At 65.4% G+C, this 56,395-nt stretch carries 52 protein-coding genes and 2 pseudogenes (1 of these 54 cut by a window edge); 31 read left to right on the top strand and 23 right to left on the bottom strand.

From position 1 onward, the window contains the following. Together Q0Q36_RS12770 and Q0Q36_RS12765 are read right to left on the bottom strand one after the other, a co-directional pair. Nucleotides 1-460 carry the 5' end (the start) of an aldo/keto reductase gene (locus Q0Q36_RS12770; protein WP_293798546.1) on the bottom strand. Its footprint begins 596 nt before the window's first position, so 460 of the gene's 1,056 nt are visible here — the first part of the coding sequence; the start codon lies at nt 458-460; the stop codon falls past the left edge of the window. A 96-nt stretch (nt 461-556) separates the two neighbouring features. Then, the gene (locus Q0Q36_RS12765; RefSeq protein ID WP_293798545.1) at nt 557-1,165 is read right to left on the bottom strand and encodes an arylesterase; all 609 of its coding nucleotides are present in this window, start codon (nt 1,163-1,165) and stop codon (nt 557-559) included. 180 nt (nt 1,166-1,345) lie between these two features. Between Q0Q36_RS12765 and Q0Q36_RS12760 the strand changes: the two genes are divergently transcribed. The 4 genes from Q0Q36_RS12760 (at nt 1,346) to Q0Q36_RS12745 (ending at nt 6,257) form a co-directional block, all read left to right on the top strand. Continuing rightward, nucleotides 1,346-2,047 carry an ABC transporter ATP-binding protein gene (locus Q0Q36_RS12760; RefSeq protein WP_293798544.1) on the top strand — a complete coding sequence of 234 codons (702 nt, stop codon included), beginning with the start codon at nt 1,346-1,348 and terminating at the stop codon, nt 2,045-2,047. Nucleotides 2,048-2,049: 2 nt separating this feature from the next. Next, a complete protein-coding gene (locus Q0Q36_RS12755; RefSeq protein WP_293798543.1) occupies nt 2,050-4,635 on the top strand; it encodes an FtsX-like permease family protein in 2,586 nt (861 codons plus the stop codon). 220 nt (nt 4,636-4,855) lie between these two features. Then, nucleotides 4,856-5,629 carry a Bax inhibitor-1/YccA family protein gene (locus Q0Q36_RS12750; RefSeq protein WP_293798542.1) on the top strand — a complete coding sequence of 258 codons (774 nt, stop codon included), beginning with the start codon at nt 4,856-4,858 and terminating at the stop codon, nt 5,627-5,629. Between the two features lie 91 nt (nt 5,630-5,720). Continuing rightward, a complete protein-coding gene (locus Q0Q36_RS12745) occupies nt 5,721-6,257 on the top strand; it encodes a GNAT family N-acetyltransferase (RefSeq protein ID WP_293798541.1) in 537 nt (178 codons plus the stop codon). Between the two features lie 21 nt (nt 6,258-6,278). Here Q0Q36_RS12745 and Q0Q36_RS12740 read toward each other — a convergent pair whose 3' ends face one another. Together Q0Q36_RS12740 and Q0Q36_RS12735 are read right to left on the bottom strand one after the other, a co-directional pair. After that, nucleotides 6,279-6,647, bottom strand: a complete 369-nt coding sequence (locus Q0Q36_RS12740) for a DUF2794 domain-containing protein (protein WP_293798540.1) — start codon at nt 6,645-6,647, stop codon at nt 6,279-6,281. 440 nt (nt 6,648-7,087) lie between these two features. Continuing rightward, on the bottom strand, nt 7,088-7,636 hold the full coding sequence (locus Q0Q36_RS12735; protein ID WP_293798572.1) for a peroxidase-related enzyme: 549 nt from the start codon (nt 7,634-7,636) through the stop codon (nt 7,088-7,090). Nucleotides 7,637-7,895: 259 nt separating this feature from the next. Between Q0Q36_RS12735 and Q0Q36_RS12730 the strand changes: the two genes are divergently transcribed. Together Q0Q36_RS12730 and Q0Q36_RS12725 are read left to right on the top strand one after the other, a co-directional pair. Beyond that, a complete protein-coding gene (locus Q0Q36_RS12730) occupies nt 7,896-12,650 on the top strand; it encodes an NAD-glutamate dehydrogenase (protein ID WP_367187174.1) in 4,755 nt (1,584 codons plus the stop codon). A gap of 107 nt (nt 12,651-12,757) precedes the next feature. After that, nucleotides 12,758-12,955 carry a Trm112 family protein gene (locus Q0Q36_RS12725; protein WP_265057014.1) on the top strand — a complete coding sequence of 66 codons (198 nt, stop codon included), beginning with the start codon at nt 12,758-12,760 and terminating at the stop codon, nt 12,953-12,955. 64 nt (nt 12,956-13,019) lie between these two features. Here the strand turns inward: Q0Q36_RS12725 and Q0Q36_RS12720 are convergent, their stop codons facing one another. Further along, nucleotides 13,020-14,270, bottom strand: a complete 1,251-nt coding sequence (locus Q0Q36_RS12720) for a ubiquinone biosynthesis hydroxylase (protein WP_293798538.1) — start codon at nt 14,268-14,270, stop codon at nt 13,020-13,022. Between the two features lie 123 nt (nt 14,271-14,393). On the opposite strand from Q0Q36_RS12720, the gene tesB reads away from it, so the two are divergent. The 7 genes from tesB to Q0Q36_RS12685 all read left to right on the top strand — a co-directional run bounded on the left by tesB (nt 14,394) and on the right by Q0Q36_RS12685 (nt 23,085). Then, entirely contained in the window at nt 14,394-15,260 is an 867-nt protein-coding gene (gene tesB / locus Q0Q36_RS12715; RefSeq protein ID WP_293798537.1) for an acyl-CoA thioesterase II, read from the top strand. A gap of 239 nt (nt 15,261-15,499) precedes the next feature. Next, nucleotides 15,500-15,838, top strand: a complete 339-nt coding sequence (locus Q0Q36_RS12710) for a P-II family nitrogen regulator (protein ID WP_293798536.1) — start codon at nt 15,500-15,502, stop codon at nt 15,836-15,838. A gap of 26 nt (nt 15,839-15,864) precedes the next feature. Further along, the gene (locus Q0Q36_RS12705; RefSeq protein ID WP_293798535.1) at nt 15,865-17,340 is read left to right on the top strand and encodes an ammonium transporter; all 1,476 of its coding nucleotides are present in this window, start codon (nt 15,865-15,867) and stop codon (nt 17,338-17,340) included. Nucleotides 17,341-17,547: 207 nt separating this feature from the next. Further along, nucleotides 17,548-20,121, top strand: a complete 2,574-nt coding sequence (locus Q0Q36_RS12700) for a DNA translocase FtsK (RefSeq protein ID WP_293798571.1) — start codon at nt 17,548-17,550, stop codon at nt 20,119-20,121. A gap of 186 nt (nt 20,122-20,307) precedes the next feature. After that, nucleotides 20,308-21,153 carry an outer membrane lipoprotein carrier protein LolA gene (locus Q0Q36_RS12695; RefSeq protein ID WP_293798534.1) on the top strand — a complete coding sequence of 282 codons (846 nt, stop codon included), beginning with the start codon at nt 20,308-20,310 and terminating at the stop codon, nt 21,151-21,153. 82 nt (nt 21,154-21,235) lie between these two features. Further along, a complete protein-coding gene (gene xth / locus Q0Q36_RS12690) occupies nt 21,236-22,051 on the top strand; it encodes an exodeoxyribonuclease III (RefSeq protein ID WP_293798533.1) in 816 nt (271 codons plus the stop codon). Between the two features lie 116 nt (nt 22,052-22,167). After that, nucleotides 22,168-23,085, top strand: coding sequence for an EamA family transporter (locus Q0Q36_RS12685; protein ID WP_293798532.1), 918 nt, complete (start codon nt 22,168-22,170; stop codon nt 23,083-23,085). Nucleotides 23,086-23,093: 8 nt separating this feature from the next. Here the strand turns inward: Q0Q36_RS12685 and Q0Q36_RS12680 are convergent, their stop codons facing one another. Both Q0Q36_RS12680 and Q0Q36_RS12675 read right to left on the bottom strand, forming a co-directional pair. Then, nucleotides 23,094-23,558: a cyclic nucleotide-binding domain-containing protein gene (locus tag Q0Q36_RS12680; RefSeq protein ID WP_265057022.1), complete on the bottom strand. Its 465-nt coding sequence runs from the start codon at nt 23,556-23,558 to the stop codon at nt 23,094-23,096. 3 nt (nt 23,559-23,561) lie between these two features. Then, nucleotides 23,562-24,248: a response regulator transcription factor gene (locus Q0Q36_RS12675; protein WP_257735408.1), complete on the bottom strand. Its 687-nt coding sequence runs from the start codon at nt 24,246-24,248 to the stop codon at nt 23,562-23,564. 83 nt (nt 24,249-24,331) lie between these two features. Between Q0Q36_RS12675 and Q0Q36_RS12670 the strand changes: the two genes are divergently transcribed. Further along, nucleotides 24,332-24,898 carry a L,D-transpeptidase family protein gene (locus Q0Q36_RS12670; protein ID WP_293798531.1) on the top strand — a complete coding sequence of 189 codons (567 nt, stop codon included), beginning with the start codon at nt 24,332-24,334 and terminating at the stop codon, nt 24,896-24,898. Between the two features lie 105 nt (nt 24,899-25,003). After that, nucleotides 25,004-25,384, top strand: coding sequence for a glyoxalase superfamily protein (locus Q0Q36_RS12665; protein WP_293798530.1), 381 nt, complete (start codon nt 25,004-25,006; stop codon nt 25,382-25,384). Here Q0Q36_RS12665 and Q0Q36_RS12660 read toward each other — a convergent pair. Beyond that, nucleotides 25,381-26,046: a YggS family pyridoxal phosphate-dependent enzyme gene (locus Q0Q36_RS12660; protein ID WP_293798529.1), complete on the bottom strand. Its 666-nt coding sequence runs from the start codon at nt 26,044-26,046 to the stop codon at nt 25,381-25,383. The genes Q0Q36_RS12665 and Q0Q36_RS12660 overlap by 4 nt on opposite strands. Before the next feature lie 168 nt (nt 26,047-26,214). Between Q0Q36_RS12660 and leuS the strand changes: the two genes are divergently transcribed. The 3 genes from leuS to holA are packed head-to-tail and all read left to right on the top strand — an operon-like array spanning nt 26,215 to nt 30,397. Continuing rightward, nucleotides 26,215-28,839, top strand: a complete 2,625-nt coding sequence (gene leuS / locus Q0Q36_RS12655; RefSeq protein WP_293798528.1) for a leucine--tRNA ligase — start codon at nt 26,215-26,217, stop codon at nt 28,837-28,839. Then, nucleotides 28,826-29,362 carry a hypothetical protein gene (locus tag Q0Q36_RS12650; RefSeq protein WP_293798527.1) on the top strand — a complete coding sequence of 179 codons (537 nt, stop codon included), beginning with the start codon at nt 28,826-28,828 and terminating at the stop codon, nt 29,360-29,362. Before leuS ends, Q0Q36_RS12650 begins: the two co-directional genes overlap by 14 nt. Nucleotides 29,363-29,368: 6 nt before the next feature. Next, a complete protein-coding gene (gene holA, locus Q0Q36_RS12645) occupies nt 29,369-30,397 on the top strand; it encodes a DNA polymerase III subunit delta (protein ID WP_293798526.1) in 1,029 nt (342 codons plus the stop codon). Between the two features lie 48 nt (nt 30,398-30,445). On the opposite strand, the gene Q0Q36_RS12640 is transcribed toward holA, so the two are convergent. From Q0Q36_RS12640 to hemE, 8 genes are all read right to left on the bottom strand, one after another. Next, nucleotides 30,446-31,327, bottom strand: coding sequence for a ParB/RepB/Spo0J family partition protein (locus Q0Q36_RS12640; protein WP_293798525.1), 882 nt, complete (start codon nt 31,325-31,327; stop codon nt 30,446-30,448). A gap of 31 nt (nt 31,328-31,358) precedes the next feature. Further along, nucleotides 31,359-32,189, bottom strand: a complete 831-nt coding sequence (locus Q0Q36_RS12635) for a ParA family protein (protein WP_265057030.1) — start codon at nt 32,187-32,189, stop codon at nt 31,359-31,361. Continuing rightward, on the bottom strand, nt 32,186-32,833 hold the full coding sequence (gene rsmG / locus Q0Q36_RS12630) for a 16S rRNA (guanine(527)-N(7))-methyltransferase RsmG (protein WP_293798524.1): 648 nt from the start codon (nt 32,831-32,833) through the stop codon (nt 32,186-32,188). The genes Q0Q36_RS12635 and rsmG overlap by 4 nt, the downstream gene beginning before the upstream one ends. Next, nucleotides 32,830-34,716, bottom strand: coding sequence for a tRNA uridine-5-carboxymethylaminomethyl(34) synthesis enzyme MnmG (gene mnmG / locus Q0Q36_RS12625; RefSeq protein WP_293798523.1), 1,887 nt, complete (start codon nt 34,714-34,716; stop codon nt 32,830-32,832). The genes rsmG and mnmG overlap by 4 nt, the downstream gene beginning before the upstream one ends. Nucleotides 34,717-34,781: 65 nt before the next feature. Continuing rightward, on the bottom strand, nt 34,782-36,092 hold the full coding sequence (gene mnmE / locus Q0Q36_RS12620; RefSeq protein WP_293798522.1) for a tRNA uridine-5-carboxymethylaminomethyl(34) synthesis GTPase MnmE: 1,311 nt from the start codon (nt 36,090-36,092) through the stop codon (nt 34,782-34,784). A gap of 934 nt (nt 36,093-37,026) precedes the next feature. Then, complete coding sequence (gene rho, locus Q0Q36_RS12615) at nt 37,027-38,292, bottom strand: transcription termination factor Rho (RefSeq protein WP_257735420.1); 1,266 nt, start codon at nt 38,290-38,292, stop codon at nt 37,027-37,029. A 226-nt stretch (nt 38,293-38,518) separates the two neighbouring features. Then, a complete protein-coding gene (hemJ, locus tag Q0Q36_RS12610; RefSeq protein ID WP_293798521.1) occupies nt 38,519-38,941 on the bottom strand; it encodes a protoporphyrinogen oxidase HemJ in 423 nt (140 codons plus the stop codon). 4 nt (nt 38,942-38,945) lie between these two features. After that, on the bottom strand, nt 38,946-39,986 hold the full coding sequence (hemE, locus tag Q0Q36_RS12605; RefSeq protein ID WP_293798520.1) for a uroporphyrinogen decarboxylase: 1,041 nt from the start codon (nt 39,984-39,986) through the stop codon (nt 38,946-38,948). A gap of 491 nt (nt 39,987-40,477) precedes the next feature. Between hemE and Q0Q36_RS12600 the strand changes: the two genes are divergently transcribed. Genes Q0Q36_RS12600 through dnaQ form a run of 5 tightly spaced genes read left to right on the top strand, consistent with a single transcriptional unit; the run spans nt 40,478 to nt 44,127 of the window. Next, nucleotides 40,478-41,308, top strand: a complete 831-nt coding sequence (locus tag Q0Q36_RS12600) for a pyruvate, water dikinase regulatory protein (RefSeq protein WP_293798519.1) — start codon at nt 40,478-40,480, stop codon at nt 41,306-41,308. Continuing rightward, complete coding sequence (locus Q0Q36_RS12595; RefSeq protein ID WP_293798518.1) at nt 41,305-41,931, top strand: Maf family protein; 627 nt, start codon at nt 41,305-41,307, stop codon at nt 41,929-41,931. Before Q0Q36_RS12600 ends, Q0Q36_RS12595 begins: the two co-directional genes overlap by 4 nt. A gap of 11 nt (nt 41,932-41,942) precedes the next feature. Then, nucleotides 41,943-42,776, top strand: a complete 834-nt coding sequence (locus Q0Q36_RS12590) for a shikimate dehydrogenase (RefSeq protein ID WP_293798517.1) — start codon at nt 41,943-41,945, stop codon at nt 42,774-42,776. Between the two features lie 15 nt (nt 42,777-42,791). Next, nucleotides 42,792-43,406, top strand: a complete 615-nt coding sequence (gene coaE / locus Q0Q36_RS12585; RefSeq protein WP_293798516.1) for a dephospho-CoA kinase — start codon at nt 42,792-42,794, stop codon at nt 43,404-43,406. Nucleotides 43,407-43,410: 4 nt separating this feature from the next. Next, entirely contained in the window at nt 43,411-44,127 is a 717-nt protein-coding gene (gene dnaQ / locus Q0Q36_RS12580; RefSeq protein WP_293798515.1) for a DNA polymerase III subunit epsilon, read from the top strand. Nucleotides 44,128-44,152: 25 nt separating this feature from the next. On the opposite strand, the gene Q0Q36_RS12575 is transcribed toward dnaQ, so the two are convergent. Both Q0Q36_RS12575 and secB read right to left on the bottom strand, forming a co-directional pair. Then, nucleotides 44,153-44,887: a TerC family protein gene (locus Q0Q36_RS12575; protein WP_293798514.1), complete on the bottom strand. Its 735-nt coding sequence runs from the start codon at nt 44,885-44,887 to the stop codon at nt 44,153-44,155. A 170-nt stretch (nt 44,888-45,057) separates the two neighbouring features. Further along, nucleotides 45,058-45,552: a protein-export chaperone SecB gene (secB, locus tag Q0Q36_RS12570; RefSeq protein WP_293798513.1), complete on the bottom strand. Its 495-nt coding sequence runs from the start codon at nt 45,550-45,552 to the stop codon at nt 45,058-45,060. A gap of 243 nt (nt 45,553-45,795) precedes the next feature. Between secB and Q0Q36_RS12565 the strand changes: the two genes are divergently transcribed. The 5 genes from Q0Q36_RS12565 to Q0Q36_RS12545 all read left to right on the top strand — a co-directional run bounded on the left by Q0Q36_RS12565 (nt 45,796) and on the right by Q0Q36_RS12545 (nt 49,720). After that, nucleotides 45,796-46,521 carry a Tim44/TimA family putative adaptor protein gene (locus tag Q0Q36_RS12565; RefSeq protein WP_293798512.1) on the top strand — a complete coding sequence of 242 codons (726 nt, stop codon included), beginning with the start codon at nt 45,796-45,798 and terminating at the stop codon, nt 46,519-46,521. Then, a complete protein-coding gene (locus tag Q0Q36_RS12560) occupies nt 46,518-47,687 on the top strand; it encodes an MltA domain-containing protein (protein WP_293798511.1) in 1,170 nt (389 codons plus the stop codon). The genes Q0Q36_RS12565 and Q0Q36_RS12560 overlap by 4 nt, the downstream gene beginning before the upstream one ends. Before the next feature lies 1 nt (nt 47,688). Next, on the top strand, nt 47,689-48,252 hold the full coding sequence (locus Q0Q36_RS12555) for a Smr/MutS family protein (protein ID WP_293798510.1): 564 nt from the start codon (nt 47,689-47,691) through the stop codon (nt 48,250-48,252). After that, nucleotides 48,249-48,623: a helix-turn-helix domain-containing protein gene (locus tag Q0Q36_RS12550; protein WP_293798509.1), complete on the top strand. Its 375-nt coding sequence runs from the start codon at nt 48,249-48,251 to the stop codon at nt 48,621-48,623. Before Q0Q36_RS12555 ends, Q0Q36_RS12550 begins: the two co-directional genes overlap by 4 nt. Nucleotides 48,624-48,721: 98 nt before the next feature. Next, on the top strand, nt 48,722-49,720 hold the full coding sequence (locus tag Q0Q36_RS12545; RefSeq protein ID WP_293798508.1) for an adenosine kinase: 999 nt from the start codon (nt 48,722-48,724) through the stop codon (nt 49,718-49,720). Between the two features lie 206 nt (nt 49,721-49,926). Here the strand turns inward: Q0Q36_RS12545 and Q0Q36_RS12540 are convergent. Then, nucleotides 49,927-50,563, bottom strand: a pseudogene (locus Q0Q36_RS12540) (pyridoxamine 5'-phosphate oxidase family protein). Nucleotides 50,564-50,689: 126 nt separating this feature from the next. Here Q0Q36_RS12540 and Q0Q36_RS12535 point away from each other — a divergent pair. Beyond that, entirely contained in the window at nt 50,690-51,250 is a 561-nt protein-coding gene (locus Q0Q36_RS12535; protein WP_293798507.1) for a DUF3800 domain-containing protein, read from the top strand. Nucleotides 51,251-51,252: 2 nt separating this feature from the next. Continuing rightward, nucleotides 51,253-51,459: pseudogene (locus Q0Q36_RS25110) on the top strand (DUF3800 domain-containing protein); the annotation flags it as partial. A 214-nt stretch (nt 51,460-51,673) separates the two neighbouring features. Here Q0Q36_RS25110 and pnp read toward each other — a convergent pair. The 3 genes from pnp to Q0Q36_RS12520 all read right to left on the bottom strand — a co-directional run bounded on the left by pnp (nt 51,674) and on the right by Q0Q36_RS12520 (nt 54,918). Beyond that, the gene (gene pnp, locus Q0Q36_RS12530) at nt 51,674-53,848 is read right to left on the bottom strand and encodes a polyribonucleotide nucleotidyltransferase (protein ID WP_293798506.1); all 2,175 of its coding nucleotides are present in this window, start codon (nt 53,846-53,848) and stop codon (nt 51,674-51,676) included. 259 nt (nt 53,849-54,107) lie between these two features. Continuing rightward, nucleotides 54,108-54,377, bottom strand: a complete 270-nt coding sequence (rpsO, locus tag Q0Q36_RS12525) for a 30S ribosomal protein S15 (protein ID WP_047579443.1) — start codon at nt 54,375-54,377, stop codon at nt 54,108-54,110. A gap of 172 nt (nt 54,378-54,549) precedes the next feature. Continuing rightward, complete coding sequence (locus tag Q0Q36_RS12520; RefSeq protein WP_293798570.1) at nt 54,550-54,918, bottom strand: helix-turn-helix domain-containing protein; 369 nt, start codon at nt 54,916-54,918, stop codon at nt 54,550-54,552. Between the two features lie 127 nt (nt 54,919-55,045). Between Q0Q36_RS12520 and Q0Q36_RS12515 the strand changes: the two genes are divergently transcribed. Next, a complete protein-coding gene (locus Q0Q36_RS12515) occupies nt 55,046-55,669 on the top strand; it encodes an NAD(P)-dependent oxidoreductase (RefSeq protein WP_293798505.1) in 624 nt (207 codons plus the stop codon). Between the two features lie 78 nt (nt 55,670-55,747). On the opposite strand, the gene Q0Q36_RS12510 is transcribed toward Q0Q36_RS12515, so the two are convergent. Continuing rightward, on the bottom strand, nt 55,748-56,098 hold the full coding sequence (locus Q0Q36_RS12510) for an Atu4866 domain-containing protein (protein WP_293798504.1): 351 nt from the start codon (nt 56,096-56,098) through the stop codon (nt 55,748-55,750). Between the last annotated feature and the right edge of the window lie 297 nt (nt 56,099-56,395).

Below are 56,395 nucleotides of genomic sequence, written 5' to 3'. Positions count from 1 at the left end.
CATAGGCGTCCTTGACGAAACGCGTCGGGTTCGAGCCCCAGGGCATCGGCCGCTCGGGGAAATGCAGCTGATAGAGGTCGATATAGTCCGTCTGCAGCCGCTGCAGGCTCTTGTCGACTGCCTCGAAGATCTGCTTGCGCGTCACCCGCGTCGGGTTCTTGTCGTCGCGGAACCAGGTGTTGCCACCGCGGCCGCAGACCTTGGACGCCAGGATGATCTTGTCGCGGTTCTTTCGCGCCTTGAACCAGCTGCCGATGATCCGCTCGGTCGAGCCTTGCGTCTCGGGCTTCGGCGGAATCGAATAGAGCTCGGCCGTGTCGAAGAAATTGATGCCCTGCTCGATGGCGTAGTCCATCTGGGCGTGGCCTTCGGCCTCCGTGTTCTGCTCTCCCCAGGTCATGGTTCCCAGGCAGATCACCGAGACCTTGAGATCGGTGCGTCCGAGGCAGCGGTATTCCATGGCGAAGCAACTCCGGAAGCAGGGGCCGGCAGGCGGCAATGCAAGAATCGGGGATACGTTACGCGGAGAACCCGCGGGCGGATCAGGACTTGAGAATCAGGACCTGGGCTGCAAAGTGGCGATGAAGCGCTCGACCGTCGGCAGGATGGTCCGGACGACGACTTTGACGCCCTCGGCCGTGGGATGAAGCCCATCCGCCTGGTTCAAGGCGCGGTCGCCCGCGATGCCTTCCAGGAAGAACGGGTAAAGCACCAGCCCGTGCTCCTTCGCAAGCTCGGGATAGATCGCATCAAAGCGCTTCGCATAATCTTCGCCGAGGTTGCGCGGCGCATACATGCCGGCGAGCAGCACCGGGATCTTCCGCTCGGTCAGTCGGGCGATGATCGCTTCGAGGTTTTTCCGGGTCAGGGCCGGGTCGACGCCGCGCAAGGCATCGTTCGCGCCGAGTTCGAGGATGACGCCGTCGGTCCCGTCCGGCACCGACCAGTCGAGCCGCTCGAGCCCGCCCTGCGTCGTATCGCCTGAGACGCCCGCGTTCACGATTTCGACAGCGAGGCCCTTCTGGCGCAAGGCCTGCTCCAGAACGGTCGGGAAGGCGGCACTGCCCGACAGATTGTAGCCCGCCGACAGCGAATCACCGAGGGCGACGAGCTTCAGCGAGCGTCCTGCATCCGGATTGGCGGGAGGAGTCTGGGCGCCGGCCATGTCGGGAGATCCGATGAAAAGCAGCAGGAACGCGACGAAAAATGTCGCAACCGATTGGACAAGCGGGACTCTGCGCCCATATGGCCGCAGACCGCGCCGCGCCGTGGTTCGGCCCCGCTCGGGCCGCGATAAGGTGCGAACGGTGCTGGCGATGGAAGCGTAAGTCGGGATCATGGCGTGATGAGCGAGAAGGCCGCTTCGGCAATCGAGTTGCAGGATGTCCACCTGAGTTTGGGGCGTGGCGCCGCCCGCGTCCATATCCTCAAGGGCGTCTCGGTGTCGCTGGCGGATGGCGAGGCAACCGGCCTCGTCGGCCCCTCCGGCTCCGGCAAGTCGACGCTGCTGATGACCATGGCCGGACTGGAACGCCCTGATTCCGGCCTGGTCAAGGTCGCCGGCCAGGATCTCGGCGCCCTGGACGAGGACGGGCTCGCGGTCTTCCGCGGCCGGCATATCGGCATCGTCTTCCAGTCCTTCCATCTCGTCCCGACCATGACGGCGCGCGAGAACGTCGCCCTGCCGCTGGAACTCGCCGGCCATCTCGACGCCTTCACCCGCGCCGAGGCGGAACTGCGCAATGTGGGCTTGAGTCACCGCATGGATCATTACCCGGCCCAGTTGTCCGGCGGCGAGCAGCAGCGCGTCGCCATCGCACGCGCGGTCGCCCCGGACCCAGCGATCCTCGTCGCCGACGAGCCCACCGGCAATCTCGACGAATCGACCGGGCGCGCGATCGTCGATCTGATCTTCGCGCTGAAGCGCGAACGCGGGGCGACGCTGGTGCTCGTCACCCATGATCTCTCGCTCGCCGCTCTCTGCGAGCGCACGGTCCGGCTGCGCTCCGGCGTGATCGAGGCCGAGCCCGAGACGGCGGTCGCCTGACGATGCACGCTCCCGTCAAACCGCCTCAAAATCCGGCCTATCGAACTCCAGGCATCGGCCTCGTCCTGCGTCTCGCCATCCGCGACCTGCGGGCCGGCCTGCGCGGCTTCGGCATCTTCATCGCCTGCCTTGCATTGGGCGTCATGACCATCGCCGCCGTCGCCTCGGCTTCGCGCGGGCTCACCGAGGGGCTCGCCCGCGAGGGCCGTCGCATCCTCGGCGGCGACGCCACCTTCAGCCTGATCCATCGCGAGGCGACACCGCCCGAACTCGCTTTCCTGAGCGCGCGCGGCACCGTCTCCAGCATCGCCACCATGCGCGGCATGGCCAATGCCGGCGAGAAGGGCGCGGCTCTGGTCGAGATCAAGGCGGTCGATGCCGCCTATCCGAGCATCGGCACGGTCGAGACCGACCCGCAGGGGCCGCTCCCCAGCCTGCTCGACCAGCGCGACGGAGCCTACGGCGCTGTCGCCGACCCCGTCCTGTTCGGCCGGCTCGATCTGAAGCCCGGCGATATCGTCAAGGTCGGCGGCGCGAAGATCCAGTTGCGCGCCAATCTGGTCTCCGAGCCCGACAAGATCGCGGCCGGCGTCGGCTTCGGCCCGCGCCTCCTGATGTCGCAGGAGGCGCTGAAGGCGACCGGCCTGATCCAGCCCGGCAGCCTGATCCGCTGGACCTATCGCCTCCAGCTTCCGCAGACCGCGTCGAGCGATCCCGATCTTGAGAAGGTTATCTCCGACGCAGGCACGCAGCAGCGCGAGGCCGGCTGGGAAATCCGCTCCCGCGCCAATGCCGCGCCGAGCTTCCAGCGCAATCTCGAGCGCTTCACCCAGTTCCTGACGCTGGTCGGCCTCACCGCCCTGCTGGTCGGTGGCGTCGGGGTCGCCAATGCCGTGCGCCGCTTCGTCGAGGCCAAGAAGCTCGATTTCGCCACGATGAAGGCCGTCGGCGCCACCGGCGGGCGCGTCGTCGCGATCCACCTGACCGAGGTCATGCTCGTCGCCGCCATCGGCACCGCGATCGGCCTCGTGCTGGGCGCAGCCGCCCCCTTCGGCCTCGGCACCGTCGTCCAGAGCATCCTGCCGGTACCTTTCGAACCGACGCTCGCGCCGGGCGAGCTCGCCATCGCCGCGCTTTACGGCCTGCTGACGGCGCTCGTCTTCGCGCTCATCCCGCTCGGCCGCGCCCATGACATCCCGGTCTCGGCCCTGTTCCGCGACAAGGTCGAGCCCGATCCGCGCCGCCCCCGTGCGATCTACCTCGTGCTCTGCGCACTGGCCTTGGCTGGCCTTGCCGGCGTCGCCATCGGCTTCGCCTATGATCGCCGGATCGCGCTGATCTATATCGGCGTGATGTTCGGCGTCTTCCTGCTGCTGCGCGCCGTCTCGCTCGGCCTGATGGCACTGGCTCGCCGCATCCCGCGTCCGCGCCGCCCGGCTTTGCGCATGGCACTCGCCAACAGCCACCGGCCGGGCGCGCTGACGCCCGCGCTCGTGCTCTCGCTCGGCCTTGGCGTTGCCCTGCTCTCGGCGCTCTCCTTCATCGATGTCAGCCTGACCCGGCAGCTCACCGGCGCCCTACCCGACAAGGCGCCCAGCTTCTTCTTCCTCGACGTGCCCAGCCGCGACTCCGAACGTTTCGACGCCTTCCTCGCGGCCGAGCGGCCCGGTGCGAAGACCGAACGCGTGCCAATGATGCGCGGCCGCATCGTCTCGGTGAACCAGACCCGCGCCGAGGACATCAAGGCCAGCGAGCAATCCGCCTGGGTGCTCGATGGCGACCGCGGCATCACCTACGCCGCCACGCTGCCGGAAGGCTCGCGTATCGCCGCGGGCGAGTGGTGGCCGGCCGATTATCGCGGCGAGCCCTTGGTCTCCTTCGACGCCCAGAACGCTGCCGGCATCGGCCTGAAGATCGGAGACAGGCTCACCGTCAACGTGCTCGGCCGCAATATCACCGCCCGCGTCGCCAATTTCCGCACCGTCGACTGGCGCTCCTTCGGCATCAATTTCGTCATGGTGTTCTCGCCCAACACCTTCGCAGGCGCCCCGCACACCAATCTTGCCACCGTCGCGACGAGCCCGGACGGCAAGGGCGCGACCGACGCAGCCCTGATGCGCCGGCTCGCGCTCGATTTCCCGGCCGTCACCGCGGTCCGGGTCAAGGACGCGCTCGAAGCGGTCAACACCATCGTCTCCCAGCTCGCCATGGCAATCCGCGGCGCGTCGGGCCTGGCCATCGCTGCGAGCCTGCTCGTGCTCGGCGGTGCGCTCGCCGCGGGGCAGCGGGCGCGGCTCTATGACGCGATGATCCTGAAGACCCTCGGCGCCACCCGCCGCTTCATACTTTCGTCGTACGCCCTTGAATATGCGGCCATCGGGCTCGTCGCGGCCGTCTTCGGTGTTGTCGCGGGTACAGCGGCCGGCTGGGGCATCGTCACGCAAGTGATGCGGATCGAATTCGTCAGTGATCCCACGGGCGCGATACTGGCCGCGACTGCAGCAATCGGGGTGACCGTCCTGTTCGGGCTTGTCGGAACGATAAAAATACTGGCGAAGGCCCCGGCTTCTCATCTCAGAAATTTATGATGACTGTCTGAGATCGACTCTCGATAGACATTAAATTCCTGTAATTCTGCATTGATGCAGCGCCGAATTTCTATGATCCGGCTGGCCCTAACCATGGCCGGCCCTTGTAAGAACCGGCAAAGCCCCTCATATTCCCGTCATCGCGACTTTTCGTGCGCGAGGACGGCTGGCGCCCGCGCGCTTGTCGTCGTCCGAAACACCGTCAGGGGAAAGTCTCTTAATGAGCAACTTCGACCGCAATGCTCCAGTCTGGGGTGCCGGCCGCGCACAGCAGACCAGCGCCGTCGAGATGGATCAGGGCCTGCGCTCGTTCATGCTCGGCGTCTACAACAACATGACGATCGGTCTGGCCATCACCGGCCTCGCCGCGCTCGCCATCTCCATGCTGGCGATCGCCGGCTACACGCCCGACGGCAAGATCGCCGGTCTGACCGCGCTCGGCCAGGCGATCTATCTCAGCCCGCTGAAATGGGTCGTGATGCTGGCTCCGCTCGCCTTCATCATGCTGTTCTCGTTCAAAGCCGAGAACATGAGCGCCGCTTCGGCGCGCACCATGTTCTTCGTCTTCGCGGCGGTGATGGGCGTCTCGATGTCGTCGATCCTCGTGGTCTTCACCGGCGCCTCGGTCGTGCGCGTCTTCTTCATCACGGCCGCCGCCTTCGGCGCGCTGAGCCTCGTCGGCTATACCACGAAGAAGTCGCTCTCGGGCATGGGCTCCTTCCTGATCATGGGCCTGATCGGCCTGATCATCGCCTCGGTGGTCAACCTGTTCCTGGCGTCGAGCGCGCTCTCCTTCGGCATCTCGGTGCTGGGCGTGCTGATCTTCGCGGGCCTGACCGCCTGGGATACCCAGCGTCTGAAGGAGATGTATCTCTATTCGAACCTGGATCCGGAATCGGCTGCGAAGCTCTCGGTGAACGGCGCGCTGTCGCTCTACCTGAACTTCATCAACATGTTCCAGATGCTGATCAGCCTGCTCGGCGACCGCCGCTGAGCCAACCGATAGCGGGCGTCATGCCCCAAGCGAGCCCCGGCCCTGCGGCCGGGGCTTTTCTTTTGGCACGGCGGTTGCTCATTCTGCGGGCATGACGACGCTCTCGATCCGCTCAGGCCTTCCCACCGACATTCCCGCCATCGCCGCGATCTACGCCCATGCGGTGTCGCACGGCACCGCCTCCTGGGAGCTGGAGCCGCCGGGCGAGGCCGAGATGCGGCGGCGCTTCGAAACCATCCAGGCCGGCGGCTATCCCTATCTCGTCGCAGAGCGGGAGGGCGAGATCCTCGGCTATGCCTATGCCGGCGCCTACCGGCCGCGCCCGGCCTATCGCTCGACCGTCGAGAACTCGATCTATATCGCGCCGACGGCCCAAGGGCTCGGCATCGGCGGCCTGCTGCTCGATGAGCTGATGCAGGCCTGCACCGAGCGCGGCTTCCGGCAGATGATCGCAGTGATCGGCGACGGTACCGGCGCCTCGGTCGGCTCGCGCCGCCTGCACGAGCGCGCCGGCTTCCGCCTGATCGGTGTGGCCGAGAAGGTCGGCTTCAAGCACGGCCGCTGGCTCGACCAGATGCTGATGCAGAAGGAGCTGGGCGAGGGAGACTGCACGCCGCCGGGCTTCTGATCCCGAAGCCGGGCAGGCGCGTCAGGTTACCACGCTGAGCTTGTTGTCGAGCACCTTGAGCACGCGCGAAAGTTCGGAGCCACGCTTCAGGATGAGCCCGGTCGCCGCGACGACCGAATAGGCACCCTGTCGCCGCGCCAGCGCCGGATCCTTGACGATCCGGTAGAGCGGCATTTCCGACGAGCGCCGGAACACCGAGAACTGCGCCTTGTCCTTGAGGAAATCGATGGCGTAATCGCGCCATTCGCCGGCTGCGACCATGCGACCGTACAGATTGAGCAATTCGCTGAGCTCTCGTCGATCGAAGGTCACGGTGGTCGGTCGCGCCGGCGCTGGGAAATGGACGACCGCGCCGGCGGATTGCGGTTGTGGCGTTTCGCTGTCGCTCATGGCGCCTCCCTGGTCGGGGCCTCACCAAATCATCCGGGGATGATGCGCCTGCGGTCCTGCGCTGGCAAGGGACCCCACGACCCCGATCAGCCCTCTTTGCAAATGCCCCATTTTCGCCGCGAACGCGCCAAGCGACGGCCAAGTTGCGCCGTTCAACTCTCGTCGTTGCCTCGACGGCCCGGTTTCGCTGATCGCCGGTTTGTCAGCCCCCCAGCCCCCCGGAGTTCGGGCGGAGCCGGGCCACCGAGTCGGGGCCAACTAGCGGCTGGCATTATGCCGGCCGTTTTTCTTTTGCGATGCAGGTCGTTGCACGCGGCGACTTCAAGTTGCACCGTCATCATGCTCGCCCTTGTGGCGAGCATTCACGTCTTGAACACCGCACTGCATCGATAAGGACGTGGATGGTCGGGACAAGCCCGACCATGACGGGAAGCGCCACTCTACCGCACCTGACCGTGATACTCGGCATTCGGCCGCATATCGACCGCGGAAGCCATCCGATTCGACATGTTGTAGAAGGACGCGACGGCGCCGATGTCCCAGATGTCGCGCTCGCCGAAACCTGCCTTGCACAGAGCCTCGCGATCCCCTTCGCCGATCAGGTGCGGCGTTTCCGTCAGCTTGACCGAGAAATCCAGCATGGCCCGGTGCCGCGCCGAGAGCTCCGCCGCCCGATAATTCATCACCAGGAGTTCGCCCAGCACCGGATCGCCCGAGAGCTGGCGTACGGCCGCACCATGGGCGGTGAGGCAATAATAGCAGCGGTTCACGCTGGAGACCGCCACCGCGATCATCTCCCGCTCCAGCTTCGAGAGGCCGGACGGCGCCAGCATCAGGTCGTTGTAGAAGGCGGCGAAGGCCGTAAGCTTGGCGTCGTCATGTGCATAGGAGGTCAGGACATTCGGCACGAAACCGAGCTTCTCCTGGCATTTCGCGAAATAGGCCTGGTTTTCGGCTGAGAGCGCTCCCGGCTTCAGGTCCAGCGCCATGACGGCAGGCGGCGAATCCTGCCGCGCCGGCTCTTCTCCCACCTTGGGTTTGTCATGCTTTGTTGCCATGGTGTGTCCTGTCGAGTCGGGGGGCGCGTCAGTTTGCCGCTTTTTCGGGCACGGCAAGTTGAAAGGCTCCGCAGCCTATGTCATCGCTGCGGCAAAACAACTGGGGTGAACCATGGGCAAACGGGTGACGAACGCGACTGCGGGTGCAATCGCAGCGATCGAGGCCGCAGCCACCGGACTGAAGAGTTCGATGCCCGCCGAGTTCCCCCGCCTGCTTTTTGGCCGATCCGTCGCCGAGGATCTCGAGGCCCTTCCGGCCGAAATGCTGGCCCGTACAGCCGCTGCCGCCTTCGAGCACCTCGCCCAGCCGCGCAAGCCCGACACGATCAACCTGCGCTTCCGCGACGAGGAATACGGCGAGGGCGAGCGCAAGAACCAGCTCACCGTTCTTGAGGTCGTCAACGACAACAAGCCGTTCCTGCTCGATTCGACGCTCGCCGAATTGCAGGAGCAGGGTCACGAGCCGCGTCTCGTCGCACACCCGATCCTGGCGGTCGCCCGCGATGCCAAGGGCAAGTTCGCCTCACTAGCCGGGGAAGCGGCGGGCCGAGCGCCCGAGGGCACGCGCCGCGAAAGCCTGCTCCACATCCATGTCCCGCGTATCGATACGCCGGAAGCGCGCGAGAAGCTGCGCGCCGGGCTGGAGCGCGTCTACAACGACGTCGCGCTCGCCGTGGATGACTGGGCCGCGATGCGCGGCCGCATCACCGAGGTGATCCAGGCCTATCGCGCCAATCCGCCGCCACTGCCGGAAGATGAGATCAACGAGGCGCTGCAGTTCCTCGAATGGATCGCCGGCGACAACTTCACCCTGCTCGGCATCCGCGCCTATCGCTTCCCGGGCGGCGACGTCGCGGCCGACCCGATCGAAGGCTCCGGCCTCGGCATCCTGCGCGATCCCACGGTCAAGGTCCTGCGCAAGGGCCGCGAGCTGGTCACGGTCACGCCGGAACTGCGCTCCTTCCTGGCCAAACCCCAAGCGCTCATCATCACCAAGGCCAACGTCAAGAGCCTGGTCCATCGCCGCGTCCATCTCGACTATGTCGGCGTCAAGCTGTTCACGGCAGACGGACGGCTCGACGGCGAACTGCGCATCGTCGGCCTGCTCACCTCGAACGCCTATACCGGCTCCGCCCGCGGCATCCCCTATCTCCGGCTCAAGGTCGCCCGCGTCGCCAAGAATATCGGCTTCGACCCGGCGAGCTATTCCGGCCGGGCATTGATGAACGTGCTCGACGCCTATCCGCGCGACGAGCTCTTCCAGATCGACACCCCGACGCTGGAGCAGTTCGCCCTCGACATCCTGCAGCTCACCGAGCGACCACGCATCCGGGCGCTTGCCCGCGTCGACGAGTTCGACCGCTTCGTCTCGATCCTCGTCTTCATCCCGAAGGACCGCTACGACACCACGGTGCGCCAGCGCGTCGGCGATTTCCTGGCGCGGGTCTATGGCGGGCGCCTCTCGGCCGCCTATCCCGCCTATCCCGAGGGGCCGCTCTCGCGCACCCACTACATCATCGGCCGCGACGAGGGCAAAACCCCGCGCGTCGAGCGCTCGACGCTGGAAGCCGGCATCAGCGCCATCGTCCGCACCTGGGGTGACGGGCTGAAGGACGTTCTCGACCAGGAGAAAGCCGGCCCCGCCGCCCGCGCGCTGGCCGAGCGCTATGCCGAAGCCTTTGGCGCCGCCTATCGCGAGCGCTTCTCGGCCGCGGACGCGCTGGTCGATATCGAGATGCTCCAGCAGCTCACGCCGGAGCGCGGCCGCGCCGTCAATCTCTACCGGCGCGAGGGCGACGACGCCAAGCGCGCCAATCTCAAGGTCTTCTCACGTGGCGCGCCGATCTCGCTCTCGGCCCGCGTCCCGGTGTTGGAGAACATGGGCTTCCGCGTCGTCAACGAACGGACCTACAACGTCATGCCGCAGGGCAATGGCGACGCCGTCCGCATCTGGCTCCACGACATGACGCTGGAGCGCGCCGATGACGGCGAGATCGATATCGAGCATCTCGATCCGACGATCGAGGCGGCGCTGATGGCGCAGTTCCGCGGCCTCGCGGAATCCGATCGCTTCGACCAGCTCGTGCTCGTCGCCGGGCTTGCCTGGCGGGAAGCCGCGCTGCTGCGTGCCTTCGGCCGCTATCTGCGCCAGGCCGGCGCGCCCTATGCGCAGGGCTATATCGCCGACGCCTTGACACGCCATTCCGGCATCGCCGCCGGGCTCGTCGCCTATTTCGCCGCGAAGTTCGATCCGCGCGTTCCGACGTCCGAGCGCGAGCAGCGCATGACCCAGAAGCACGCCGAGATCGAGGAGGCGCTCGACGCCGTCACCAGCCTCGACGACGACCGCATCCTGCGCCGCCTCGTCAACCTGGTCGATGCTGCGCTACGCACCAACTTCTTCCAGATCGGTCCGGACGGCCAGCCGCGCCAGACCATCACCTTCAAGTTCGACTGCGCCAAGGTCGATGGCCTGCCGCTGCCGCGCCCGCTCTACGAGATCTTCGTCTATTCGCCGCGTGTCGAGGGCATCCATATGCGCTTCGGCAAGGTCGCCCGCGGCGGCCTGCGCTGGTCCGACCGGCCGCAGGATTTCCGCACCGAGGTGCTCGGCCTCGTCAAGGCACAGCAGGTCAAGAACGCCGTGATCGTGCCGGTCGGCGCCAAGGGCGGCTTCTTCCCGAAGCAGCTCCCGCCGGCTTCGGACCGCGCCGCCTGGCTCGCCGAAGGCACCGAGAGCTACCGCATCTTCATCCGCAACCTGCTCGAGCTTACCGACAATCTCGACGGCGAGACCGTCGTGCCGCCGCCGGACACCGTGCGTCATGACGGCGATGACCCCTATCTCGTCGTCGCCGCCGACAAGGGCACCGCGACCTTCTCCGACACCGCCAACGCGATCTCGCTGGAGAAGCATCACTGGCTCGGCGACGCCTTCGCTTCCGGCGGCTCTCAAGGCTACGACCACAAGGGCATGGGCATCACGGCCCGCGGCGCCTGGGAAGCGGTGAAGCGCCATTTCCGCGAGGTCGATATCGACATCCAGACCACGCCCTTCACCGTCGCCGGCGTCGGCGACATGTCGGGCGACGTCTTCGGCAACGGCATGCTGCTCTCGCCGGCGATCAAGCTGGTCGCGGCCTTCGACCACCGCGATATCTTCCTCGATCCCGATCCGGACATGGCGAAGTCGCTGGCCGAGCGCCAGCGCCTCTTCGCCCTGCCGCGTTCCTCTTGGCAGGACTATGACAAGAGCCTGATCTCGAAGGGTGGCGGCATCTTCTCGCGCCAGGCCAAGAGCATCCCGCTTTCGCCCGAAGTCCGCGCGCTGCTCGACCTCGACAAGAAGGAGGTTTCGCCGCCGGAACTGATGACAGCGATCCTGAAGGCGCGCGTCGACCTGCTCTGGTTCGGCGGCATCGGCACCTATATCCGCGCCACCGACGAGACCGACGCGCAGGTCGGCGACCGCGCCAACGACGCGATCCGCATCACCGGCAACGATCTCCGGACGCGGGTCATCGGCGAGGGCGCCAATCTCGGCGTCACCCAGCGCGGCCGCATTGAGGCCGCCCGCAAGGGCGTCAAGCTCAACACCGACGCGATCGACAACTCCGCCGGCGTCAACACCTCCGACGTCGAGGTCAACATCAAGATCGCACTCGCCGGCCCGGTGAAGGACGGCCGCCTGAAGGAGGACAAGCGCAACGAGCTGCTGGCAGCGATGACCAACGAGGTCGGCGATCTCGTCCTGCGCAACAATTACCTGCAGACGCTGGCGCTCTCGCTGACCGAGGCGCAAGGATCGGCCGCGACGCCGGGCCTGCGCTTCCTGATGCAGACGCTGGAGCAGAACGGGCGGCTCGACCGTTCGGTCGAATACCTGCCGAGCGATGCCCAGCTCGCCGAGCGCGAGAAGCGCAGCGAAGGCCTGACCCGGCCGGAACTGGCGGTGCTCCTGGCCTATGCCAAGCTCTCGCTGCACGACGCGCTGCTCGAATCCTCGGTGCCGGACGATCCCTATCTCGCCAGCGAACTCGTCCGCTATTTCCCGAGGGCGCTGCGCGAGGCCTATCCGGACGCGATCGCCAGCCACAAGCTGCGCCGCGAGATCGTGGCGACGCAGCTCGCCAACGCCATCGTCAATCGCGGCGGCCCTGCCCTGGTGCCAGTGCTGGCGGCCCTGACCCGCTCCGACGCCCCGGCCATCGCCGCGGCCTACGCGATCGCGCGCGATTCCTTCGATCTCATCGCGCTCAACGGCGAGATCGACGCGCTCGATGCCAAGATCCCCGGCAAGACTCAGCTCGGGCTCTATGGTGCTGCGCAGGAGCTCGTCACCAACCGCATGGGCTGGTTCCTGCGACGCGGCGTCGCCAAGCCCGGCACGATCGAGCAGACCATCGCGCGCTATGCCAAGGGCGTGAAGGAACTCTCGGCCGAGCTCGGCACCTTGCTGCCCGAGGCCGCCTCGCAGGCCAGGCTCGCGCGCATCGCCGTGCTGACCTCGGAGGGCGTGCCGGAGGTGCTGGCGACGCGCATCGCCAGCCTGCCGGCTCTGGCCGAGGCGACCGATATCGTCGACATCGCCGAGCGCAGCAAGCGCAAGATCGGCGAGGTCGCCCGCATCCATTTCGGCATCGACGCGCTGTTCGGCCTGTCGAGCCTGAAAGCGGCGGCGGCAGCGGTTCCGGCGACCGACGATTACGAGCGCCTTGCTCGCGAGCGGGCGATCGAGACCCTCGACGACGCCCAGTCCAACCTGACACAGGAGGTTTCGGCTTCCGCCAAGGGACAGGGCAAGCTGGAGAGCTGGCTGGCCGAGCGCGGCGACGATGCGGAACGTACCCGCAGCACCGTCAACGCGATCGCGAGCTCCGGCCTCACCCTGCCGAAGCTGATGGTGGCAGCCGGCATGCTGGCCGACCTGCCGCGCAAGCATTAGATTGTCGTGCTCTGTAAAAGCGAGACGATCTGCGCTTTGATCATCCCCTCGGACCGGAAGGCGGTAGCCGCTTTTCGGTCCGATGCACTTGTTGAACGGAAAGACCGATGACCGGCGAAGCCGACATGACCACCCGCATCGACCCCAAGCTGCTCGAAATCCTGGTCTGCCCGCTGACCAAGGCGACGCTGGAATACGACGCGGCGAGGCAGGAATTGATCAGCCGCCCCGCGAAGCTGGCCTATCCGATCCGCGACGGCATCCCGATCATGCTGCCGGAAGAGGCGCGGCAGCTGGAGGATTGAGACAGCGCGTCATTCTCGGGCGTTGCGTAGCAATGACCCGAGAGGCTCGGGCCGAGAGAGGCGCCTAAAGCGCCTCGCCTCTCAACAGTCGCGGCGGCGCGCCGGCGACGCCTGCCGCCTCACGGATGAAGAAGCGCTTCAGTCCGGGCATTCGATCGACGATTCCCAGGCCAAGATCGCGCGCCAGCCTGAGCGGCGTCGCATCGTTCGAGAACAGCCGGTTCAGTCCGTCAGTCACGGCACCCATCGCGACCGTGTCGAAGCGCCGCGCCTTCTCGTAATCCTCCAGAACATCGGCCGAACCGGGATCGAGTCCCAGCCGCGCCGCGTCGACGATCGCTTCCGCCAGCGCCGCGACATCCTTGAGGCCCAGATTGAGTCCCTGCCCGGCGATGGGGTGGATCAGATGCGCGGCATCGCCCAGCAGGGCGAGCCGCTCGCCGACGAAGCGCCGCGCCACGCCGAAGCCGAGCGGATGCGCGCTCACGGCGCTTTCGAGCGCGATCTCGCTGAGTTCGAGCCCGAAACGCCGCTCGATCTCGGCCAGCATGTCCTGGGAATCGAGCGAAAGCAGAGGTTCGACATTCTCCGTCCGCTCCGTCCAGACGATCGAGGAGCGGTGTCCGAGCGTCCCGCCATCGGCCAGCGGCAGGATCGCGAAGGGTCCCGACGGCAGGAAATGCTCGACCGCCCGGCCGTCATGCGGCCGCTCATGACCGATCGTCGCGACGATGCCGGATTGGCCATAATCCCAGCCGACCCAGCCGATCCCGGCCTGCTCGCGCAATTTCGAGCGGGCCCCATCGGCCGCGACCAGCAGGGTCGCCGCACAGCGCGTTCCGTCGCCAAAAACCAGCTCGATCGACGCATCCCCAGCCACGAAACGCCGCACGCCGGTGCTACGCAATTCGACGCCGGCGCCTTCGCAAGCTGCTTTCAGCGCCGCGATCAGGGCCGCATTCTCGACCATATGGGCGAAAGGTTCGCCGGGCTCGACCTCACCGTCAAAGGTCAGGAAGACCGGGCGGACCGCATCCTCGGTGCGGCTGTCCGAGACGATCATCTCCAGCATCGGCTGGGCGGTATGCGCAATCGCATCCCAGATCCCGAGCGTCTTCAGCATCGCCCGGCCGCCGGCCGCGACCGCATAGGCGCGGTTATCGGCGCGGGGCGTGGCTGCCAGCGCCGGATCGGCCAGGATCACCGAGAAATCCGTTCCCAGCCCCTGCTTCAGCGCCAGCGCCAGCGCCAACCCGGCAATGCCGCCGCCGGCGATGACGATGCGCATGGCGCTGCCACCTTCTTCGATAGCCATCTCGTCCTTCTCTCCGCGTCGACTTGACGCCAAGGGATGCCTCGGTGCTGATGCCAGACGAAGCCGGCTGTCCCTGTGCGGGCCGCCGGCCGCTCCGTCAACCTGACCGCGATGCCGCCGACCATGTCACAGATCAGCGCCTCCCTGACGGCGATTCTCGACCTCGAGCCGCTCGAGCGCAACCTGTTCCGGGGTCGCAGCCCGAAATCGACCTGGCCGCGCGTCTTCGGCGGGCAGGTGATCGCGCAATCGCTCTATGCCGCCTGCAAGACGGTCGAGGGCCGGCAGCCGCACTCGCTGCATGCCTATTTCCTGCTGCCGGGCGATCCCGAAGTGCCGATCGTCTACGAGGTCGACCGCCTGCGCGACGGTCGCTCCTTCACGACGCGGCGCGTCTTGGCCATCCAGAAGGGCGAGGCGATCTTCGCCATGTCGGCCTCCTTTCATGTCGACGAGCCCGGCTACGAGCACCAGATGCCGATGCCGAAGGTGCCGATGCCCGAAGAGCTGCCGGATCGCGAGGAAATGGCCAAGACCTTCCTCTCACACCTGCCCGATCCGCTTCAGACCTTCTACCAGCGCAAGCGGCCAATCGAGATCCGCCCCGTCGAGCTTGAACGCTATCGTGGCGGCGGCAGCCTGGAGCCGAAATTCAACGTCTGGATCCGGGCGATGGAGCCGCTGCCGAGCGATCCCGCCTTCCACCAGAGCGTGCTGGCCTATGCCTCCGATCTGCTCCTGCTCGATTCCAGCCTCATCGCTCATGGCGCGACGGTCTTCGACCAGAAGATCCAGGCCGCGAGCCTCGACCATGCCCTATGGTTCCACCGCCCGTTCCGGGCAGACGAATGGCTGCTCTATTCTCAGGACAGCCCCTCGACCTCCGGCGCCCGCGGCTTTTCGCGCGGCCTCATCTTCGACCGGGAAGGGCATCTCGTCGCCTCCGTCGCGCAGGAAGGTCTGATTCGACCGCGCCCTGATCGTGGCTGATCGAATTCTGGGCAGTTGCGTAGAATTCAGACGATCGCCTGATTCTTAGGCAAATCTGCCTGCCCCTTTCGTGTCTCCCCACGTGATTCGCCTCTGGAAGCGGCTTTGCCGCGCCCGGCGCGCGTTGGCACGTCCCTTGAATTGCATGTTGCGACGCAACTGCGGTCCCGCAGGCGCGAGAGGTGCAACGAGATCGCCGAGGCTGACGGCCGGGCGGCGCAGACGGGGAAACCCAGCACATGAAAATCGTGATGGCGATCATCAAGCCGTTCAAGCTGGAGGAGGTGCGCGACGGGCTCACCGCCGTCGGCGTCCACGGCCTGACCGTGACCGAGGTGAAGGGCTACGGCCGTCAGAAGGGTCATACGGAAATCTACCGCGGCGCCGAATATGCCGTGAGCTTCCTGCCCAAGATCAAGATCGAGGTCGCGGTCTCCAACGAGCTCGTCGACCGGGTGATCGAGACGATCACAGCCGCCGCCCGCACCGGCCAGATCGGCGACGGCAAGATCTTCGTCTCGTCGATCGAGAAGGCCGTGCGCATCCGCACCGGCGAAACCGACGCCGACGCCCTCTGAGCCCGACCCTCCAGGAGTTTTCGACGATGAATTTCAGGACTTCCCTGCGGGCCGGAGTGACGGGCCTCGCGCTGGTGGCTCTCACGGCCGGCGTCGCGCTGGCCCAGGCTCCCGCCACCCCGCCCGTGCCCAACAAGGGCGACGTCGCCTTCATGATGAGCTCGACGATCCTCGTCCTGCTCATGACCGTGCCCGGCCTCGCCCTGTTCTACGGCGGCCTCGTCCGCTCCAAGAACATGCTCTCCGTGCTGACCCAGGTCTTCGCCATCGTCAGCGTCGTCTGCATCCTCTGGGTCGCCTATGGCTACTCGCTCGCCTTCACCAATGGCGGCGGCCTCAACGACTTCGTTGGCGGCTTCTCCAAGGCCTTCCTGAAGGGCGTCGACGCCACCACCGTCGCCGGCACCTTTTCGAACGGCGTCTACATCCCCGAATTCGTCTATGTCTGCTTCCAGATGACCTTCGCCTGCATCACGCCGGCGCTGATCGTCGGGGCCTTCGCGGAGCGGATGAAGTTCTCGGCCCTGCTGCTCTTCACCGTGCTCTGGGTCACGCTCATCTATTTCCCGATGGCCCACATGGTCTGGTACTGGGGCGGACCTGACGCAGTCGGCAACGCTGCCAAGGCGCTCGCCGAGGCCGGTGCCGGCGGCAAGGCTGCCGCGCAATCCGCGCTCGACGCCGTAAACGCCGATGCCGGCATGCTCTTCAAGTGGGGCGCGCTCGATTTCGCCGGCGGCACGGTCGTCCATATCAACGCGGGCATCGCCGGCCTCGTCGGCTGTATCCTGATCGGCAAGCGCGTCGGCTTCGGCAAGGAATTGATGGCGCCGCACTCGCTGACCATGACGCTGATCGGCGCAGCCCTCCTCTGGGTCGGCTGGTTCGGCTTCAATGCCGGCTCCAACCTCGAGGCCAACGGCACCGCCGCGCTCGCCATGATCAACACCTTCGTCGCGACCGCGGCGGCGGCGCTGGGTTGGCTCTTCGTGGAATGGGCGGTCAAGGGCAAGCCCTCGATGCTCGGCATGGTCTCGGGCGCGGTCGCCGGCCTCGTCGCCGTCACGCCGGCCGCCGGCTTCGCCGGGCCGATGGGCTCGATCGTGCTTGGCCTCGTCGTCGGCGTCGTCTGCTTCGTGTTCTGCACGACCGTGAAGAACGCGCTCGGCTACGATGATTCGCTCGATGTCTTCGGCATCCACTGCGTCGGCGGCATCATCGGCGCGATCGCGACCGGCATCCTCGTCAACACCGCGCTCGGCGGCGCCGGCATCCCCGACTATTCCAGCAAGCCCGGCGAGCTTGCGGTCGGCGCCTACGAGTTCGGCCCCGCCGTCATGTCGCAAGTCAAAGCAGTGCTGTTCACGATCGTGTTCAGCGGCGTCGGCTCGGCGATCCTCTACAAGATCGTCGACGTGATCGTCGGCCTGCGCGTCACTACCGATCAGGAGCGCGAAGGCCTCGACATCGCCGAGCACGGCGAGCGCGCCTATCACAGCTGATCCTCCCGCCGCTCCCAGCGGATACCTCGGCCCCGGCAGCGATGCCGGGGTCTTTTTTATGCGCCTTGCTCCTTATCTTCGGGCTGGAAACCGAGAATGACGGAGCGCCGCCCGGCAAGGTTAAGCGGGTCTTAACCTCGGCTTCCTAACCTTCTGCGGATGGCCGGAATGGTGCGGCCCGACAGTCTGGACAAGACCCGAAACCGCATGCGCACGATCCGCCGCTCCCAATCGCTCATGGACCGCTTGCCAGACCCGGTGCGCGAGTTCCTGTCGCGTCGCGCCTCGGAGCTCAGCGGCCTCGGCCTCGTCGCGCTGATGGTCGCGATTTCCATCGCGCTGGCCAGCTGGTCGGTCGATGATCCCAGCCTCAACAACGCCACCAGCGGCGCCGTCCGTAACTGGCTCGGCCGCCCCGGCGCCATGGTCGCCGACCTGCTGATGCAGCTGATCGGTCTCGGCGTCATCGCCCTGCTCTTCCCGCCGGTGATCTGGGCGCTGAGGCTCGTCCGCTTCCACATCTTCGACCGCGGTGCCCTCAAGCTCGGCCTCTGGGTCGTCGGCGTCGCCGCGACAGCCGCCGTCGCCAGCGCGCTCCCCGCAACGCCGCGCTGGCCCCTGCCCACCGGCATGGGCGGCGTGATCGGCGACGGCCTGCTGTTCGGCACGCGCAATATCGCGGGCATCGCCGGCAGCGCGGTCGGCAGCCTCGTCGGCTTCCTCTATGCCGGCATCGCCATTCTCGCAGTCACCGCCGCCGCCGGCTTCGGCTTCGTCACCGACGAGGATCCGGCCCTCGACAGCGACGAGGCCGAGGACAGCTGGTCCGATGGCGAGGAGCGCCGCGACGATGAGCCCGGCATCGCAGTCATCCTGATCGGCTGGCTCGCCCATGGTGCGATGGCCCTGCGCGCCGCGATCCTGCGCCGCCTGCCGCATCCGCCGGAGCCCGCGGTCGATACCGGCGTCATTCCGACGCGCGACAGCAGCCGCGTCCGCCGCGAGCCGCAATTCGGCGAGGCCCCGGCCGGCCGTCACAGCCTGCCCGATTTCGATCCGGGGCCGCTGCCAGGCGCCCGCTCCGTTACGGGGCCGAATCGAGCCTCCGACGATTACGATGCGCCCTTCGATCTCGATGACGAACCGCAGGACGTTCGCGATCTCAATGCCCCGCGCGTGACCATGCCGCGCGCCGCACCGAAGCCCGGCAAGCGTATGCAGCGCGAGGCTCAGCCCTCGCTGCTCGACCGCGATACGTTCGAACTGCCGCCGCTGACCTATCTGGCCGAGCCGAAGAAGGTCGCGGCCAACGCCGTCTCGACCGACGCGCTGGAGCAGAACGCCACGCTGCTCGAAGGCGTGCTCGAGGATTTCGGCGTTCGCGGCGAAATCTCGCAGGTGCGCCCCGGCCCTGTCGTGACGCTCTACGAGCTGGAGCCGGCTCCCGGCACGAAATCCTCCCGCGTCATCTCCCTCGCCGACGACATCGCGCGTTCGATGAGCGCGGTGTCGGCGCGTGTTGCGGTGGTTCAGGGCAAGAACGCGATCGGTATCGAACTGCCCAACACCCGCCGCGAGACCGTCTTCCTGCGCGAGCTCCTCGCCAGCCAGGATTTCGAGGCGACCAAGCACAAGCTCGCGCTCTGCCTCGGCAAGACCATCGGCGGCGAGCCGGTCATCGCCGACCTCGCCCGCATGCCGCATCTGCTCGTCGCCGGCACCACCGGATCGGGCAAGTCGGTCGCGATCAACACCATGATCCTGTCGATCCTCTACCGGCTGAAGCCGGAGGAGTGCCGCCTGATCATGGTCGATCCCAAGATGCTGGAGCTCTCCGTCTATGACGGCATCCCGCATCTGCTCACCCCCGTCGTCACCGATCCCAAGAAGGCGGTCGTCGCCCTCAAATGGGCGGTGCGCGAGATGGAGGAGCGCTACAAGAAGATGTCGAAGCTCTCGGTGCGCAACATCGACGGCTTCAATGCAAGGGTCGGCGAGGCCAAGGCGGCCGGCGAGGTGATCACGCGCACCGTCCAGACCGGCTTCGACAAGCATTCCGGCGAGGCGATCTACGAGGAGGAGGTCATGGACCTCGAGCCTCTGCCCTATATCGTCGTCATCGTCGACGAGATGGCCGACCTGATGATGGTCGCCGGCAAGGAGATCGAGGGCACGATCCAGCGCCTCGCCCAGATGGCGCGCGCCGCCGGCATCCATGTCGTGCTGGCCACCCAAAGGCCCTCGGTCGACGTCATCACCGGCACGATCAAGGCGAACTTCCCGACCCGCATCTCCTTCCAGGTGACGTCGAAGATCGACTCGCGCACGATCCTCGGCGAGATGGGCGCCGAGCAGCTGCTCGGCCAGGGCGACATGCTCTACATGGCCGGCGGCGGGCGCATCACCCGCGTCCACGGCCCCTTCGTCTCGGACGCCGAGGTCGAGAAGGTCGTGGCGCACCTGAAGACGCAGGGCCGGCCGCAATATCTCGACGCCGTCACCTCCGAGGAGGACGAGGGCGCGGAGGACGAGGACGGCGCCGTCTTCGACAAGACCGGCATGGGCCAGACCGACTCGGACGACCCCTACGAGCAGGCGGTTGCGGTCGTTCTGCGCGACAAGAAGGCCTCGACCTCCTATATCCAGCGCCGCCTCCAGATCGGCTACAACCGCGCCGCATCCATCATGGAGCGCATGGAGAACGAGGGCATCGTCGGGCCAGCTAACCACGCAGGGAAAAGAGAGATCCTGGTGGAGAGCCAGAATCAGCACGACGAATGAGGCTTGCGACAACAGCGCGCCCTTGCGGGCGAGGGCGGCAGTCCTCAAATTGCCATGACGCTGCTGCAACCTCCGCGGCAGAACAGGCGTTGAAGCGGAAAGACCGGATCGCGAATGGCCCGATCCCTCGCGTCAGCGATCTCTAGGCCCGGCAGGAACGGCCGCGGCATAAGGAATGGAGCAGCCTTGCTCGACAAATTGACCCCGGCCGTGCGGGCTTCGGTTCTGGCGACGGCGCTTGCTGGCTGCATGATCGCGGCCGGTCCGCTCGCTGCCCAGCCGCTCCAGCTTCAGCCGCCGAAGCCTGCAGCCACCAAGCCCGCGCCGCGGCTTGTCCTGCCGCCGCCGCGGCCGGCGGGGCTCGGCGAAACCCGCAGCGCCGCAACGGAAGCCACTCCCGTCCAGCCAGTGGCGACGAACGCTCCCGCTGCTGCCGTACCGGCGACCGAGGCGGCGAAGCCGGCAGCTGCGCCCGCCAGGGGCAAGCAAGCCCCTCCTGCGACCCAGGAGGAGGCCGTCGAGCGGCTGAACGCCTATCTCAACAGCTTCCAGACCCTGCAGGGCAACTTCATCCAGCACGCCTCCAATGGACGGCGCCTTGAGGGCCGCATCTATATCCAGCGCCCCGGTAAGATGCGCTTCGAATACGAGCCTCCGACGACCACGGAAGTGATCGCGGACGGCACCTCCGTCGCCATCCGCGACAAGCGCCTGGCGACGCAGGACCTTTATTCGATCGGCCAGACGCCGCTGAAATTCCTCGTCCGCGACAAGATGGACCTGGCGCGCGAGGGCACGCTCAAGGGCGCCAGCGTCGACGGCGACCTGCTCACGGTCCGGCTGGAGGACCGCTCGACGCTCGGCGGCACCTCAAAGATCACGCTGAAATTCGATCTCGTCGCCAACGAACTCCGGCAATGGGTCGTGGTCGATCCGCAGGGTTACGAGACCGCGATCTCGCTCTACAATCTCGATACCCGCCGCCGGCCCGATCCGCAGAATTTCGTGATCGACTACCAGCGCAAACTATGACGCCATCAGGCAAGCCGAAAACGGCTTGCCTTTTGTAGCCTGACGACCCAGTTTCCGGCCTCCTCCCCGCCGGAATCCTCGCGTGCAACTCACCGTCACCAGCTGGAATATCAATTCCGTCCGCCTGCGCATCGGCATGGTCGGGGAATTCCTGACCACCCACGCCCCCGACGTGCTCTGCCTGCAGGAGACCAAGACGCCGGACGAGCAGTTCCCGGCCAAGGCCTTCCACCAGCTCGGCTATGTCCACCAGGCCTTCATCGGGCAGAAGGGCTATAACGGCGTCGCCATCGTCTCGAAATTGCCCTTCAGCGAGAAGGAGGCGATGTCGATGTGCGGCCGCAACGACGCCCGGCACATGACGGTGACGCTCGACAAGGCGGCCGGCCCCGCCGCCGGCATCGCCATCCATAATTTTTATATCCCGGCCGGGGGCGACCTGCCGGACCCCGAGAAGAACGACAAATTCGCCCATAAGCTCGCCTTCCTCGACGAGATCGGCGCCTGGGGCGTCTCGAAGAAACCCACCGACCGGCCGGCGATCCTGCTCGGCGATCTCAACATCGCCCCGCTGGAACATGATGTCTGGAGCCACAAGCAGCTTCTCGACGTCGTCAGCCACACGCCGATCGAGACGACCACCTTGGAGAAGCTGCGCAGCGAGCTCGGCTGGACCGACGCGGCCCGCACACTGCGGCCGGAGCCTGAAAAGCTCTATTCCTGGTGGAGCTACCGCGCGCAGGACTGGGCGGCCTCGAACAAAGGCCGCCGGCTCGACCATATCTGGCTCTCAGACGAGTTGAAGCCGGCCTTGCGCGACCTGACCTTCCTGCGCGAGGCCCGCGGCTGGGAGCGCCCCTCCGACCATGTCCCTGTCACCGTGACGCTGGAACTCTGACGGAGGCCGAGCTGGGCTCCATGCCGCACCGGCCCCTCAGCCATGCCGGGCCGCCCTAACCGGCAGGCCGGCCCGCATGATATTGGCTTCGCGAAACCTAAGGCGAAGCCAGTCCCGTGCAGCCCGCTCTCCCCACCTCCCTCTCGTTCCGCGACGCTCTCCTCACGCTGGCGGTGATGATCGTATGGGGCACCAATTTCGTCGTCATCCATATCGGGGTCGAGCATTTCCCGCCGCTGCTCTTTGCCGCGCTGCGCTTCACCTTCGCGCTCCTGCCAGCGGTCTTCTTCCTGAAACGCCCGGACGCGCCCTGGAGCAAGCTCGCTGCCTATGGCGTGCTAATCGGTGCCGGCCAGTTCGGCCTGCTCTTCTTCGCCATCAAGGGCTACATCGCGCCGGGCCTCGCCTCACTCGTGGTGCAGTCGCAGCCCTTCTTCACCATACTGCTGGCGGCCGCGATCACGCATGAACGCGTGCAGCCCTTCCAGTTCGCCGGGCTTGCGCTGGCCGGCATCGGCATCGGCGTCATTCTCTGGCACAGCGATGGCTCGACCACACCGCTCGGCATCGTCCTCGTACTTGGTGCCGCCTTTTGCTGGGCAGCCGGCAATATCGTGTCGCGCAGCACCCCCAAGGTCGACATGCTTGCCTATGTCGTCTGGACCAGCCTCTTTGCCATTCCGCCGCTGCTCGCCCTGTCCTGGGCGATCGAAGGCTGGCCGGCGATTCGCGCGGGTCTCGCCACGGCCCCCGCAGCCGCCTGGGCCGCCGCGATCTGGCAAGCTGTAGGCAATGTGATGTTCGGCTATGCCGTCTGGGGCTGGCTGCTCTCGCGCTATGCCGCCGCCACCGTGGCGCCAACGGCGCTGCTCGTCCCGGTCTTCGGCATGGGCGCCGCGGCGATCTGGCTTGGCGAACCCCTGCCGGTCTGGAAATTCGTTGCGGCAGGGGTCGTGATGTCCGGCCTGTGCATCAACATCCTGTGGCCGCGCTTCGCCGCGATTCGGGCCGCAAGGCACCCGCCCTCGTCCTGAACGACTCCCTACTTCCGGTCGATCGCGTTCAGCGCGTCCTGCACCGCCGAGAGCTCGCCGACGAAGCCCTGCAACCGCGCACCGATCGCGGCAGCAATCGCCTCGGCCGAATCGGGTGATTCGCCGAGCACGCGCCGCATCACGCTGCGCGGTAAGCGCATCACCTGCGTCGGCTCGCGCGCGATCGCGGTGACCTGGCGCGGAACCGAGGTGAACAGGGCCAACTCGCCGATCATCGCGCCGGGTCCGATGATCTCGGTCGCAGGCTTGCCGTCATCCTGTACCGTCAGCGCAACCGCGCCGGACACCACCAGCACCGCGCCATCCGAAGGCTCGCCGGCCCGGAACAGCACGTCGCCGGCGCGCAGGATGCGGCTTTCGGCCGCGAAGGCGAGCAATCTGAGCGCATCGCGATCCATCAGGCTCAGCAGCGGCTGCCGGGCCAGCAGGGCCATGTCTTCGTCGAGCGCCATCCGTCAGGGATTCAGCCGGTAACCGCCGGCATCGGTAACCAGCAGGCGGGCATTGCCCGGGTCGGGCTCGATCTTCTGGCGCAGCCGGTAGATATGGGTTTCGAGCGTATGGGTCGTCACCTGGCTGTTATAGCCCCAGACCTCCTGCAGAAGCACCTCCCGCGCGATCGGCTTGCGGCCGGCGCGATAGAGGAAGCGCAGGATGGCGGTCTCCTTCTCGGTGAGCTTGGTCTTCGAGCCCTTCTCGCTGACGAGCAGCTTGGAACCTGGGTGAAACGTATAAGGGCCGACCTGAAAGATCGCGTCCTCGCTCGCCTCGTATTGCCTCAAGTGCGCGCGGATGCGCGCCAGCAGCACGGCGAACTTGAACGGCTTGACCACGTAGTCGTTGGCCCCGGCCTCGAGCCCGAGCACGGTATCGGCATCCGAACCTTGCGCCGTCAGCATCACCACTGGGCTCTTGAAGCCGTTCTTGCGCATCACCTTGACGGCCTCGCGCCCGTCCATGTCGGGCAAGCCGACATCCATGACGGCGAGGTCGACCCGGTCGCCCTGAACGGCCTTGATCGCCGCCGTCGCGGTGTCGGCCGTCGATAGACGGAACTCCTCGTAAAGGGAGAGCTGCTCGGACAGCGTGTCGCGCAGGGTCTGGTCGTCATCGACGAGCAGGATATGATGGACGGCGGACATGGGCGGGGTTCGCTCGGACGCAGGGATTGCGGCAACATGAGCCTGCTGAGTCGTCATCGCAAGTGAGGCCGCCTGGAATTCCCGTGAGAAACCGCTTCGATCACCCGGCCGCGCCACATGGCGGACCGCGCAATCTCACCGCCCTGCGCGTCTTCGCCTCGGTCCATGACCGCCGCAAGGGCTTCCTCGTCGCCGGTGGCGCGGTATTCCCTTGCGCACTCGGGCGCTCCGGCATCGGCACCGTCAAACGCGAGGGCGACGGCCGCACACCGCGCTTCGACCTGCCCTTGCGCAGCGTCTTCTACCGAGCCGATCGCCTGCCGCGCCCGCGCACCTTGCTGCCCCTGAAGCGGATCGGGCCGCGCGACGCCTGGTGCGACGACCAGAAGGATCGACGCTACAACCGCCTGATCGATCGCCCGCCGGGCGAAGCCGAGGAACGGCTGCAGCGTGAGGACCATCTCTATGACGTGATCGTCGAGCTCGGCTGGAACGACCGCCCCGTGCAGCGCGGGCGCGGCAGTGCGATCTTCTGGCACCTCGCCCGCGCCGGCTTCACGCCGACAGCCGGCTGCGTCGCCGTGGAGGGCCATGTCTTCGCCAAGCTGCTGCCGCGTCTGGCCCGCCATTGCCGGATCGTGGTGAGGTGAGCTAGGAGAGGTGCCGGGCACCGTCTCGATCATATCTTCGGATCAAGCTGTCGCGCTCCCGGGCACCGTCCCGCGACGCGGCGCCATCCCAGCCAGAGATTTGCGATGACTGATTCGGTTTCCGCGTTCCGCTTCGGGCGGATCGCCGCCATGCTGCCCGTCACCGACATGGCCCGCGCCTGCAATTTCTATGTCGGCGCGCTCGGCTTCCGGAAAACCTTCGAGAACGGCAATCCCGTCGGCTTCATGATCCTGAAGCGCGACTCGGCCGAACTGCACCTGACGCTCCAGCCCGGCCACAAGGCGGCGGATTTCAACGTCGCGCATATGATGGTCGAGGATATCGACGCGGTACACGCCGTGATCCGCGAGCGTGGCCTGCGCATCGTCAAGGGCCTGCGCGACAAGGATTACGGCCTGCGCGCCTTCGTTTTCGAGGATCCCGACGGCAACCGCATCGATGTCGGCGAGCCCCTGAAGGCCTAGCCCCGCGCCCCAAAGATCGCGCTGCCGACGCGCACATAGGTCGCGCCAAGCTGGATCGCCGCCTCGTAATCGGCGCTCATGCCCATCGACAGGCCTTTGAGCCCGTTGCGGGCGGCGATCTTGGCGAGCAGGCCGAAATGCGGCGAGGGCGGCTCATCGGCCGGCGGAATGCACATCAGCCCCTCGATCGCGAGACCGTGAACATCGCGACAGCGGGCGATGAAGGCGTCCGTCTCGGCCGGCAGCACGCCGCCCTTTTGCGCTTCCTCGCCGGTATTGACCTGCACGAACAGCCGCGGGGCCTTGCCCATCCGCGCGATCTCGCGCGCCAGCTCCTTGGCCAGGCTCTCGCGGTCGAGCGACTGGATGACGTCGAAGAGCTCGACCGCCTCTCGCGCCTTGTTCGACTGCAGCGGGCCGATCATATGCAGCTCGGCATCGGGAAAACGTTCCTTCAGCGCCGGCCATTTCGCCTTGGCTTCCTGGACATAGTTCTCGCCAAAGATGCGCTGTCCGGCTTCGAGCACTTCCGCGATCTGCTCGGCCGGCTTGGTCTTGGACACCGCGACCAACGCCACTGAGCCCGGCCTGCGCCCGAAATCGCGCTCGGCGCGGCCAATCGCCGTCCGAATCGCAGCCAAACGCGTAACCGTATCGCTCATCTGCCAACCTCTCATGCCCTGCGCGCCGTTGACCGCGTGCGCGCAATGGTGTCCTAGAGCAGGTTGCAAGATTCCGACATCCGGTTTTTGCATCCAACCCCTGCGCCGGCCTGCCTCCGGGAGCCGGCAAACGCCAGATTTCGTCCGCTCAGAGAATTGCCCGCTGACATGGCCGTCGAACGCTACAATCCGAAAGAGTCCGAGCCGAAATGGCGCACCGTCTGGGAGGAGCGCAAGCTTTTCGAGACGAGGAACGACGACACACGGCCGAGCTATTACGTCCTCGAGATGTTCCCCTATCCGTCGGGGCGCATCCATATGGGCCATGTCCGCAACTACGCGATGGGCGACGTGGTCGCGCGCTACAAGCGCGCCAAGGGCTTTTCGGTGCTGCACCCGATGGGCTGGGACGCCTTCGGCCTGCCGGCCGAGAATGCGGCCAAGCAGAAGAAGGTCCATCCGCGCGAATGGACCTATGAGAACATCGCGACGATGCGCAAGCAGCTCAAGTCGATGGGCCTGTCGCTCGACTGGAGCCGTGAGCTCGCAACCTGCGACCCCGGCTATTATCGCCACCAGCAGAAGATGTTCCTGGACTTCCTGAAAGCCGGGCTGGTCGATCGCAAGACCGCCAAGGTCAACTGGGACCCGGTCGACGAGACCGTGCTGGCCAACGAGCAGGTTATCGACGGCCGCGGCTGGCGCTCCGGTGCCCTGGTCGAGATACGCGAACTGACCCAGTGGTTCTTCAAGATCACCGATTACGGCCAGGAGCTGAACGACGCGCTCGACGGCCTGACCCGCTGGCCCGAAAAGGTCCGGCTGATGCAGAAGAACTGGATCGGCCGCTCGGAAGGCCTGCTGGTTCGTTTCGCTCTCGAATCGAATGGGGCCGGGCAGGATGAGGTTGAGGTCTACACGACCCGCCCCGACACCTTGTTCGGTGCCAAGTTCGTCGCCATCGCGCCCGATCACCCGATCGCCAAGTCGATTGCGGCGAAGAGCCCGTCGCTGCAGGCCTTCATCGAGGAGTGCAAGCGCACCGGCACCGCGCAGGAAGCGATCGACAAGGCCGAGAAGCTCGGCTTCGACACCGGCCTGCGCGCTATCCATCCGCTCGATCCGAACTGGACGTTGCCGGTCTATGTCGCGAACTTCGTCCTGATGGAATACGGTACCGGCGCCATTTTCGGCTGCCCGGCGCATGACCAGCGCGACCTCGATTTCGTCAACAAATATGGCCTGGGCAATACCCCGGTCGTCGCGCCTGAAGGCACCGACCCCGCGAGCTTCGTCATCACCGACACGGCCTATGACGGCGACGGACGCATGATCAATTCCCGCTTCCTCGACGGTCTGAGCATCGCGGAAGCCAAGGAAGAGGTCGCCCGCAGGCTCGAAACCGAGACCATCGGCAACCGCCCGGTCGGCCAGCGCAAGGTCAATTTCCGCCTGCGCGACTGGGGCATCTCGCGCCAGCGCTACTGGGGCTGCCCGATCCCGGTCATCCATTGTTCCGCGTGCGGAACGGTGCCGGTTCCGGATGGCGATCTGCCGGTGAAGCTGCCGGACGACGTCTCCTTCGAGAAGCCGGGCAACCCGCTCGATCATCATCCGACCTGGAAGCATGTCGCCTGCCCGCAATGCGGTAAGGATGCCCGTCGCGAGACGGACACGATGGACACCTTCGTCGATTCGTCCTGGTATTTCGCGCGCTTCACCGATCCGTGGCGGACCGAGAGCCCGACCGACCGCAAGGCCGTCGACCGCTTCCTGCCGGTCGACCAGTATATCGGTGGCGTCGAGCATGCGATTCTGCACCTGCTCTATTCGCGCTTCTTCACCCGCGCGATGAAGAAGACCGGCCATGCCGGGCTGGACGAGCCTTTTGCCGGTCTGTTCACGCAAGGCATGGTCGTGCACGAGACCTATCGCGCCGCCAATGGCGACTGGGTCGAGCCGGGCAATGTCCGCATCGAGGTCTCCGGCACTGAGCGGCGCGGCTTCGATGTCGACACCGGCGCGCCGATCGAGATCGGCTCGATCGAAAAGATGTCGAAGTCCAAGAAGAACGTCGTGGACCCCGACGACATCATCGCCTCCTATGGTGCCGACACCGCCCGCTGGTTCATGCTCTCGGATTCGCCGCCGGATCGCGACGTGATCTGGACCGACGAGGGCGTGCAGGGCGCAGCCCGCTTCGTCCAGCGCCTCTGGCGCCTGGTCGCGGAAATCGCCGAGCGCACCGGGGGCAAGGCCGAGAAGCCCGCTCAGATCGGCGAAGCCGCCCTGACCCTGCGCAAGGCGAGCCATCGCGCGCTCGACGCTGTCGGCGCCGATATCGAACGCCTCGCCTTCAACCGCTGCGTCGCGCATATCTATACGCTCACCAACGCCATCGGTAAGGCGCTCGACGGCGCGGCTGAGAAGCCCAAGCTCGATGCCGACATCGCCTTCGCGCTCCTTGAGGCCGCCACGATCGTCACCCAGCTTGTAGCGCCGATGATGCCGCATCTGGCCGAGGAATGCTGGCATGCGCTGCGCCAGCAGGGCCTAGCCGGCGAGGCGTCCTGGCCGGAAGTTGATCCCACGCTTCTGAAGGATGACAGCATCACGCTGCCCGTCCAGATCAACGGCAAGAAGCGGGCGGAAGTGACGGTGGCAGCGGATGCGGATACGATAGCAGTGGAAGCGGTCGTACGCGCCAACGAGGCCGTCCAACGCGCCCTCGAAGGCCGCCCGATCCGCAAGATCATCGTGGTTCCCGGGAGAATCGTGAATGTCGTCGTCTGAAGCCGCTCTCTCCCGCCGCAGCCTGCTCGCCGCCGTACTGACGGCCGCGGCGCTTGCCGGCGGCTGCTTCCAGCCGCTCTATTCCGACGCCACCATCAGCACGGTGGGCGGCAGCAGCGTCAAGACGGCGCTACGCGGTATCGAAGTCCCGGAGATCAAAGGCCTCATCGGCCATTATTTCCGCAACGAGCTTGTCTATGAGCTCGACGGCAGCGGCGACCCGGATGCCGCGAGAACCTCGAAGCTCGAGGCCGCCGTGTCCGAATCGGTCGAGGTCGTCACGGTGGACTACGCCAGCGCTCGCGCCGATTCGGCCGTTCTCGTCGCGACGATCACCTGGAAGCTTACCCAGAACGGCACAAACAAGGTCCTCGCCTCCGGCACGAACTCCGTGCGCGTTCCCTATGAGCGGTCCTCGCAGCGCTTCGCCACCGTGCGAGCCGCGCGCGGTGCGCAGGTCAGCGCCGCGAAGAACCTCGCCACCATCGTCAAGGGGCAGATCGCCGCCGACATCACCTCCTGACGCGCCATGGTTGCGATCAAGGCGCACGAGGCCGAGCGGACGCTTGCACGACTCGATCCCGCCTGGCGGCTGATCCTGATTTACGGCCCCGATGCCGGCTTGGTCTCGGAACGGGCGGCCGGGCTTGCGCGGGCCAGCGTCGACGATCCCCAGGATGCGTTCCAGCTCATCCGCATGGACGGCGACGCCATCGCCTCAGATCCGCTCAAGCTCGCCGACGAGGCCAACACGATCGGCCTTTTCGGCGGCCGGCGGGCCATCCGGGTCTCCCCGACCTCGAAGCCGTTGCTCGCCGCTCTGGAACCCTTGCTGACGACGCCGTCGCAGGACGCGCTCGTCATCATCGAGGCTGGCGACCTCCAACGCAGTAATCCCATCCGCACCGCCTGCGAGAAGGCGAAGACGGCCCTGGCCGTGCCCTGTTATGGCGACGCGGCGCGCGATCTCGGCGCGATCATCGACGAAATGGTCCGCGCCGCCGGCAAATCGATCGACCGGGTGACGCGTGATCACCTCGCCGGTCTGCTCGGCGGCGATCGACAGACCTCGCGCCGCGAGATCGAGAAGCTGCTGCTTTATGTCGGCACAGATCCGGCAGTCCAGGTCGAGCATGTCGATGCTGTCGTCGGCGATACGGCCCAGCGCGAGCAAGCCATGCTCGTCGATGCCGTCTTCGCGGGAAAGCTGCCGGTCGTCGATCTCGCCCAGGCCAAGCTCAGCAGCGAAGGCCTCGACCCCGGCGTGATGCTCGGCGCCGTACTGCGACAAGCTCTCTCGCTCTTGAAAGCGCGCCAAAGCATGGATTCCGGCCGCGGCGTCAGGGACGTCGTTGCGACGATGCGCCTGCCCTATCCGCGCATCGCGACGACGGAGGCGGCGCTGAACGCCTGGTCCAGCGCCAAACTGAGCGAAGCTGTCGCCCTGCTCGGCAATGCCGTTCTGGCGACGCGGCAGAACGCCGATATGGGCCGGGCCATCGCGACCCGCGCCCTCTGGACTCTGGCCCGGCTTGGACGCGCCGGCCGAAGCGATTAATCGCGACGGCCCAGCTTCAAGGTCTGAGGTGACTCGAAATGCCCAGGGTCAGGACTTCAGGCGGTGGCAGAGCGCATCGAGCTGCTCGAGCGTCTTGTAGCCGATCTTGACCTCACCCGAACCATTCGCCTTGTGTCCGATCGAGATGGACAGGCCGAGCGCCTCTTCCAGCGCCTTTTCCAGAGCCCGCGTGTCCGGGTCCTTCACTGCTTTCGGCTTGCTCGGCGCGGCACTCTTGATCTCGCCACGCGCCTCGTCCTGCACGATCCGCTCGATATCGCGAACGCTCAGACCCTCGTCGATGATCTTCTGCGCCATGAATTCCGGATCCGAAACGGACAGGAGCGCGCGCGCATGGCCGGCCGAAACTGCGCCCTCGCTGACCAGCTTCCGCACCGGTTCCGGCAGCTTCGACAGGCGCAGCGTATTGGCGACATGGCTGCGGCTCTTGCCGATGACACGCGCCAGGTCGTTCTGCGTATAGCCGAATTCTGCAATCAGCCGCTCATAACCCGCGGCCTCCTCGATCGCATTGAGATCCGTGCGCTGCACGTTCTCGACGATGGCGATCTCGAGCGCCTCGCGATCATCTGCCTCGACCAGAATGACCGGAACGTCATGCAATTCGGCGCGCTGGGCCGCACGCCAGCGACGCTCACCGGCGATGATCTCGTAGGCGTCCATCATTCCGGGAATGGAACGAACGATGATCGGCTGCAGGATACCCCGTTCACGGATCGAGGTCGTCAGATCTTCGAGATCCTCCTCGACGAAATTACGGCGCGGATTGCGCGCGCTCGGACGCAGGAACTCGACGGGAACGCGGCGTTGGCCGCGCGCGCGCTCGATCGCGCCGATCTCGTCGCCGACATCGCCGATCAGTGCCGCGAGACCGCGGCCAAGGCGGGAACGCCCCTGTTCTTCGGCCATTGCCATCCTCATCAACCTCTTGAACTTGTTCTTAAGCCGCGGCGCGCAGCGCGCGCTCGCGCTTGATCACTTCCGAAGCCAATCGCAGATAGGCCTGCGATCCCGAGCAGCGCAGATCGTAGAGCAGCGCCGGCTTGCCATAGGACGGCGCCTCGGAGATCCGGACGTTGCGGGGGATCACGGTCTCGTAGACCTTGTCACCGAGGAAGCTCTTCACATCCGCCATCACCTGGCCGGACAGGTTGTTGCGCGGATCGAACATCGTCAGCACCACGCCCTGAATGATTAGGCGGGGATTGAGGCCGGCCTTCACCTGCTCGACGGTCTTCAGAAGCTGACTGAGACCTTCGAGGGCGAAGAACTCGCATTGCAGGGGCACCAGAACGGCATCCGCCGCGGTCATCGCATTGATTGTAATCAAGCTGAGGGAAGGCGGACAGTCGATCAGGATATAGGTCAAATCCTGACAACGCTGGTCATAGACCAGCTCGTCGATCGCGCTCTTCAGCCGGTGCGCGCGATCCTTGGCCGAGGCAATCTCCAGTTCGACCCCGAGCAGATCGAGCGTCGAGGGCGCCAGTGACAGGCCGGGGACAGCAGTGGCTTGGAGGGCCTGCCCCAACCCGACATCGCCGCAGAGCACGTCATAGGTCGAGGACTTGCGGCTGCGTCGATCGACGCCGAGCCCGGTCGAAGCGTTGCCCTGCGGATCGAGATCGACGATCAACACCTTCTCGCCGATGGCAGCCAGCGCCGTCCCGAGATTGATCGCCGTCGTCGTCTTGCCGACGCCGCCCTTCTGGTTTGCGAGCGCGATCACGCGCGGGCGGCGCGGTGTCGTCACGGATGTGAGCTCAGTCATGGATCGGCTCGTCTCTCGGCCGAGCGCACCATTAGGATTCGCGCGGCGTCATCAGTCACGGAGGAAACCGTTGTCGCCTGAATCTTCCAATATCTGGCCGAGTCGGTCAATTCCGCATCTAGATGTTGTCCCTTGGGAAAGAGCCCAAGCGTACCGGTTCTCAACAGCTCTTCGCACCAATCGAGCAATCGGGGCAGGGGAGCCAGCGCGCGAGCCGTCACCACATCGACCTTGCCGGTGAAATCGCCGATCACATCTTCGATACGAGCCGCATGAACCTTCACCGGAGCTCCGGTCACCCGGGCGGCATGACGCAGGAAAGCGCATTTCCGCGCGTTGCTCTCGACCAGATCGATCTGGCCTTTGCCCTGCTCGGCCAGGCAGATGCCAATCACCAGCCCTGGAAAGCCGCCGCCCGAACCGAGATCGAGCCAGCGCTCGCGCCCTTCCCCGAGGCCGAAAATCTGGAGAGAATCCGCGATATGCCGCGTCCAGACATCGGCGAGCGTGGCCGAGGAGACGAGGTTCTTCGCCGCCTGCCATCGCCCGAGTTCCGTGACCAAAAGGGCGAGGCGCTCCTCTGTTTCACGTGAAACAGGCGTCAAGCTCAAAGCGCGCTGACGGTCATTCTTATCAACAGTCACGTCGATCCTGTGGATAATGCGGCCGCGCGGCTCTTCCGGGCATGAGCCGCCAGCAAAGTCAGGGCCGCTGGCGTCATGCCTTCGATCCGACCGGCTTGGGCCAGATCGGCCGGACGCTGGGCGGCCAGCTTGAGCTTCAGTTCGTTGGACAGACCAGAGATCGCGTCGAGATCGAGATCGACGGGAACCTTTAGGGACTGGTCACGGCGATAGGATTGAATCTCGGCCGCCTGCCGGTCGAGATAAACCGAATAGACAGCGTCCGCCGTAACCCGGGCCACGACAGGCGCAGCATATTCATTCAGCTCCGGCCAGACCACGGCCAGTTGCTCGAACGTGACGTCCGGATAGGACAGGATCTGATAGGCGCTACGGCGCAGCCCGTCATGATTGAGCTGGAGCCCGACAGCTTGCGCCTGCTGCGGCGTGAGCGAGAGACCGTGCAGCGTCTCCCGCAGGGCGGAAATATCCTGGTTGCGCGTTTCGAAAGCCACCTGACGCGCCGACCTGACGACGCCGAGCTGGCCGCCAAGCGGCGTGAGCCGCTCATCGGCATTGTCGACGCGAAGGGACAGGCGGAATTCCGCTCGTGAAGTGAACATTCGATACGGTTCCGTAACGCCGTGCGTCACGAGGTCGTCCACGAGAACACCGATATAGGATTGCGTCCTATCGAACACGATAGCTTCAGCCGCGCCGGCCATACGCGCCGCGTTCAAGCCGGCGAGCAGCCCTTGCGCTCCGGCCTCCTCATAGCCGGTCGTTCCATTGATCTGCCCGGCCAGGAACAACCCCGCGATCGCACGCGTCTCCAAAGTGTTCTTCAGGGCACGCGGATCGACGAAATCATACTCGATCGCATAGCCCGGCCGTAGCATCGCTGCCCGTTCCAGACCCGGAATGGTCTTGAGCAGGTCGAGCTGAACATCTTCGGGCAGGGAGGTCGAAATTCCATTCGGGTACACCGTATCGTCGTCGAGTCCTTCTGGCTCCAGGAAGATCTGGTGACCGTCACGATCGCCGAAACGCCCAACCTTGTCCTCGATCGACGGGCAATAGCGCGGCCCGCGACCTTCGATCTGGCCCGAGAACATCGGCGCGCGATGCAGATTAGCCCGGATGAGATCATGGCTCGCCAGTGTGGTCCGGGTGATCCCGCAGGAAATCTGCGGATTGGTAATCGCAGTCGTGAGCGCGGAGAAAGGCTCCGGCGGCTCGTCGCCGGGCTGCATCTCGAGTGCGGCCCAATCGATACTGCGGCCATCGAGACGTGGCGGGGTACCTGTCTTCAGGCGCCCGAGCGGAAAGTCGTGGCGCTCCAGGGTCGCCGAAAGGCCAAGGGAAGGCGCCTCGTCGACGCGCCCGGCTGGAATCCGCTTCTCTCCAATATGGATCAGGCCGCGCAGGAACGTGCCGGTCGTCAGCACGACCGTTCCGGTAACGAATCGACGCCCATCCGCCAGAACCACGCCGGCAACGCGGCCGGCTTCAACCTCCAGGTCGAAAACCTCACCAGCGACGATGTCGAGATTGGATTGCGCCGCCAACAGGTCTTGCACGGCCTGCCGGTAGAGCTTCCGGTCGGCCTGCGCACGGGGACCCCGAACGGCCGGACCCTTCCGGCGGTTGAGCATGCGGAACTGGATGCCGCCAAGATCGGCCGCCCGCGCCATGATGCCGTCGAGCGCGTCGATCTCGCGGACGAGGTGGCCCTTGCCCAGACCACCGATGGCAGGGTTGCAGGACATGACGCCGATCGTTTCCGGCTTATGCGTCACCAGGGCCGTGCGGGCGCCATAGCGCGCCGCGGCCGCGGCCGCTTCGGCCCCGGCATGGCCACCCCCGACGACGATGACGTCATATTGCTGCCGATGAGTTGACATGCGGTTTCGCTAGCGAAGCCCGGCAGACGGGTCAACGAAAACCGCCCGATCCGCCCATGGAAGCTTCACTTTCCGATACAGAACCCTGCGAACAGCCGGTCGAGGACATCCTCGACGTCGATGCGGCCGACGAGCCGCTCGAGTGCGACCACCGCCAGGCGCATATCCTCGGCAAGCAATTCGCCCTGTCCATGGCGCGCCGTCACCGCCCGCTCCAGCGCCGCGATCGCATTGGAGACGGCGATGCGATGGCGTTCTCGGGTCAAGAGCGCAGGTTCGCCCGAACCCAGCCGCTGAAGGCGTTCGACGATTTCGGCGAGCAGCGCAGTCAATCCCTCGCCGCTTCGTACCGAAATTGCCAGCTCATCCGAGAGGACTGAGCCCGAAAGATCGGCTTTCGTCGCGATCTTGAGCAGCTGAGCCTCGTTTTCGATTCGATACGGTTCCGAATCGACACCGCGTAGACCAAGCACGAGGTCCGCGCGCGCGACCAGAGCCCTAGCGCGCCGGACACCTTCGGCCTCGACTGGATCAGCGCTGTCACGCAGGCCCGCCGTATCGATCAGGATGACCGGAAGTCCAGCCAGATCCAGCCTCACCTCGAGGGAGTCACGCGTTGTGCCTGCGATCGGCGAGACGATAGCCACATCGCGGCGGGCCAGAGCGTTGAGCAGGCTGGATTTGCCGGCATTGGGAGGCCCTGCCAGCACGACAACGAAGCCCTCCCGTACCCGTTCTCCCATGGCGAAGCTGCCGAGGGCCAGGCGCAATGAGTTCAGGACCTCGTCGGCCAGGGCCAGAGCCTGTTGCTGCAACGGTCCGGAGACATCTCCTTCGTCGGAGAAATCGAGCTCGGCCGCCAGCAAGCTCGCGGCTTCGATCAAGGCGCCTCGCCAGCTTTTGGCGTACTCGCCGAGGGCGCCGCCCATCTGGCGCAATGCCTGCAGACGCTGCCATTCCGTTTCCGAATCGATCAGGTCGGCCAAACCCTCGACAGCGGCGAGATCGAGCTTGCCAGCTTCGAAGGCACGGCGTGTGAATTCTCCCGCCTCGGCAAGGCGCACGGCGGGCAGCGCCGCAAGAGCGCCCAGCAATCGCGCCAAGACTGCGCGCGAACCGTGGACATGGAGCTCGGCGACATCCTCGCCGGTAAAGCTTGCGGGCGCCGGAAAGAACAGGACGAGCGCGCTATCGATGGTTTCGCCGGACCTGTCGCGCAGCCTGCGCAAGGTCGCGACACGCGGCTCCGGCAAGATACCGACAAATGTTTCGAGAACGAATCGAACGCGAGGCCCCGAAATTCGGACCACGGCGACACCGGCTTTGCCCGACGCCGAAGACAGCGCGACGATTGTGGGATGCGCTTCTACAGTCATGTCCCTTGAACCATTCAGGCGTCGCCTGCGCGAAGCCGGCCGAAACACATGCCAGGGTCAGGTCTCGTTCTAGCCTGGGCAGGCCGCCGAACTCGTCATGAACAACGTCTTCGCGAACATCAAGACCGGGTCAGCTTGCGACCCGTCCATTGGGACAGGTAGCCTCGCGCGTCGGATGCCAGGAGAACGCGCCAAGCACTGTGTAGGAGTCCCGCGGGCGTGGCACTACTGAGCACTACCGCGATCCCGTAGCCCAGCACTACTCTTGGATCGGATGGAATATCAATCGGTTAAGCGGGTAGACCGGAAGACTACCGCGAAGCAGGACGCTCGTGAGCTGAAAATGTTGGCGATCGCGGGCCGATGGACTGCAGCCTCAGCGCAGCGGCAGCTGCTCATCATTTCGAATCCGAATCGGGAGATGCGCTGGCCGCGATTTCGTCATCTCGCATTCGACCCGCCCCAAACCAGCGCCACGCTTCAGCACATCGGATCACCGCCTTTCGATGTCGCTATTTTGCCTCCTTCGAGCAACCGGTCAGACCACTTCGATCGGCACTACCCGACCGGACTCCGGTTAAAGGCGGAACGGTATGACTCACCCCGCATCGGGGCGGCTTCCGGGCTTCCATCTGGCTCAATGAGGGAGTCTTGCGAGCGAATGCCATGTTGGTGCGGCCTTCTCTCGCGGGATCCACGGCGAGACGTTCAAGGCATCATCGTCGATCGCCATGGGCGGTCATACTCGAACGTAACCCGATGGTCGCCCGAGAATGTAACGATTCCGAATCGGTTGACTCAGGGCGGCGGAACTCAAATCGCCCGTCGCGGAGCGCCCCCTGCGGGCGAGCCCCCAAACAATTTCGCCGCCGTACGGGCCCTTTACGAGGGTCGGTACGGCGGCGAATCGAAATGCTGAATTGTAAACGCGATCTCAGGTATTCATCGAGTCGAAGAATTCCGAGTTCTGCTTGGTCTGACGCAGCTTGTCGATGAGGAACTCGATCGCGTCCTGCGGACCCATCGGGTTGAGGATGCGGCGCAGCACATAGGTCTTCTGCAGGTCGGAGCGCGGCGTGATGAGCTCCTCCTTACGGGTGCCCGACTTGAGGATATCGATCGCCGGGAAGATGCGCTTGTCGGCGACCTTGCGGTCGAGCACGATTTCCGAGTTGCCGGTGCCCTTGAACTCTTCGAAGATCACTTCGTCCATGCGCGAACCGGTATCGATCAGCGCGGTCGCGACGATGGTCAGCGAGCCGCCTTCCTCGATATTGCGGGCGGCGCCGAAGAAGCGCTTGGGGCGCTGCAGCGCGTTGGCGTCGACACCGCCGGTCAGGACCTTGCCGGAGGACGGCACAACCGTGTTGTAGGCGCGGCCGAGGCGGGTGATCGAGTCCAGCAGGATCACGACATCGCGGCCATGCTCGACCAGGCGCTTGGCCTTCTCGATCACCATCTCGGCGACCTGAACGTGGCGGGAGGCCGGCTCGTCGAAGGTCGAGGACACGACCTCGCCCTTCACCGAGCGCTGCATGTCCGTCACTTCCTCGGGACGCTCATCGATCAGCAGGACGATCAGATAGCACTCGGGATGATTGCTGGTGATCGACTGGGCGATATTCTGCAGCAGAACCGTCTTACCGGTGCGCGGCGGCGCCACGATCAGCGCGCGCTGGCCCTTGCCGATCGGCGCGACGATATCGATGACCCGCGGCGAGAAATCCTTCTTCGTCGGGTCCTGCACCTCAAGCTTCAGGCGCTCGTCCGGGTAGAGCGGCGTCAGATTGTCGAAATGGATCTTGTGCTTGATCTTCTCCGGGTCCTCGAAATTGATCGAGTTGACCTTGAGCAGAGCGAAATAGCGCTCGCCATCCTTCGGACCGCGAATCGGACCCTCGACCGTGTCGCCCGTGCGAAGGCCGAATTTCCGGATCTGCGACGGCGAGACATAGATGTCGTCCGGGCCCGGCAGATAATTTGAATCGGAGGAGCGCAGGAAGCCGAAGCCGTCCTGAAGAACCTCGACGACGCCCTCGCCCAGGATTTCGGTCTCGCGCGCAGCGAGCTGCTTCAGGATGGCGAACATCAGCTCCTGCTTGCGCATGGTGCTGGCGTTCTCGACCTCGACTTCCTCGGCGAAGGCCAGGAGTTCGGTCGGCGATTTGCTCTTGAGCTCTTGAAGCTTGATTTCCCGCATGGGGCACCCGGATCGTGAACGCCCTGCGAACAGGCAGGGTTAAGGACGGTACTGGATTGATCGACTTATCGGTCCTTAACGGACCTGCGCTTTTGGGTTGCGCGACATGAGCTGCTGCAGGGGCAGGCAGCTCACGAACAGTCGACAACAAGGGAGGACGCTGGAGAAGCGTAGCGTCCTGATAGCGGGAATCGGGTCCGCGCTCAAGCGGAAAGCGCGCACTGCCTCAGAACGGCTTCACGATGACCAGAATGACGATGCCGACCATCAGCACGGCCGGGACCTCGTTGAGGATACGGAAATAGCGCGGCGACTTCACGTTGCGGTCCGCGGCGAAATTGCGCACGTGTTTCACCAGCATGCCGTGGATGCCCGACAGGACGAAGACGAGCAGCAGCTTGGCGTGCAGCCAGCCGCCCTTGAAGGCGAATGCGTACCAGGCGAGGTAGAGGCCGAGCACCCAGGTCAGGACCATCGCCGGGTTGATGATGCCCTTGAGCAGCCGGCGCTCCATGATCTTGAACGTCTCGGACTGGATCGAGCCGGTCTGAGCCTCCGCGTGATAGACCATCAGCCGCGGCAGATAGAGCATGCCGGCCATCCAGGAGATGACAGCCATGACATGGAAAGCCTTGATCCACTCGTACATCGCCTTAGCCCTCAGCCCGAACCCGTCTCAACAAGCGCTCGACATGCGCGATCGGCGTGTCCGGCAGGATGCCGTGGCCGAGATTGAAGATGAACGGCCGATCTCCGAAAGTTGTCAGGATGGCATCGACCTCCTGTTCCAGCTCGGGACCGCCGGCGCGCAGCACCAGCGGGTCGAGATGGCCCTGCACCGGGACCTTCGACTGGATGGCGTCGCGGGCAAAGCTCCGGTCGATATCGGTTTCCAGTCCGACGGCATCGACGCCGGTCCCTGCGATATAGTCCGGGATCAGTCGGCCGGCCCCGCGCGGAAAGCCTATGATACGTACCTGCGGATGGACCGCGCGCACGCCTTCGACAATCCGGCGCGTCGGCACGATGCACCAGCGCTTGAAATCGTCCGGTCCGAGCGATCCAGCCCAGCTGTCGAAGATCTGGACGGCATCGACGCCCGCGGAGATCTGCGCGTTCAGATAGGCGATGGACGACGTGACCAACCGATCGATGATCGCCTGGAACAGCGCGGGATCGCGACCGGACAAGTCCTTGGCCGGTCCCTGGTCCGGCGTGCCGCGGCCGGCGACCATATAGGTCGCGACGGTCCAGGGCGCACCGCAGAAGCCGATGAAGCCAGTTCCGGAGGGCAGGGCAGCGCGAACCCGTCGAACCGTCTCCAGGATCGGATCGAGCCTGCCCTGGTCTGCCTCGCGATCGATCTCTGCTAGGCGGGTAGCATCCGCCACGGGCTCAAGCCGCGGCCCCTCGCCCTCGGCAAACCAGAGCTTCTGACCGAGAGCCTGCGGCGCGACCAGGATATCCGAGAACAAGATAGCGGCATCGAAGCCGAAGCGTCGGATCGGCTGAAGGGTTACTTCGGCAGCCCATTCGGGGTTGTAGCAGAGCGAGAGGAAGCTCCCCGCTTTGGCTCTGAGCTCGCGGTATTCCGGCAGATAGCGTCCAGCCTGGCGCATCAGCCAGATCGGAGGGGTAGGCAGGGTTTCACCGCCAAGCACGCGGATCAGAGCAGAGGTCTCGGTTCTCGTCATGCCTGACGGGCCATCCATCCCGCTATCTTTCGAATAAGATTCTTAGAGAGAATCTTTTGTTTTGACTCTTGGAGGCAGGGAGATAGCCCGCCACAATTTTGTCCACAACCGCTCCACAGCCACTGGGACAGCGAGTCGCGGGGAGCCCGGCTGCTAGTTGCCGGTTAAGGCTTTGTTAACGAGTTGGAATCGGCGACGCCCACGCAGCCGTCCAAAATGATTCACGTGAAACACTTTCTTTACCATTCACAGCCGGCCGGCTGTTGATGGCTCGGAGGGGTTATACAGAGGCGACGCCCAGCCTCCATTTTCTGTTCAGTTGTCCACATTCCTCCCCATAGCCCTCGGGAACGGCGCACCCCTGCCGGGCTGCTCGCCGAACCGGCCTCGCCGGAAAGGAAAAGCCGCGCCCGTGTCAATTCACGTCGGGGCGATTCCGATCGAACGCAAACCGCGCTAGAGGATAGGAACGCTTCAGGCCGGGGGATGCCGTGGTCCGCAATTATTTCCATCTGCATCTGGTCTCGGATGCGACCGGCGAGACGCTGATCGCCGTCAGCCGGGCTGCGGCCGCGCAATATGAAAGCGTCTCGGCGATCGAGCATGTCTACCCGCTGGTCCGCTCGGAGGCACAGCTCGCCCGCGTCCTCGCCGAGATCGAGGCCTCGCCCGGCGTCGTTCTCTACACGCTGGTCGAGCCGGAATGGCAGGAGAAGCTGGAGAATTTCTGTCGCGAGCTCGGCTGCCCCTGCCTGTCGGTGCTGCAGCCTGTGCTCTCGCTGTTCCAGTCCTATCTTGGCCAGGCCCAGACGACGAAGCCGGGTGCGCAGCATGTGCTCAACACCGAATATTTCCGCCGCATCGACGCGATGAACTACACGCTGCTGCATGACGACGGGCAGATGGGTGGCGATCTTGACAATGCCGATGTCATCCTGGTCGGCATCAGCCGGACCTCGAAGACGCCGACGAGCATCTATCTCGCCAATCGCGGTATCAAGACCGCGAACATTCCGCTGGTGCCGAACATCCCGCTGCCGCCGGAACTGGAAAGCGCGAAGAAGCCCTTGATCGTCGGCCTCATCGCCAGCGCCGACCGCATCGTCCAGATCCGTCAGAACCGCCTCTTGTCGCTGCGCGCCGACGACGACACATCTTATGTCGATCCGACCGCCGTTGCCGACGAGGTAACGCAGTCGCGTCGCCTCTGCGCCCGCAAGGGCTGGCCGGTGATCGACGTGACACGCCGCTCGATTGAAGAAACCGCGGCTTCGATCGTCGATCTGCTGCGCGACCACCGCATGAAGTTCATCGCGACATGAGCACCTCATCCGGCCTCTGGCTCTCTCCCGAGCCACTGATCCTCGCCTCTGGCAGTGCCACCCGGCGTGACATGCTCACGGCTGCCGGCATCCCGGTCGAGGTGGTGAAGCCGGAAATCGACGAGCGCGCTGTCGAAAAGCCTTTGGTCGATCGCGATGTGCCGGCGGATCAGATCGCGGCGGCACTCGCCTGCGCCAAGGCGTTGGCCGTCTCGTGCGACCGGCCCGGCCGTTTTGTCCTCGCCGCCGACCAGACGCTGATCTGTGGCGGCGCAGCCTTCCACAAGCCCGCGGACCAGGCGGCGGCAGAACGCCAGATAGCGGCACTCGCCGGGCGGACGCACGAGCTCCATTCCGCCTTCGTCATCGCGCGGGACGGCGCGCCACTGGCCGAGGGGCTCGAGGCAGCGCGCCTGACCATGCGTTCGTTCCAAGCGGATTTCATCACGCGCTATCTTGCCGTTGCAGGTTCGGCCGCCCTGACCAGCGTTGGCGGCTATCAACTGGAAGGGCCGGGCGCCCAGCTCTTCGACAAGGTCGAGGGCGATCATTTCACCATTCTTGGCCTGCCGCTGCTGGCGGTGCTCGCCTCGCTGCGCGAGCTCGAATGCCTGGCCGGTTAACGGACTTTCTCATGTCGCCTCGCTGTTTCGTCATCGGACATCCCATCGCGCATTCGCGCTCGCCTCTGATCCATGGCGAATGGCTGCGCGAGCATCAGCTTGCCGGCTCCTATGAGCGGATCGATGTCGCACCAGTCGATCTCCCCGCCTTCATCTCGCGCTTGCGCGATGGCGAGTTCGCTGGCGGCAATGTCACCGTGCCGCACAAGGAAGCGGTGATGGCACTGGTCGATGAGGTCAGTGCTGCCGGCCGAGCGGTCGGCGCGGTCAACACGCTATGGCGCGAGAACGGCCGGATCATCGCCGATAACAGCGACGTGCCGGGTTTCCTCGCTCATCTCGATGCCAGCGTTCCGGGTTGGCAGGGTAAGGTCGGCACGGCCTTGGTCCTTGGTGCGGGCGGCGCGGCGCGGGGCATCTGCTATGGCCTGAAGGCGAGGGGCGTCGCACGCATCCTCGTCGCCAATCGCAGCCCGGAACGGGCGGCCGAACTGGTCGCCGCACTCGGTCGCCCCCTGGAAGCGGGCGATTGGGCCAAGCGGGACAGCCTCGTCGGAGAGGCCGATCTCATCGTGAACACCACGGCACTCGGCATGCAAGGCAAGCCGCCATTGGAGATCGATCTCGCCGCCTTGCGGCCGGGCACGATCGTCGACGACATCGTCTACGTCCCCTTGAAGACTGCGCTGCTGGCCGATGCTGAACAGTGTGGTGGCATTCTCGTCGACGGGCTCGGCATGCTGCTCCACCAGGCTGTGCCCGGTTTCGCCCGCTGGTTCGGCGTGACCCCGCGGGTGACGCCGAACCTGCGCGCCTTGATCGAAGCCGATATCCTGAAGGCCTGATTCGCCGGAGCCATCATGACCTTTGTCCTCGGCCTCACCGGCTCGATCGGAATGGGGAAGTCGACGACCGCGCAGCTCTTCGTGCAGCGCGGCGTGCCCCTGCATGATGCCGATGCCGCCGTGCACGGCCTGCATCGCGGCCGGGCTGCGGCACCGATCGAGGCAGCTTTTCCAGGCACGGTCATCGACGGCGCTGTCGATCGCGCGAAGCTGGGCGCCGCCGTGCTCGGCAAGCCCGAGGCTTTGCGCCGGCTCGAAGAGATCATCCATCCGCTGGTGCGCGAGGAGGAGGAGGCCTTCCTCGCTCGCTGCCGGCGGGAGGGGGCGGAGCTCGCTATCATCGATGTGCCGCTCCTGCTGGAGACAGGTGGCGAGTCGCGCTGCGATGCCGTCCTGGTGGTGACAGCACCGGCCGAGGTCCAGCGAGAGCGCGTCCTCGCCCGCCCCGGCATGACCGCTGAGAAGCTCGACGCCATCCTGTCGCGCCAGATGCCGGATGCGGAGAAGCGCCGCCGTGCCCATTTCCTTGTGGACACCTCGCGCGGCCTCGTGGCCGCCGAACGGCAGGTCGGCTCTATCCTGATGGCGCTCGCCGGCCGTCCCGGGCGCAGCGTGCAAGCGAGGTCCTGAAGCGATGCGCGAGATCGTTCTCGATACCGAAACCACCGGCGTCGAAGCCAATAATGGCGACCGTATCGTCGAGATCGGCTGCGTCGAGCTGGTCAATCACTGCCCGAGCGGCCGCACCTTCCACGTCTACATCAATCCCGAACGCTCGATGCCGATTGAGGCCTATAACGTCCACGGCCTCTCGGAAGAGTTTCTCTCGGACAAGCCGCTCTTCGCCGCAATCGCGCAGGAATTCGCCGAGTTCATCGCCGGCGCCAAGCTGGTGATTCATAACGCAGCCTTCGACGTCGGCTTCATCAACATGGAGTTCAAGCGTCTCGGCCTGCCGCCGATCGAGCAGGGCTTCGTGGTCGACACCCTGTCGATGGCGCGCCGCAAGCATCCCGGCGCCTCGAACAGCCTCGACGCGCTCTGCTCGCGCTACGGCATCGACAATGGCCGCCGCACCAAGCACGGCGCATTGCTCGACTCGGAGATTCTGGCAGAGGTCTATATCGAGCTCATTGGCGGCAAGCAGGCCTCGCTCGGCCTCGGCGTCGATGCGGCAGCCGGTCGTCCCGGCATTGCCATGGCCGCGGTCGAGAAGCCACAGCGGCAACGTCAACTGGCGCCGCGCCTCAGCGAAGAGGCGCTTAAGGCGCACGAGACCTTCATTCTCAGCTCGCTCAAGGCGCCGCTCTGGAAAGGCTATCTCGGCATTACGGACGACGCGGCCCAATAAATCCGCGTCGCCCGTCGCCGGGGGCTTATCGCGCCCGGCGGCGCGACATCATGTTGAGCGCCTCAATCAGGGCCGAGAACGCCATCGCCGCGTAGATATAGCCCTTCGGCACATGCACGCCGAAGCCCTCGGCGATCAGCGTGCCGCCGATCATCAGCAGGAAGCCGAGCGCCAGCATCACGATCGTCGGGTTCTTGTCGATGAAGCGCGCCAGCGGGTCGGCGGCGAGCAGCATCGTCAACACGGCGACGATGACGGCGATGACCATGACCGGCACATGCTCGGTCATGCCGACGGCGGTGATGATCGAGTCGATCGAGAACACCAGGTCGAGCAGCAGAATCTGGAAGATCGCCGCACCGAAGCCCAGCGTCACGGCGCGCGTGCCGCCTTCGGCGAGCACCGATTCCGGATCGGGATCGACCTTGTGATGGATTTCCTTTGTCGCCTTCCAGACCAGGAAGAGACCACCCGCGATCAGGATGAGATCACGCCAGGAGAAGGCCTGGCCGAAGATCGTGAAGATCGGCGCGGTGAGCTTGACGATGAAGGCCACGGTACCGAGCAGGGCGAGCCGCATCACCAGCGCCAGGCCGATGCCGATCCTGCGGCCCTTCGAGCGCTGATGCTCGGGCAGCTTGTTGGTCAGGATCGAGATGAAGATCAGGTTGTCGATGCCGAGCACGACCTCCATGGCGATCAGTGCCCCGAGCGCGGCCCATACGGCGGGGTCGGCGGCAAGCGTCAGAAGGGCGTCCATCAGGTCTCCATCGGATACGGAAAAGGCGGGCGTCCCTGCCGGGGCGTCCGCCGATGCGTTGATCACATGGAGAGGGGTAGCTGGCTCCGCAAGGACAACAATCATCCGCAACAAATGAAAAAGGGCCCCCAAGGGGCCCTTTCGTCGTAAACTGCCAATGCAGCGGCCGATCAGTTCGTCGCGGCGCCCTGCTCGCCCTGGAGCTCCTGCATGCGCTGCTGGAACAGGGCCGCAAAATCGATCGGCGGCACATAGAAGGGCGGGAAGCCACCGTTCTGCACGGCCTCGGCGATGATCTGCCGGGCGAAGGGGAAGAGCAGGCGGGCGCAGTCGATCACCAGCACGGGGTGGATGTGCTCCTGCGGGATGTTCTGCAGGCGGAACACGCCGGCATAGCTCAGGTCGAAGGCGAAGAGCGTCTCGCCCTTGATCTCGGCCTTGCCCTCGAGGCGCAGAACGGTCTCGTAATCGTCGTCGCCCAGCGCGGTCGAGCCGACATTGACCTGCAGCGACATCTGCGGGCCCTGCTGGGCCTCCTGCTGAGCGAGCGCGCGCGGCGCCTTCGGGTTCTCGAAGGAGAAGTCCTTGGTGTACTGGATCAGTGCGTTCAAGCTCGGAGCCTGATCGGCGGCGGCACCATTGCCGTTGGGAAGTTCGTTGGCCATTGGTCCCATCTCGTTCTGGCAGGCTGTCTCGGGAAATCCCGCGCCTCGCCGGCACTCGGGACTGCGCTCCATGCTATGGAGCGGCGCGCGCGTCGGCTATCATGGACGCCGTGCCGGCACAAGAAGTCGCCTTCACAAGCCGGGGGGTGGATGTTACGAGCCAGTCTCACCATATGACGGTGAAGGTCCGGCACGTGATGCGGCAGGGCCGGACAACAACGGGGAGCCGCGGGTCAGCTTTCGATGCAAAATTCCTTCGACATGCAGACTCTGGTCTTCCTGGTCCTTGCCGTCTTCGTGGCCTGGAAGCTGCGTTCCGTGCTCGGCCAGAAGACCGGCCACGAGCAGCCCAAGGACCCCTTCGCCCGTCGCGAGACCCCGCCGATGCGGCCTGACCAGGGGCAGGCGCCCGAAGCGCGCGACAATGTCATCCGCTTGCCGGGCGCCGCCAACGACGCGAGCGCGCCCGAGGCGCCCGCGGCCGAGCGCTGGAAGGATCTGGCTGCACCGGATTCCCCCGTCAGCGCCGGCATCGAGGCGGTGATCCGCCAGGAACCGGGCTTCGATCCGCATGAATTCATCGGTGGCGCCAAGGCTGCCTATGAGGCGATCGTCACCGCCTTCGCCCGCGGTGACCGCAAGATGCTGAAGGGTCTCCTCGCCAAGGAGGTCTATGACGGCTTCGAGCAGGCGATCACCGAGCGCGAGAAGCGCGGCGAGAAGGCGGAATCGAACTTCGTTTCGATCGACAAGGCCGATCTCGCCGCCGTCGACGTCAAGGGCAAGACTGCGCAGGTCACGATCGGCTTCGTCTCGCAGCTCATCAGCGTCACGCGTGACGCTCAGGGCACGGTCGTCGACGGCAGTGCCGAGCAGGTCTCCGAGGTCAACGACATCTGGACCTTCTCGCGTCAGCTCGGCAGCCGCGATCCCAACTGGCTGCTCGTCGCCACCGAATCCGCTGCGTGAAGCGTGGCAGCGCCAGTGTCGCACTGGCGTTCTCCGCAGCTCTGGGCCTCGCATCCGTGACCGCCATGGCTTCGCCGCCCCCGCTGCCCCAAGGAGCCCGCGCCGAGGCGCTGTCGCCAGCCGAGCTTCCCGGCTGGGCGCAGGATGACCACGCCAAGGCCTTCGCCATCTTCGCGCAGGGCTGCATGAGCGATCCGCCCTTGCGCCAGGGCGTGCCGCTGCCCGAGCGGCTCACCGCTGTCTGCGACAAGGCCAAAGCACTCGCTGCTTCAGGATCGATCCACCGGGAGCAGGCACGCTCCTTCTTCGAACAGAACTTCGCCTTCTGGCGCATTCGTCCCGAAGGCGGCGAAACCGGCTTCACAACCGGCTATTTCGAGCCCGAGTTCGAGGGCTCGCTGACCAGTTCCGACGCTTTCCCGACGCCGCTCTACGACCGGCCGAAGGACCTCGTCACACGCTTCTCCGAGGACGACTGGCCGGGCCTCGACAAGACGCTCTCGGCCGCACGCCGCACTGCTGAGGGTTTCGAGCCCTTCCCGGACCGCACGGCGATCGAGACCGGCGCGCTCGATGGCCAGGGGCTTGAAATCCTTTGGCTGCGCGATCCCGTCGACCGCTTCGTGCTGCAGGTGCAGGGTTCCGGCCGTGTCCGCCTGCCTGATGGATCGGTGGCGCGGTTGACCTATTCCGGCCGCAACGGCCATCCCTACACCTCCCTTGGCCGCGTGCTCAGCCAGCGCGAGAACATCCCGCCCGAGCAGATGACCATGGACCGGCTGATTGCCCGGTTGAAGGCCGATGCCGGCTTCGCCCGCGACCTGATCCGCTTGAACAAGTCCTTCGTCTTCTTCGCCCGGCGTGACGACCTGCCAGCCGAAACCGGGCCGATCGGGGGCGCCGGCCTGGCGCTGACGCCGATGCGGAGCATCGCGGTCGATCGCACAGCCTGGCCTTATGGCGTGCCGGTCTGGGTCGATACCACGATCCCCGACGGCACCGGCGGGGGCGAGCATCTGGCGCGCCTGATGATCGCACAGGACACCGGCTCCGCCATCCTCGGACCGGCCCGCATGGACCTCTTCGTCGGCTCGGGCGCTGCGGCGGGCCATCGTGCCGGCCTGATCCGACATCCCGTCGCCTTCACCGTCCTGTGGCCGCGCTGAGATGCGGTCTCGCCGCGGAAAGACGCTGACGGAAGCCGATATCGCGCTCTGGCGCCAGGTCGCACGCTCGGTGAAGCCCTTGCCCGGCCGGGCGCCGATCGAGCCGGAGCCGGTTCCCGAGCAGGCTGCTCCGCCGCCGCCCGAAACCGCGATGCGTGCCGTCGTAATGGCTGCGACAGTCAAAACGACGCCACCATCGGCCCCCCCGCTGGCGCCGATCGAGCGGCGTTTACGCACGCAATTGCGCCGGGGCCAGCAGAGCGTCGACGCCTCCATCGATCTGCATGGCATGCGGCAGGACGAGGCGCATCTGGCGCTTCATGCCTTCCTGCGCCGCGAGCAGCGCCGCGGCTGCCGCATCGCCCTGGTCGTGACCGGCAAGGGTGCTTTGGCGCCGGCTCTGTTCGGCGACGAGCGGGGCGTGCTGCGCCGGATGGTGCCGCATTGGCTGCGCCTGCCAGACCTGCGCACGCTGGTCCTCGGCTTCGAGGAGGCCGAGCAGCGCCATGGTGGGTCCGGCGCGCTCTATGTCCGCCTGCGCCGCCTGCGGGAGCATGGGCCGTGACGCCCTTCGGCCAGCGCGTCCGGGCTTTGCGGGAGGCGCGCGGCATGAGCCTCGCGCAGATGGCGGAGGGCCTCGGCGTCTCGCCGGCCTATCTCTCGGCGCTGGAGCACGGCAAGCGCGGACGTCCGACCTTCACCCTGATCCAGGGCGCGATCCATCTCCTGGGCGTGATCTGGGATGAAGCCGACGAGCTCGTCCGCCTCGCCGATCTCTCGCATCCGCGCGTGACTATCGACACCGCCGGCCTCGACCCGGAAGCGACGCTCCTTGCCAATCGATTGTCGCGCGAGATCGGCCTGCTGGAGGGTGAGGATCTCCACCGTCTGGCCGCCATTCTCGACGAAGCCACCGCCCGGCGCGATCCCGCCTGAACCGCCATGCTTGACCGCACGACAGGCGGATGCGACAGGGCCAGCACCTTCCCTATCGGCCGATGGGCCGCGTCATCCGGACAGAGCAAGCAAGAGCCATGACCCAGACCCGTACGGATGTCCTCGCCCTCGGCAATGCCATCGTCGACGTGCTGGCTTCGGCCGAGGAGGATTTCCTCATCGCCCAGAAGCTGACCAAGGGCGCGATGATGCTGATCGACCAGGCCCGCGCCGAGTCGCTCTATGCCGCGATGGGCCCGGCCCGGATCATCTCCGGCGGCTCGGCCGCCAACACCATTGCTGGCCTCGCCTCCTTCGGCGGCAAGGGCGCCTTCATCGGCAAGGTCAAGGGCGACGAGCTCGGCAAGCTCTATCGCCATGACCTGACCTCGCTCGGCGTCGCCTTCGGCACGGCCGATGCGACGGAAGGGCCGGCGACCGCGCGTTCCTTCATCATCGTCACGCCCGATGGCGAGCGTACGATGAACACCTATCTCGGAGCCTGCCAGGGCCTCTCGGTCGCCGATGTCGACGCCAAGGCCGTCGAAGCCGCCGATATCGTCTATCTCGAAGGCTATCTCTGGGATCCGCCGGCGGCCAAGGAAGCCTTCCGCAAGGCTTCCGAGATCGCTCACAAGGCCGACGGCCGCGTCGCCATCACCCTGTCGGATTCCTTCTGCGTCGATCGCTACCGCGACGAGTTCATCGGCCTGATCCGCAACCGCATGGTCGATCTCGTCTTCGCCAACGAGCACGAGCTCAAGAGCCTCTACGAGACCTCGGATTTCGATACGGCCCTGTCCTGGCTGCGTTCGGAGAACATCCTCGCCGTCGTCACCCGCTCCGAGAAGGGCGCGCTGGCGGTGACGCCGGAGGGCATCGTCGAGGAGCCGGTCTTCCCGGTCGAGCGCGTGGTCGATGCGACCGGCGCCGGCGATCTCTTTGCCGCCGGCTTCCTCTACGGCCTGACCTCGAACCGCGAGACCCGCGACTGCCTGCGCCTCGGTGCGCTGGCCGCGGCCGAGATCATCTCGCATGTCGGCGCCCGCCCTGATGTCAGCCTGAAGACGCTGGCCGGCAACGAAGGGCTGCTCTGAGCGCAGCACCCTTTGTCATTCCGGGGGCGGCTCTCTGGGCCGAACCCGGAACCCACAACTGGGCTAGGCCCGAATTACAATTTTTCCCGCGTCGCCGAACGTCCGGTCTCACCCAGTCGTGGCTTCCGGCTTTTCGCGGAGTTTATCCTTGGGCCAACCGAAGATCGGACCCGAGGGCGAAGCCCCGGAATGACAAGGGGCCTACTTCAATACAGCGTCGCCTTGACCCGAGCCGGCAGCGCCTCGTCATAAGCCTTGCCGTCGAAGGTCGCGACCTCTGCGTTGCGCGCCGTGATGTCGCGCAACATCGTCCCGGGCGAGGGCAGGTTGCGCCGGTCGACCTGCCGCTCCGGGTTCCAGAGCTCCGCCCGCACTACCGCGCGGGAGCACTGGAAGTAGACGGCCTCGACATGGACGACCATGACGCTCGCTGGCAGCTTCCCGGCCATCTCGAATTGCAAACACAAATTGGGGGTCGCAGGAAATCGCCGCACGTCCGTTGACGCGCAGCGTCTCGCCGCAGCCGGGCACCAGGAAGAGCATTCCGATTCGATCGTCGAACAGGATATTCTTCAAGGAATCCAAACGGTTATTCCCTTTTCTGTCGGGAATCAGGAGCGTTTTCGCGTCCCGGACCGTAACGAAGCCCGGCAAATCCCCACGCGGCGAACAATCCAGCCCCTCCGGACCGACCGTCGCCAGCACGAAAAACGGCGAGGCCGCGATCAGCGCCGCATAGTTCGCATCGACATGATCGATCTCCTTGAAGGTCGAGGCCGGCGCGATCGGATTGGGATAGGCGCGAGCGAGGTCGTCGAGCGAGGCGATGCGGTGGTCGGACATGCCGGTCTCCATGGATCGGCATATGTCTAGACTATTTGCGACGCTGGCGCAGGTGTTTTTAGAGCTGCGGATTGAGCATCGTTTATTGTTGTGCTTGACCTATCGTACGGGTGGGGAGGCTTTTGTATGCATATCCTATTTGTCGATGAATCAGGGACGCCGCCAAAGCCGACAGCCGACTTCTCTAAGCAAAAGTATTTCGTAATCGGAGGCGCTATTGTCCACGAGAGCGCGTGGCAAAGAATGCGTGATTCTCTTCTTGGGTTGAAAGCTCGACGAAGAATCCGTGGGGAGTTCAAATGGAGGTATTTTGCACCTGGAAACGATGACGCGCATAATCCGATGAGAGGGCTGCTGCAATCTGAGCGAGATCAAATCAGAATCGAGATTTTTAATCTCATTTCAAATGAGAAAGGCATTACCTGCCTGGCTTGCGTTGCCGACGCCGCAGCTGCTTATGAGTATAAGAGCATCGAGAATACCGATGATCTGTACCATGCTACTTATAAGCCGGTAACAGAACGCTTTCAGTATTTTTTGCAGGATTTCAGCAGGTTAGCGCATGCAAAAGAGCACGGCGTCGTTGTTTGCGATCATAGGGGGCGTCGGACGATAAACGCCTTCGGCAGCATCACGACAGGCTTCTATACTCGTCGAGCGAATTTACCTCGAAATACAAAAACTTAGTCGAGAGCGTGTTTTTACAACCTTCAAACCTGAGCGTTGGAATCCAACTAGCAGACATGGTTGCGGGAGCAGTGTGGAGGAAATTTGAGAAAGGTGACGACCGCTGGTACCGCCTGATAGAGGCTTCGTTTCGCACATCAAAAACAGGTCAGATCTCAGGATTCGGACTTGTTCGATTGCCTAAAAATTCAAAAGAGGACGCCGGGTGAGACCGCAGTCCCAACGTGCAAGGTGACGCACTCCCGGCGGCCTGAATGTAGGCATAGCTCTCCATCTTGACAAGAGAGCCTGTAAGTGACTCCGACGATTCGCTTGTTCCAGCACCTCTGATGGGTGGCGCGTTCCAATTGTGCGAATCAAAACAGAACGCCCCGCATCTTCCGATGCGGGGCGTTCTGTTTTTCAAGCTGGCTTATGGGCCGATTACTCGGCCGCGCCCTGCTTCTCGCGGGCCTTCTCGGCCTCGCGCTCTGCCTTGAGCTTCTCCGTGATGTCCTCGCCGGTCTGCTGGTCGACGACCTTCATCGAGAGGCGGATCTTGCCGCGCTCGTCCTGGCCGAGGAACTTGACCTTGACCTTCTCGCCTTCCTTGACGACGTCCGAGACCTTCTGGACGCGCTTGGGAGCGAGCTCGGAGATGTGGACGAGGCCGTCCTTGGCGCCGAAGAAGTTCACGAAGGCGCCGAACTCCATGATCTTGACGACGGTGCCGTCATAGATCACGCCGACTTCGGCCTCCGAGACGATCGACTTGATCCACTTGATCGCGGCTTCGATCGACTTGCCGTCGGCCGAGGCGATCTTGATGGTGCCGTCGTCCTCGATGTTCACCTTGGCGCCGGTCTTCTCGACGATTTCGCGGATGACCTTGCCGCCGGAGCCGATGACTTCGCGGATCTTGTCGACCGGGATCTTCATCGTCTCGATGCGCGGCGCGAACTCGCCGAGCTGGCTGCGCGAGGCCGAGAGGGCCTTCGACATCTCGCCGAGGATGTGCTCGCGACCGCCCTGGGCCTGCTCGAGGGCGACCTTCATGATCTCCTCGGTGATGCCGGCGATCTTGATGTCCATCTGGAGCGAGGTGATGCCCGAAGCAGTACCGGCCACCTTGAAGTCCATGTCGCCGAGATGATCCTCGTCACCGAGGATGTCGGAGAGCACGGCGAAGCGCTTGCCTTCCAGGATGAGGCCCATCGCGATGCCCGCGACCGGAGCGCGCAGCGGCACGCCGGCATCCATCAGCGCCAGCGAGGTGCCGCAGACGGTGGCCATCGAGGAGGAGCCGTTCGACTCGGTGATCTCCGAGACGACGCGCAGGGTGTAGGGGAACTCGCCCTTGGCCGGCAGCATCGGGTGGATGGCGCGCCAGGCGAGCTTGCCATGGCCGATTTCGCGGCGGCCGGGCGAACCCATGCGGCCGGTCTCGCCGACGGAGTAGGGCGGGAAATTGTAATGCAGCAGGAAGGTTTCCTTGTAGGTGCCTTCCAGCGAGTCGATGAACTGCTCGTCCTCACCGGTGCCGAGCGTGGTCACGACCAGCGCCTGCGTCTCGCCGCGGGTGAACAGGGCCGAGCCATGGGTGCGCGGCAGGACGCCGGCCTCGGCCACGATCGGGCGGACGGTCTTGCCGTCGCGTCCGTCGATGCGGATGCCGTCGTCGAGGATGTTCCAGCGCACGATCTTGGCCTGGGCTTCCTTGAACTGCGCGCCGACCTTGTCCTTCGGGAAGGTGGCGACGCCGTCCGGCGCATCCGAGACCAGCGCGGCAACGACCTTGGCCTTGACGGCGTCGACGGCCTTGTAGCGCTCGGCCTTGGCGGTGATCTTGTAGGCGGCGCGGAGTTCCGCCTCGCCAACCTTCATGATCGCGTCGAGGACGGCGGAATCATCCGGCGGGTTGAAGTCGCGCGGCTCCTTGGCAGCCTTCTCGGCCAGGCGGATGATCGCCTCGATCACCGGCTGGAAATGCTTGTGGCCGAACATCACGGCGCCGAGCATGACCTCTTCGGTCAGCTCCTTGGCCTCGGACTCGACCATCATCACGGCGTCCTGGGTGCCGGCGACGACGAGATCGAGAGCCGATTCCTTCATCTCTTCGATGGTCGGATTCAGCTTGTAGGCACCGTCGATATAGCCGACGCGGGCGCCGCCGATCGGGCCCATGAAGGGCACGCCGGAGAGGGTGAGCGCAGCCGAGGTCGCGACCATCGCCAGGATGTCCGGATCGTTCTCGAGGTCATGCTGGAGAACGGTGACGACGACCTGGGTGTCGTTCTTGTAGCCTTCGACGAAGAGCGGGCGGATCGGACGGTCGATCAGGCGGGAGACCAGCGTCTCCTTCTCGCTCGGGCGGCCTTCGCGCTTGAAATAGCCGCCGGGGATGCGGCCGGCCGCGAAGGTCTTTTCCTGGTAGTTCACGGTCAGCGGGAAGAAGTCGAAGCCCGGCTTCGGTTCCTTCGCGGAGACGACGGTCGCGAGCACGACGGTCTCGCCATAGGTGGCCATCACGGCGCCGTCGGCCTGGCGGGCGACCTTGCCGGTCTCGAGGACGAGCTTGCGGCCGCCCCAGATCAGTTCTTCGGTTTGGATATCGAACATGTGTTTCGTCTTTCGGTCGGGTTCGACCCGTCCGGTGCCTTCAGGCCCATGGGCAAGACGGCGGAACGCTCGGGTGTGAGAGGGAATGCGCCCGAGCGCTCGGCGATCCTGCCATGGACGTCTTGGGCGTCCGGCGGGTCACGCGGGAAGGCCGCCCCATGCGGCTGCCGCGAGAGTCAGGCAGGCACCCCATGGCGCCCTTGCCCGAAAAGGAGCCGCCCGGAGCAGGTCGCACCGGGCGGAAACCGTCAGCTTTCGATCAGCGGCGGATGCCGAGCCGTTCGATCAGCGTCTTGTAGCGAGCTTGGTCCTTGCCCTTGAGGTAGTCGAGCAGGGAACGGCGCTGGGAGACCAGCTTGAGCAGGCCGCGACGCGAATGGTTGTCCTTCGCATGCGACTTGAAGTGGCCGGTCAGGTTGGTGATGCGCTCGGTCAGGATCGCGACCTGAACTTCCGGCGAGCCGGTGTCGTTCGGCTTGGTGGCGTATTCCTGGAGCAGCGCGGTCTTGCGCTCGGCAGTGATCGACATCGGGAGATCCTCGTGTTCGGGTTGATCTGGCGGGCCAGGCCGGGATGTCGTCCAGCAAGGTCCGAAGCCCGCGAGCACCTCATCAAGGAGGGGTCGCGCGGCCGGCAGGTTAAGCCGGTTGCCCGGGCATATACACGAAATCAGGGGAAACGCCAGCGTTCCGGAGTCAGGATTAGGCAGAGGTCTCGCCCCGGTCATAGCGCTGCTGTGCTGCCTCGACCTCGCTGATATGCGCCTCGGCCCAGAGGGTGAGCTGGTTCACCGTCTGCGCCAGTGTCCGCCCGAGCTCGGTCAGCGAATATTCGACGGTCACCGGCACCGTCGGAAAGACCTCGCGGCGCACCAGCCCGTCGCGCTCCAGGCTCTTCAGCGTCTGCGACAGCATCTTCTGGGAAATGTTCTCGATCCGCCGCCTGAGTTCGTTGAAGCGCAAGGTGCCGTCGTCGAGCGCGATCAGGATCAGCACCGCCCAGGTATCGCCGATGCGGTCGAGCACGCGCCGCGTCGGGCACAGCGCCTGGAAAGGGTCGGGGCGTTTCAGCATGGCGGTTTCCCGGAGGTGACCATGTCGCGTGAAAGTGCCTTCTTTACGGGGCGGCGCGGTAGGGTCAGATAGGTTCCATCGGAGTGCAGGTATCCGTTGGATACCACAACAAGGAACCTCTGTCATGACAATCGCCAAGAAGGTCGCATTGATCGGCGCCAGCGGATTCATCGGTTCGCGCCTGCTGGCTGAACTCTCCGCCCGCGGCCATGCCGTCACCGCCATCGTCCGCAATCCCGAAAAGGTCGTAAGCCTGCCCGGCGTCACCGCCGTCAAGGGCGATGTCTTCGACAAGGACGCCCTCGCTAAGCTTATTGCCGGCCATGATGCGGTGATCAGCGCCGTGCATTTCACCGCCAGCGACCCGCAGGTCCTGCTCGCGGCCGTGAAGCAATCGGGCGTGAAGCGCTATCTCGTCGTCGGCGGCGCCGGCAGCCTGGAGGTCGCGCCGGGCGTGAAGCTGTTCGACACGCCGGCATTCCCGGCCGCGTATCTCGACGAAGCACGGAAGGGCGGGGTCTTCCTCGATCTTCTGAAGCAGGAGCAGGGGCTCGACTGGACCTTCCTGTCGCCTTCGGCGCTGATCCAGCCGGGCGAGCGCACAGGCAAGTTCCGCCTCGGCACCGATCAGCTTCTCGTCGACGCCAAGGGCAACAGCGCGATCTCGGCCGAGGATTATGCGATCGCTCTCGTCGATGAGCTGGAAAAGCCGGCCCATAGCCGTCGCCGCTTTACCGTGGGCTACTGATTTCTCGCGTCATAACAAAAAGGGCCGCGCCTCCCTCAGGAAGCGCGGCCCTTCTTTATCGAAAGCTCGCGATCGCGATCACGCCTTGCGGAAGCGCTTCTCACCGATGCTGAGCGTGCCGCGCTTCAGCTTCCCGAGCGCGACCCAGCCGGTCTCGCCCTCGAAATAGAGCTTCGAGCGATCGACCGCATAGCGGCCGACATGCTGCGCCCCGGCGGCGGGCTTGGCCTTGTGGAACTGTCCATCGGGCCTGAGATCGATCAGGATCGACCCGTCCTCGGTCTTCCACTGGCCGATCGCGGCCTGTTCGAAGGGGCCTAGGGTGTCGGCGGTGTCGAAATCGATCTCGAGCGGGCGGACGGAACGGCTGACCGGCGCGAAGCCGGAAGCGAGCTGGCCGAGAGCCTGAAGAACCTGGCTGATCTGCATGGTTTTCGTCTCCCTGTTGTGGTGACGGCTGAAACCGCTTGTCGCAGACATCCCCGTCGGGACCTGTCAGCAAGCGGTGCGGCGTCGATCGACTCCAGCGAGCCGGCCGAGGAACGTCACAAATTGTAATGTGCGAGGGCGGCGTCGTGATGGAGCAAAGCTCCGGCGCCTGTCACTGAGATAGGCCGATCGAGCGCCGCGACAAGAGGCGGCGAACAAAAATTTCTTCCTTGAAACGCAAACGGCGCCCGTGAGGGCGCCGCGCGTGTCGTATCCGAGGATGGTTCGGAGGCTCGT

It is taken from the genome of uncultured Allobosea sp. (genome assembly GCF_945957345.1).
Taxonomy (GTDB): Bacteria; Pseudomonadota; Alphaproteobacteria; order Rhizobiales; family Beijerinckiaceae; genus Allobosea.
This window is presented reverse-complemented; position numbering and strand designations above follow the sequence as displayed.

Excerpts from the sequence above, each read along its gene's own strand:
- Q0Q36_RS12705 (WP_293798535.1), top strand. The coding sequence starts at position 15,865 with ATGAATTTCAGGACTTCCCTGCGGGCCGGAGTGACGGGCCTCGCGCTG.
- Q0Q36_RS12535 (WP_293798507.1), top strand. The coding sequence starts at position 50,690 with ATGCATATCCTATTTGTCGATGAATCAGGGACGCCGCCAAAGCCGACA.
- tesB (WP_293798537.1), top strand. The coding sequence starts at position 14,394 with ATGTCACAGATCAGCGCCTCCCTGACGGCGATTCTCGACCTCGAGCCG.
- Q0Q36_RS12700 (WP_293798571.1), top strand. The coding sequence starts at position 17,548 with ATGCGCACGATCCGCCGCTCCCAATCGCTCATGGACCGCTTGCCAGAC.
- dnaQ (WP_293798515.1), top strand. The coding sequence starts at position 43,411 with ATGCGCGAGATCGTTCTCGATACCGAAACCACCGGCGTCGAAGCCAAT.
- Q0Q36_RS12545 (WP_293798508.1), top strand. The coding sequence starts at position 48,722 with ATGACCCAGACCCGTACGGATGTCCTCGCCCTCGGCAATGCCATCGTC.
- Q0Q36_RS12760 (WP_293798544.1), top strand. The coding sequence starts at position 1,346 with ATGAGCGAGAAGGCCGCTTCGGCAATCGAGTTGCAGGATGTCCACCTG.
- Q0Q36_RS12740 (WP_293798540.1), bottom strand. The coding sequence starts at position 6,647 with ATGAGCGACAGCGAAACGCCACAACCGCAATCCGCCGGCGCGGTCGTC.
- Q0Q36_RS12565 (WP_293798512.1), top strand. The coding sequence starts at position 45,796 with ATGCAAAATTCCTTCGACATGCAGACTCTGGTCTTCCTGGTCCTTGCC.
- Q0Q36_RS12765 (WP_293798545.1), bottom strand. The coding sequence starts at position 1,165 with ATGGCCGGCGCCCAGACTCCTCCCGCCAATCCGGATGCAGGACGCTCG.
- hemJ (WP_293798521.1), bottom strand. The coding sequence starts at position 38,941 with ATGTACGAGTGGATCAAGGCTTTCCATGTCATGGCTGTCATCTCCTGG.
- secB (WP_293798513.1), bottom strand. The coding sequence starts at position 45,552 with ATGGCCAACGAACTTCCCAACGGCAATGGTGCCGCCGCCGATCAGGCT.
- Q0Q36_RS12515 (WP_293798505.1), top strand. The coding sequence starts at position 55,046 with ATGACAATCGCCAAGAAGGTCGCATTGATCGGCGCCAGCGGATTCATC.
- Q0Q36_RS12640 (WP_293798525.1), bottom strand. The coding sequence starts at position 31,327 with ATGGCCGAAGAACAGGGGCGTTCCCGCCTTGGCCGCGGTCTCGCGGCA.
- Q0Q36_RS12680 (WP_265057022.1), bottom strand. The coding sequence starts at position 23,558 with ATGGCGCTCGACGAAGACATGGCCCTGCTGGCCCGGCAGCCGCTGCTG.
- Q0Q36_RS12755 (WP_293798543.1), top strand. The coding sequence starts at position 2,050 with ATGCACGCTCCCGTCAAACCGCCTCAAAATCCGGCCTATCGAACTCCA.
- Q0Q36_RS12635 (WP_265057030.1), bottom strand. The coding sequence starts at position 32,189 with ATGACTGAGCTCACATCCGTGACGACACCGCGCCGCCCGCGCGTGATC.
- Q0Q36_RS12510 (WP_293798504.1), bottom strand. The coding sequence starts at position 56,098 with ATGCAGATCAGCCAGGTTCTTCAGGCTCTCGGCCAGCTCGCTTCCGGC.
- Q0Q36_RS12710 (WP_293798536.1), top strand. The coding sequence starts at position 15,500 with ATGAAAATCGTGATGGCGATCATCAAGCCGTTCAAGCTGGAGGAGGTG.
- holA (WP_293798526.1), top strand. The coding sequence starts at position 29,369 with ATGGTTGCGATCAAGGCGCACGAGGCCGAGCGGACGCTTGCACGACTC.
- mnmE (WP_293798522.1), bottom strand. The coding sequence starts at position 36,092 with ATGACTGTAGAAGCGCATCCCACAATCGTCGCGCTGTCTTCGGCGTCG.
- Q0Q36_RS12665 (WP_293798530.1), top strand. The coding sequence starts at position 25,004 with ATGACTGATTCGGTTTCCGCGTTCCGCTTCGGGCGGATCGCCGCCATG.
- mnmG (WP_293798523.1), bottom strand. The coding sequence starts at position 34,716 with ATGTCAACTCATCGGCAGCAATATGACGTCATCGTCGTCGGGGGTGGC.
- coaE (WP_293798516.1), top strand. The coding sequence starts at position 42,792 with ATGACCTTTGTCCTCGGCCTCACCGGCTCGATCGGAATGGGGAAGTCG.
- Q0Q36_RS12675 (WP_257735408.1), bottom strand. The coding sequence starts at position 24,248 with ATGTCCGCCGTCCATCATATCCTGCTCGTCGATGACGACCAGACCCTG.
- Q0Q36_RS12750 (WP_293798542.1), top strand. The coding sequence starts at position 4,856 with ATGAGCAACTTCGACCGCAATGCTCCAGTCTGGGGTGCCGGCCGCGCA.
- hemE (WP_293798520.1), bottom strand. The coding sequence starts at position 39,986 with ATGACGAGAACCGAGACCTCTGCTCTGATCCGCGTGCTTGGCGGTGAA.
- rpsO (WP_047579443.1), bottom strand. The coding sequence starts at position 54,377 with ATGTCGATCACTGCCGAGCGCAAGACCGCGCTGCTCCAGGAATACGCC.
- Q0Q36_RS12555 (WP_293798510.1), top strand. The coding sequence starts at position 47,689 with ATGCGGTCTCGCCGCGGAAAGACGCTGACGGAAGCCGATATCGCGCTC.
- Q0Q36_RS12735 (WP_293798572.1), bottom strand. The coding sequence starts at position 7,636 with ATGGCGCTGGACCTGAAGCCGGGAGCGCTCTCAGCCGAAAACCAGGCC.
- Q0Q36_RS12595 (WP_293798518.1), top strand. The coding sequence starts at position 41,305 with ATGAGCACCTCATCCGGCCTCTGGCTCTCTCCCGAGCCACTGATCCTC.
- Q0Q36_RS12720 (WP_293798538.1), bottom strand. The coding sequence starts at position 14,270 with ATGGCTATCGAAGAAGGTGGCAGCGCCATGCGCATCGTCATCGCCGGC.
- Q0Q36_RS12575 (WP_293798514.1), bottom strand. The coding sequence starts at position 44,887 with ATGGACGCCCTTCTGACGCTTGCCGCCGACCCCGCCGTATGGGCCGCG.
- rho (WP_257735420.1), bottom strand. The coding sequence starts at position 38,292 with ATGCGGGAAATCAAGCTTCAAGAGCTCAAGAGCAAATCGCCGACCGAA.
- pnp (WP_293798506.1), bottom strand. The coding sequence starts at position 53,848 with ATGTTCGATATCCAAACCGAAGAACTGATCTGGGGCGGCCGCAAGCTC.
- Q0Q36_RS12660 (WP_293798529.1), bottom strand. The coding sequence starts at position 26,046 with ATGAGCGATACGGTTACGCGTTTGGCTGCGATTCGGACGGCGATTGGC.
- Q0Q36_RS12745 (WP_293798541.1), top strand. The coding sequence starts at position 5,721 with ATGACGACGCTCTCGATCCGCTCAGGCCTTCCCACCGACATTCCCGCC.
- leuS (WP_293798528.1), top strand. The coding sequence starts at position 26,215 with ATGGCCGTCGAACGCTACAATCCGAAAGAGTCCGAGCCGAAATGGCGC.
- Q0Q36_RS12730 (WP_367187174.1), top strand. The coding sequence starts at position 7,896 with ATGCCCGCCGAGTTCCCCCGCCTGCTTTTTGGCCGATCCGTCGCCGAG.
- Q0Q36_RS12650 (WP_293798527.1), top strand. The coding sequence starts at position 28,826 with ATGTCGTCGTCTGAAGCCGCTCTCTCCCGCCGCAGCCTGCTCGCCGCC.
- Q0Q36_RS12725 (WP_265057014.1), top strand. The coding sequence starts at position 12,758 with ATGACCGGCGAAGCCGACATGACCACCCGCATCGACCCCAAGCTGCTC.
- Q0Q36_RS12590 (WP_293798517.1), top strand. The coding sequence starts at position 41,943 with ATGTCGCCTCGCTGTTTCGTCATCGGACATCCCATCGCGCATTCGCGC.